The sequence below is a fragment of the Armatimonadota bacterium genome (assembly GCA_016789105.1).
GTDB lineage: Bacteria > Armatimonadota > Fimbriimonadia > Fimbriimonadales > Fimbriimonadaceae > UphvI-Ar2.
On record JAEURN010000001.1, the window covers coordinates 1 to 56,285 of the forward strand.

Genomic DNA, 56,285 nt, shown 5'->3' on the forward strand with positions numbered 1-56,285 from the left:
GAACCCCCCGGCATAAGCAAACCGAGAAGCCCAAGAGCCCGAAGAGCTCAGGTCGTTGCCGAACGCATCGTAAACCCGAGAAGCGGAAACCGCCCCCGCCGCAGACGTCTGCACATCCAGGCTCTTTAGAGCCGAGTGGAACGTGGTCTTCACCCCGCCCCGGTTCTCGCCAGAAGGCGTGTACACCGCCGACCCATCCGACAAAACCGGCGCCGTGACCCCGACGCCGTTGCGTTTGAACGAGCGCGAGCCCGTGGAATCCGTCAGGCCGACCCGGGTGTCCAGGCCGTTGTAACTGAAGGAATTCGAGACCCCTGGACCCGAAATCGAAGTCACTCGGGATTCGAAGTCGTAACTGAACGTGGTCGTGCCCGAACTCCGGGTGATCCCGGTCGTGCGCCCCGCCGCATCGTAGGCGAAGGTGCGCGGGTCAGGGCCCCCGGTAACCGAGAGCAGCTTGTCGGCCCCGTCGTAAGAATAGGATTCAGTCGATCCGCCAACGGTGCGCGTCAGGCGGTTGCCGTTGGCGTCGTAGGTGTAGCTGGCCGAATAGCCCGTTGATTTGGATTCCGAGGTCAGTTGGCCGATGGCGTCGTAGCCGTAAGTGGTGGTGATGCCGCCTTCGATGACTTGGGTGACCTGCGAAGCCAAATCGAACGTGTAAGCCCGGCTTTGCAGGGTGGTTCCGCCGGCGTTTTTCGTGACGATGGAGGTCGGGCGGTTGCGGTTGTCGTAGCTGTAGGTTTCGGTGGTGCCGTTGGGGTTGTCTTTGCGGCTGAGCCTCCCGGCGGTGTCGTAGGTGTATGTGGAAACGTCCCCGTAGGCGTCGGTGAGGCTCGTAACCCGCCCGGCGGAATCATAGGCCGTCGACGTCGTGCCGACCCCGCTGTCGACCATCGTGGCGATTTGCCCGGCCAGGTTGTAGGTGTAACTGAGCGACCCTTGCGGCGTGGTCAGGGCCGTGACTTCGTCACCGACGTTGTATGTCCAGGTGCTGGTACCGCTGACATCCGCCATGGCGGTGGTGCGACCCGCATCGTCGTAGGCGAGGGTGGTGTCGGTCAGCCCGGTCGGGTAATCGACCAGGGTTTGCCGGCCAGCATCGTCAAATCCATAGGCGGTGGTTTGCCCAAGGGGGTTGACATAGGCGGTGGTGTGGCCGGCCCCGTCGTATGCCCACTGCTCAACGCTCGAATCGGGCAAGGTGAGAGTCGCCACCTGGCCCCGATCGGTGTAGGCGTAGGTGCGGGTGTAGCCCCGGCCGTTCGTGACCGATGTCAGGTAGCCGGCCGAGTTGTAGGCATAGGCGGTGGTTTCGCTTTTGGCGTTGGTGGCCGAACTCAGCCGGCCGGCGTCATCGTAGGTGCGGGAACCAGACCGGCTGAGCGGATCGGTGGCAGAAACGATGTTGGATTCAAGGTCGTAGGCGAGGCTGGAGACCGCACTGCCCGGCTCAGTTGCCGAGATGGCGCGGCCCCACTCGTCATAGGCGACGGTGGTGGTGTTCCCTGCCGGATCGGTGACCGACGTGGCCCGGCCCAGCACATCGTAGCTCGCGAAGCTATCGATGCCCCCCGGAGCGGTGGTTTGCACCACATCGCCTTGGGAGTTGTAAAACAGGGATTTCGTGCGGCCGAGGGCGTCGGCTGTCGCCGCGAGTTCCCCATAGGAGTTGTAGGTGTTGGTCGATGCGGTCCGCCCCAGGGCATCAGTCGAGGTCAGCAGCCTCCCGTTTGAATCGTAGGTAAAGGTGTCGGTGTGGCCGAGCGGGTCGGTGGCGGTCAGCAGGTCGTTGCCGCTGGAATAGGTGAACGTTGTGGTCTTCCCAAGCGGGTTGGTGGAAGTGAGGGTGTTTCCCTTGGTGTCAAATGTGGCGGTCCAAACCTTGCCCCGCTTGTCCGTCAAGCTGGTGACGTTCTTGTCCGAGTCGTAGACGTAGGCGGTGCTGTAACCTGCCTGGTCGACAACCGAGGCGACCAAACCGCCCGAATAGTTGTGAACGATGGTTTTGCCGTTCGGCTGGGTGAGCGTTGCGGCGGTGGAACTGTAACTCCAAGTCGAGGTCTGGCCGAGCGGGTTGGTGAAGCCGGTCAGGCGCTCGCTGGTGTCGTACGCCATGGTCCAAACCTTCCCGCGCAGGTCGGTTTCGGTCAGCATGTCGCTCGCCGCGTTGTAGGTGAACGTCCGGGTGTGGATGGCCGAACTCAGCGCCGGATAGGAGATCCCGGTCAGGTTGTTGGCCGAATCGTAGGTGAACGTCCAGACCCGCGAGGCCGGGTCAGTGACCGTTGAGATGAGGCCACTCGACGTGTAGGCAAATGTCAGCGACCGCCCCGTGCCGTCGATAATAGAAGTGATCTTTTCGCTGGTGTCGCGGCTGACCGTGACGGTGTTACTGTTCGCATCCTTGACGGCGGTGAGCCGGCCCGCAGAATCGAATTCGAGTTTTGTCCGGTTCTTGGAAGTCAAAGTCCACGTGCCGCCGGTGTTGTGGACAAGGGCGTCGTGGATCCCGGCGGGGGGTGCGAACACCCCGGACGTCTCGGTGTAAGGGACTTCCAGCCCGTCGCCATACCGGACGATCGCCGAAGAGCCGGACGTGTAGGCGATCTTAACGTCGTAGCCGTGGCTCCACCCCTTGCCGAGGTCGAAGCTGTAAGCACCTTTGGAGTTGTGGTGCAGGGTTAAGTCCACCCCGCTGTCCCCCCGCGCCATCCAGGAGACCAGTGGATAGGCGGCATGGCGGTTGCCGGTGTTGGAGTTGAGTTGGCTGCCACCTTCGGAACCGCCACCCGGCCCGCCCCCCGACCCTCCTCCGGGGCCCCCGCCTTCTCCCCCGCCGCCGCCGCCACCGGATCCGCCATCGACCTGGACGGCCGCCAATCCGGGGAGCGGGGTCAGCGAAAGCAGGAGATCGCTCGGAGCGATAGGGGCTTCTGCCTTCTCAAACAACCGGACACGGGCGAGGTCGCGCAACAGGTCCGGTGTCCATGTCCCGCCACGGCCAACGGGGTCGCGCCCCGGCTTTTCGCCGAAGAACACCCGGGTGGGTTTGTCCGTGTACCAGCCTTTCGGGCGCCGTTGAAAATCTTCCAACCGCTGTTGCAAACCGGCCGAGGCCCCGACCGCCAGCGCGTTCAAGCCAATTGCCGAAGCGCTGTAAAACAAAGCGCCGGCCAGGGCCGTGCAGAGGAGGCGGCCGATGGGACGGGAGGCGAATTCGCGGGTTGACAAGACGGACATGGCAAAAGACCTCGGGCTTCTGGGTCGATAATAACAAATATTGACAATATATTAGATAGTATTATGGTTATGATTTATTTCATATTTTTATCATGTAAATAATTCATAATTATTTGAAATATCTTGTGCCCCCGACCCGACAAATGTGTTTCGGGGGCAACGTGGCAAGGAATCGTTTCAGAGGAGCCGGTAGCCGGATTTGCCCAGGGGCCGCTCCATCACGACATTGCGGTCGTGTTGTTCAATGAGCGAGGCGGCGGCGGCGTTGAGGAGGGTCTCCCCAGGTTGCAGGCCGTCTAGTCGCTCCAACAGCCGCCCGTCATCCCGTTCGTCGGGACTGGCCACCTCAGTTGAGATATAGATCCGTGCCAGCGGGTGCTGGGTGCGGATTTCGGCGGCGAACCGCCGGGCGATGATGGGGTTTCGGGCGCAGAACACCTGCGAACTGCCCACCCAGGGTTGGGAACTGCCGGCAAGTTCCACTAGGTCGCGCAACAGCCCCGCATGGGCCGGCTCGACAACGATTGCCGTCAGGGTAGGGCGGCGGATTAGGGACTTGGATGCATCGACGTTATATTTGGGATAGGCGACCAGCGCGTGGGTGGCTACCCGAGGCCGGGCAGGGCCCGACCATGATTCAGCCAAGTCGCCCCGCCCGATGCCATTGAGGAACCCGTTTGCCAGCGAACGCGTGACGGGCAGGATCGGCTGGATTTTGGCGAGGCGCCCCACCAGGTCATCGACAGAATCCAACCCTTCCCTTGCCCTCCAGATGGCGGCTTCGGTCCAGCGGCTGGCCCAGAGGGACTGGAGGGGCTCGAACCATTCCCCCGCAAGCTCCGCCCCCAGGTGCCCCGCATAAAGGCTCAAAAAGGCGGCCGAGGCAGCGGTCTTGCCGTCTTCGGGGGTGGCAGATTGGAACGCTCGCCAGGCCCGGTCGATTTCATCGAAGGCACTGACGAAATCACCCTCCAGCCAGATGGCCCCCTCCCCGGCTGATACCAGCGCCGCCCCGGTCGCCCCGAACGTCCCCTCCAATGTTTTGCGGAGCATGTAGAGGGTTGCCGAAAGGCGGTTGTTCGCCTTGATCCCCCGGCTTTCCGGCCAAAGCATGGCGATCAGGTCTCGCCGGTTCATAGGTTGGCCGGGATGGACGGCGAGGGCCAACAACAGCTCGGCCGTCTTGCGGGTCGGGAACCCGGCAATGGCCTTGGTGTTGCTGCGCGCCGCCACCCGACCGAATAGGTCGATGCGGATTTGCATATTCTTTTGTCTCTCCCTTTTTCAGCACACCGGTAGATATGCTGACCCTGATTTTATCAATCAAGCAGACAAAAATCACCCCTTTGCTCCATATTTCTTGGGAATTTGCAAAATTTGTCTACTTTCACTGATATTTCAGGCCCGGGCCGTCGGAGTCGCCGGAGTGCCAGAATCGGTGGTGTGACCGTTCTCAGGGATTTGCCCTATTGCCCGGGGGTCAAGGCATGCCGCCTCGACCTGTTCATGCCTGGAGGGCCGGGGCCTCATCCGCTGGTCGTGCTCATCCATGGGGGAGGGTGGATCAGTGGGGATCGGGATTCGTTCCACGGTGAAGCCGCTTGGTTTGCCTCGCAAGGAGTCGGTGCCGCCTGTGTTTCTTACCGCCTGGCCCCGCTGGAACCTTTCCCAGCCGCTTGCGACGATGTCTTGAATGCGGTGGCCCACCTCCGGAACGAATCCAAGCTCCACGGCATCGACCCGTCGCGGATCATCGCGATGGGCAACAGTGCGGGAGGGCACCTGGGTTGTATCGCCGGATTGCAGCGGAATCTTTCTGACGGGAGCCCAGCTCAAAACGCCGACGCGGTGGTTGCCATCTGCCCAATCACCGACGTGCGCAACCCGGAACAGACGCACTTCCCCATATCGATGTCCTTTTTAGAGCAGTTCCTGGGCGGGTCGCACGCGGAATCGCCCGAGAGGTATGCGGCGGCATCGCCGGCAACCCATGTCCATGGCGGGGCGCCGCCGTTTTTGATTTTCCACGGGACGGCAGACGACATCGTCCCAGTGGAGCAGTCGAAGTCTCTTTACATCAAACTGTGCGAATCCGGGGTTCCCGCCGAGCTCCACCTATTGGAAGGGGAGGGGCATTCGTTCAGTTACCCGGCGTGGGAGCAGATCCGCGCCCAGTCCCTTGAGTTCATCCAAACCTTATGACCATCGACCTTCGATCCGACACTGTGACCCGGCCAACGCCGGAGATGCTCCAAGCGATGATTTCGGCGCCGGTCGGTGACGACGTGTTGGGCGACGACCCGACCGTGCTGGCGCTGGAAGCCAAGGTTGCGCAGATGACCGGGATGGAGGCCGCCGTCTTTGTTCCCAGCGGGACGATGGGCAACCAGGTCGGCATTGCCGCTATCACCCAACCAGGTGACAGCATATTAGTTGAGGACGAAGCCCACATCCTTCACTATGAAGTCGGGGCCTTGGCGGTGCTGAACGGCTTGACGGTCAGGACTTTTGAGACCCCTCTCGGCTTCCCCTCTCCCGAACAGATTGGGGCCAAGGCGATGGCCGCCTCGCTCCATACGCCAGGAACGACGCTGCTTTGTCTGGAAAACACGCACAACCGACACGGGGGGACTGTGGCCACACCGGAGGAGATGGCAGATTGGCGGGCAGCGGCCGACCGGCTGGGGCTCAAAATCCACCTCGACGGGGCAAGGCTGTGGAATGCCGCCGCCGCTTTGGGCCGCCCCATCCACGACTTCACCCGCCATGTCGATAGCGTCAGCCTCTGCCTGAGCAAAGGCCTGGGCGCCCCGGTGGGCAGCGTGTTGGCCGGTTCAGGAACCCACATCGATCAAGCCCGCATTTGGCGCAAACGGCTTGGCGGCGGCATGAGACAATCCGGGATCCTTGCCGCAGCGGGCATTTTCGCCATCGATCACGGCTTTGCCAACCTAGCGGCGGACCATGCCCGGGCCTCTACTTTGAGCGGGTTCATCAACCGGCACACGCGTTGGTCTTCTCCAACACCGCAAACGAACATCGTGCTGATGGACATCGACGGAGATGCTGGGGAATTGGCGTCATTGTTGGATTCCAGAGGGCTCCGGTGCTTCCCGTTCGGCCCGAGCCGCATCCGCTTTGTGTTCCACTCGCAAGTGGATGATGCGCAATTAAAAGAGGCTAGCCTGATCCTCGGCGAAATCGGCCTCGCTTAGCCCAGCCGAGGCCAGCGTTTCGGCCCGCAGCTTGCCATAGGCAATTGCGGCCAGAGTCTGGAGGTTGACGACGTCTTCCCGGTTGTAGTCGATGAGGGTTTGCAACGATTGCTCCCTACCGCGTTGGAACTCGTTCCAGAGCCGAATGGCGTCAAGTCCGCTGAGGCCGTCGGTGTCTTCGCCGCGGTTGATGCCGAGTTGCTTTTCGATTTTTTTGAGCCCACCGCGATACCCAACCCGTTTGAGCGCGGGGCAGAGGTCGAGGTGGATTTGGTCGAACGGCACAAATGGAAATGCCTTTTTAAGCATCGGGATATCGAATCCGCCGCCGAAGAACGTGACGACCATCCCAAATCGGCTGAAGACGTCGGGGAAATCGCCCAGGTTTTGACCCTTGACCAGGCAGGTGAATTCGGTGCCGTCATAGATGCCGACAGTTGTGATGGATTCCCCTGATTGCCCGCCATCGGTTTCGATGTCCAGATAGCAGACGCAGTCGGAAAATTCGGGCCAGGCCCGCCACGATTCCCGGCTTCCCAAATGCCCGCCAAAGAATTGGTGGTTCCTCTGGTCAAGGGCTTTAGCCGATTTTTCTAATTGGTCGCGCATGAACCCGCTATCGACCGAGCCGGCAGAGAACCGCCCTGGGTTGGCGAGGTAGGTTTCCCAGCTTCGGCACCCATCCCGCCACAGGGTGCGCTCGGTGTGAGAACCCAGACCCGGGATGTGGCAGAAGCTGTTTGTGAGCAAAGCTCAGTTGCCGCCGCTGGCGGTCCCGCCTTGGCGGATCTGGGGCTTGGAATTGAGGTCTGCGCCGTAGTTTTCAGCCGGGATGCGGAGGTCGATGACGGTTGACGAGGGGAACGGCATCTTTTTGGCCGGGTCGCGGTACCAATAGAATCCAGTTTCCAGGTTCCGGTCGAATTCCCCGGTGATGCGGCAGACCCCTTTGCCCCAGTAGGTGGCGTTCATGTCGTCGCCAAACCATTGGACCCCGCGCCACTTTCCTTCGATGACGACAGTGCCTTTGCCGGTGTAGACCGCTCGCTGGTTCTTGTCGTATTCCTTTCTCAGGCTGCCGGACAAGGTGGTCATCTGGCCATCGAGTTTGCTGACGAGGAGGGTGCCTTTGAAGCTGAATTCCAAGCGGCCTTCCCCATCAATGATTTTGAAGCTGCCGATTTTGGTGGCCATGTGCAAAATGTCCATATCGGTGCGTCCGGCAAACTTGCCCATTTGCGCCGGTGAGGCGGATTGCGCAAAGTTGGGTGCGGCCGCAACAGCAAGAGCGGCAATGGGGATCAAGCGGGTCAGCGGGGTCATGGGTCTGGCCTAGGGGTTTGAGTCGCGTTAGTTTACTCGGTACCGACGGATCGGAACAGTCATCTTGGGTCAACACGTCGGCTTGGCCGGCGGTTCCCGGCCGGGTGGCCTACCGGCGCGGTTGGGGCCGGTCCGAAGATTGCGTAGAATCAGAACAGCCATGGTTGCGTTCAAACCGATTGCCGGGGTCGTTGCGGGGGTCGCCGCACTGGCGGTGGCCGCTTTTGTGATGCTCAGCAATGCCAGCCCCTATGTGACAGTGGCCCAGGCCCGGACGAGCCAGCTGACCGACATGCACTTGCAAGGCAATCTGGTGAAAGAATCGCTGCGGGTCGATTCGGCCAATGCCCTGATCCGATTTACAATCGTCGACGACCTCGGTGAGAAGATGGATGTGGTGCACCATGGGCTGCCCCCTGCAAACATGGGCGAAGCAACCCGGGTCGTGGTCGTTGGCGGAATGAAAGACGGTCACTTTGAAAGCAACAAACTTCTGACCAAGTGCCCGAGCAAGTACGAAAGCGACGGCAAGGCGAAGCCGGCGGTCGAATAGGCGGCATCTGATTTGTTTAACTTGTTGGCCCAAACCCATGTTCCTGTGAACTCTCTGACATGGGTCGGGATTGCCGGAGGGGCGCTCGTCGCGGCGGCTGGGATCCTTGCTTTGTTTGGTTTTGTGGCGGCCTTTTTGGACAAACCCGTCCTGGCGGCCCGGGGGCTATGGGGCACAAGCCTCTGCCTGCTTTCGGCTTTTGTCGGCCTCGGGGTTTTGTTCGTCACCTCCCAATTCCAATTCCGCTACGTTCAACGGCATTCGGCTTACGATCACGAATTGCAATACAAGATCGCCGGCGTCTGGTCGGGGCAAGAGGGGTCGTTCCTGCTTTGGGCGATCGGCTCGGCCCTGTTCTGCTCCCTGGCCGTTTCGAAAACTGGGAAGTACAAGCGGTGGTTTTCTGGCGTTTGCTGCCTGTTTTTGGGTGCCTTGGCCGGAATCCTGATGTTCGAATCCCCCTTTCGGCTAAACCCGGCAGGGACGGATTTGCGCGATGGGTTCGGCTTGCCGGCCTCCCTCCTCAACTACTGGGTTGTGATCCACCCGCCGACGATTTTTTTGGGTTTTGGCTGCCTAACGGCGTTGTTCGCGTGGTCGGTTGCGGCGATGTTGCACCGGGATTTGGACACCTGGATCGACCAGGTTCGCCCGTGGGCGCTGATTGGCCTATCGTTTTGCGGCGTCGGCCTGTGCATGGGGGGGTTCTGGGCCTATGAGACGTTGGGCTGGGGCGGTTTTTGGGCGTGGGATCCGGTGGAGAACACGTCTCTCGTCCCCTGGATATTCCTGGCCGTACTGATCCACGGAGTGATCGTCCAAAAGGCGAGATCCAAGTGGCATTGGCAGAACGTGTTTTATGCCGCGGCGCCGTTTGTAAGTTTTGTGTATGGCACGTTTTTGACCCGTTCCGGTTTCCTTGGCGACACGAGCGTCCACAACTTTGCGCAGATGGACCGGACGGCGATGTGGATTTTGGTGGGCATCGGCGCGGCTGCCTTGGCCGGATTCGGCGGGGTATTTGCATGGGCTCGCAAGCGGATCGACGTGCCATCGCCCCAGCCCAACCCCGGGTTCTGGACAAGGGAGACGTTTTATGCCTATGGCAACTGGTTCATGATGTCGGTCGGATTGGTGGCCGGGTTTGGAATGAGTGTGCCGCTCATCCAATCCCTCCAGGGCCAACAACCCAAGGTGGTTGACGAACACCTTTACAACACCATGGTTTCGATCCCGTTCATGGTGGTGATGGTTTTGATGGCCATCGCTCCCTTGTTGAGCTGGCGTGCCGAGGGGTTGGCCAACTTCAAGAAATACTTTGTGAATTTGTTGGCGGCCACGATCGCTACCGTGGGTTTTCTTTTGCTTTGGGTGAAGTGGGGCGGCAACGAGGTGCAGGTCGGACCTTGGATCATACGGTTTCCGGGGATGGCGGCCGACCCTGGCAAACAAGTGCAGATGCTGCTTTCCGGCTCGGTGCCTGCGACTCCTTGGATTCTGTTTTTGATCGGGCTTTGCGCTTTTTCGGTCTACGCCACGTTGGTCAAAGCCTTTTTGCAGTTCCGCAAGAAGCCGTTGAGCTCGGCGGGGATGTTGACCCACATCGGGTTTGCCCTCACGATGGCCGGCTTGATTTTTTCGCGCGGGTTCGAGCAAAAGGTCACTGGCATCTCGGTTCATGAATCGAAGACGGTTTCGGCGTTCGGCTACAAGATGTCGCTTATGGGGGCGAGTTCGACTTTCGACAACCGGCACAACAAGATCGAGATCCGGTTGGACAATGGCCAGGATGTCCATGTTGCCCGCCCAGGCCTTTACTTTACGATGGGCCAGAACGGGATGCCGAACGAAAACGTATGGCCAGACATCATCTCGCGGCCGCTCTACGACATCTATGTCGTCGTCCGATCCTTCCAGTTCAATGAAGACGGAACTCCTGATTTTGGCGGGAGCGAACCACAACCGCTGTTGCCGGGCCAAACTGGCGTGTTTTTTGGCACGATGGCCACCTACCACGGCATGGAAACGGAAGGCACACCTGGGATGGCAGGGGCAAAGTTCACGGCGGTGATCACGATCGATACGGCCGAGGGGACCAAGACCGTCCGGCCCTATGTGAAGCTTGTGGGCCCCGGCCAGCTGGAGCGGCCTGTTGTCGATTTGGGCCACGGACTTGGGCTCATGTTGGACAGCATTAATGCTGCCGACAAGTCGGCCAACATCTCGTTCAAATACCTAACCCCGGCCTACCCTGTGGAGGTGTTCTATAAGCCTTTGACCATATTGGTCTGGTGGGGGGTCGGTATCATGGCCGTTGGCGGCGGGCTCACTGCGTACTACCGGCGGAACCAACGGTCGGACAAAGGACGCCGAGACGACACGCCAGCCCAGCCGGAACCCGAAACCGATGCAACTCAAGACCCTGTTGAAGTCTAAGCTCCATCACGGGCGGATCACATATGCCAACCCCGATTACGTGGGCAGCATCGAGATCGACGGGGATCTGTTGGATGCCGTCGGGATAGTGGAAGGCGAGCTTGTGCACATCTGGGCCGTCGACCACAAATCGCGGATTCAAACTTATGCGTTTAAGGGCCCCAAGGGGGTCATCGGCCTAAACGGGGGCGCCGCACACTTTTTTGAGAAGGGCGACCGCGTGATCATCGCGGCCTTTGCGCTCAGCGACGACCCGGTGACGCCCAAAGTGCTCTTGCTGGGCGACCAGAACCAGGTTCTGCGCGAGTTGCAACCGTTCACGGTGTTGGGGTGACGATGTCAGGAAACCAGGCGATGCTCGAACAGCTCCTCGAGGAGTCGGGAGCCATCCTGAGGGGGCATTTCAAACTCACATCGGGACGGCATTCCGATGTCTATTTCGAAAAATTCCGCGTGCTGGAAAACCCTGCCGCCTTGAGCGCACTTTGCCGCGAGATCGCCGAACGATTTGCCGGGCAGGCAGACATCGTGGCCGGGCCAACAACCGGCGGGATCATCATCGCCTTTGAAGTGGCTCGCCAAATGGGGGTCTCGGCAATTTATGTTGAGAGCGAAGACGGGGTCAAGACGTTGCGCCGCAACGCAGTGATCCCGGCGGGTTCCCGCGTCTTGGTTGTCGACGACGTGCTCACCACCGGCCTTTCCGTCCAAGAGACGATGGATGCGGTCAGCCGGTTCGGTGGGACAGTCGCCGGGGTGGGGGTTTTGATCGACCGCTCATCCCAATCGCTGGATTTTGGGGTGCCCTTCTTTGCGGCCTACCAAGTGCAGGCACAAAGTTGGGCCCAGGATGAGGTTCCGGACTGGTTGTCGGCAATCCCGGTTGCCAAGCCAGGGACGCGGAGTCAGTAGAGCCCCATCGCTTCCCGGACTTTGGCCATGGTTTCCGAGGCCACGGATCGGGCTTTTTCGGCGCCGGCGGCGAGGATCGCCTCGATGTCCCCGTCGGAGATCTGAGCCCGGCGTTCCCTCATCGGCCGGAAGTATTCGTTGACGGCTTCTGTCAGTTCCTTTTTGTTCTGCATGCACCCGCGTTCGCCGGCAACATCTTCTGCCCATTGTGTTTGCCAATCGGGCGAATAGAGCTTGAGGTATTGGCACACCGCGCACCCTTCCGGGATGCCGGGGTCGGACTTTTTGATTTTTGTGGGGGTGGTGAACGCGCTTTTGATCTTCTCAGCGGTTTCGTCTTCAGTGTCGCTGAGATAGATGCAGTTGTCGTAGCTTTTGCTCATTTTGCGCATGTCCAATCCGGGGACTTTGGCCCGCGTCTCGTCCTCGGGGATCATGTACTTGTACGGTTCGAAGAGCTCAACTTCAAACAAGCGGTTGAACCTCTGCCCGATGTCGTTGCCGATTTCAAGGTGGGGGGCTTGGTCGCGGCCGACGGGTACGCCGTAGGGCCGGTAAAGCAAGATGTCCGCCGTTTGGAGGACGGGATATCCGAGCAGGCCGTAAGGTTCCCGTTCGGCTCCGCCGATGTCGGCCTGTTTTTCTTTGTAGGTTGGGTTCCGTTCCACCCACCCCAGCGGTGTGACCATGCTGAGCAACAGGTGCAGCTCGGCATGTTCTTTGACGTGGCTTTGCACAAACACTGCCGATTTATCTGGGTCGATTCCCGCTGCGACGAAATCCTTTGCCACCGCCCGGGCGTTGTGGCCCGACTGGCGGTCGGTGTTGGTGGTGAGCGTGTGCCAGTCAGCGACCATGCAATAGAGTTCGAATCCTTCGTTTTGCAGGGCCACCCAGTTGCGGAGGGCACCTTCGTAGTTGCCGATGTGCAGCTTGGGATTGGTGCTGCGCATCCCGCTCAAGATGCGATTGTTTTTGCTCACGGGGCCATTTTCCCTGCTTTGGGCGGCACCGGCCCGGGGCTTCACCGTCCGAGGAGGAACCGGAGCAGGAAGATCGCTGGCCGTTCCAACACCAATCCGAGGAGGCTGAAGTTGGAGACTTGGCCTACCAGCACCAACAAGAGCAGCGCCGGGGTGCCGACTGTCCGGTTGAACTGGAACCACTTGAGCCGCACCGGCTCTGGCAACAGCAAGCCAACCAGCCAGTGCCCGTCCAACGGGCCGAAGGGAATGAGGTTGAACAACATCAAAGAGATGTTGATGAGAACGCCCAAGAACAAGAATTGGAATAGAAAGCCAGATTCGGAGATGTTGGGGACGAACGGGGCAACGACCCGGAACACGACCGCATAGGCCATGGCTTGAACAAAATTACACAGGGGGCCAGCCATCACGCTGGCAAACCAATCCCAGCGAGGGTTGTGCATTTTGGCCGGGTTGACCTGAACCGCCTTTCCCCACCCGATCCCGAAGCCGGTCAAAGTCGTCATGACGATCATGATCGTCCCGAAGAGGTCGAAGTGTTTGGTGAGGTTCAAAGTCACCCGGCCCTGCTGGCGCGGGGTTGGGTCTCCGGAAAGGTCAGCGACCTTGGCATGGGCATATTCGTGCAGGCCGATCGCAAAGAAGATCACGATTAGCGAAGCGATGACATAGTCAGGGGTGATAGGCATTACAAATCCTCCGGTAGGCATTCCCGCGAAAGGAGATCCTGCCACGTTTCGGCCTTTTGGAGGATATCCACTCCCCCATTCTCCCTCACCAGCACGGTTGCCGGCCGGGGATACCGGTTGTAATTGCTCGCCATACTGCTCGAATACGCCCCGGTGGACAGAGTGACCAGGACGTCGCCCGGGGCGGTGTCGGCCGGAAGGTCGGCCTCCGCGATCAGCATGTCGCTTTCGCAATGCCTGCCGCTGACCCTCGTCGGGTGGTTGGGCGGAGTTTTGCCCACAACATAGGCGGCGTATGCCGCCCCGTAAAGTGCGGGCCGAGGATTATCGGCCAGTCCCCCATCTACGACAACATACCGGCGCGAAGCCCCATCCGGCAACGGGACATCTTTGACCACCCCGACCCGGTAAAGCGTGACCCCGCATTCGGCGATCAGGGATCGGCCAGGTTCCTGGACGAGCTTTGGGAAGAGCCCACCCAGGCTGAGGGCATCCCGGACGCCGCGGCTGAGTTCGGCGCAGTAATCAGCAACCGGCATGGGGAGTTCATCCGTATACCGGACGGCCCGTCCGCCCCCGAGATTGAGCACCCGGGCCTCGAACCCGCACATTGCCTTCATGTGAAGGGCGAATTCCGCAAGTTTCTTCCCGGCTTCGATCTGGGCCACCGGATCCAGGAGTTGGGATCCGACATGGCAATGGAACCCCGCAAGGTTCAACCCCCGATCCAGGCAAAACTGGACCGCTTCTTCGGCCTGCCCCCCCAGGATGCTGAACCCGAACTTGGTGTCTTGTTGACCGGTGCTAATCTTTTCGTTGGTTACAGGCAGGACGCCGGGGGCCAGCCGGAGCATCAGCTCGGTCTGGCACCCGATCTCGGCCAAGTGGCGGAGCTCCCCGCTATTGTCGACGACAATCTGTCCGATCCCCGACTGGATGGCGAACTCGATTTCGAAAGCAGATTTGTTATTGCCGTGGAGATGGCAGTCGGCAGCCGGGATTCCGGCTTGCAAAGCAGCCATAAGTTCGCCGGCGCTGGCGCAATCGATGCGGCACCCTTCTTGCCAGGCGATGCGGAGGATGCCGCACACGCTGTTGGCCTTGCTGGCAAACGTGAGCTCCCCACCCGGTTCAACGGCAGAAAACGCTTGCCGGTAGTTTCGGATCGTCGCGCGGAAGTGGGCCTCGTTCACCACGTAGAGCGGGGTGCCAAAACGCTGGGCAAGATCGGCGGCCAAACCATCGTCCGGACTCCATCGGGGGTCGGGCGGGCAAGGAACCATCATCGGATTGTATCACTGCCTCCTTGGCCCACTGGGCGGCATTCTGGCCCGGTGGCCAACCCTTCTTGGGAAGTTGCCCGTCAGAATGCTTGGAACACTATGAAACGGATCGCATTGTTTGCCGGGGCCTTGTTCGCTTTGGCCGTTGCCGCCCACGCCCAAGAAGACCGCCCAATGCTTGTCGTCAATGGGCAGTCGATCATGCGGAGCAACTACATCAAACGGATGGAAGTTCTCCCGGGGGTTGGCAAGCAGTACGGGAACACGGTTGTGACGGCGATGCCCGGCTTTTTGACCCTGCAGGCGATGGTGAACGAAATGCTGACGCTACAGCTGGCCGCCGACCAGGGGGTGACCCCTTCGGAGGCGCAGATCACCGAAGAAATCGACTTCCGCACCAAGGAAAATCCAGATTACGTCAAGGCCTTTACAATGTTGGGGTTCACGATGGCCGACTTGCGCTATGACGTGAAAGTCCAGTTGGCCGAGTTCAATGTCATCACCAAAGGCATCAACATTGCCGACGCCCAAGTCACACGATATTACGAGGACAACAAAGCCAGGTTCACAAAGCCCAAACGTTACGCCCTGCGGGTCATCGCGGTCAATTCGGCCGATTCAAAGAAGCAGGTCGATGCCGCGCTCTCTTCGGGCAAGAAGTTTGCCGATGTCGCGGCCGAAATGAGCATTGACCTGACCACAAAATATGATGGCGGTTACATGGGTGAAATCGCCGAAGAATCGCTTTCGGGAGAAGTCAAGTCGCTGGTTACCGGGCTCAAGGCCGGCCAAACAACGCCATGGATCAAAGCACCCACCAGCGAAGTCAAGATCTACCTTGAAAAGGTGTTGCCCGAAGAAGTCGTCAAGCTAGACGATGTACTCAAGCGAAAAATCCGCAACAAGCTGATGGTGGACCGCGGCGGCGTGAAAAACGACATGGCGAAGCTGATGGACGAGGCCCGCAAAAAGGCACGTGTGGAATACCAGGGCACGCCGTTTGACGATGATCTCAAACAGCTGTTTTCCGGCGGTTAGGATCAGAGATCTCCCCTGCCATGCCGGAATCCGCTGAAGCGTTGCTGTCCCGGTTCGGTCTGGCCGGCCCGTACCAAGTGCACTATGCGCCTCTTGTGCTAGCCATCGACCAGAGGGCGCACCAGGTGTTCTATGGGTTCGGGCCCGAACTGCCAGATCGTCTCCGGCAGATTTACGGTCAGGAGTTCCCCGTCGGCGACCCCCTCGTCGTCCCGGCGCAAGACCAGTTCCATGCCGGCGGTTTGCCCGGATTGGTGCAGGTCGTAGACCGGCTTCTGGGCCCCGGCGGTTGCCCGTGGGACATCGAACAAACCCACACCAGCCTGAAGAAATACTTGTTGGAAGAATCTTACGAACTGTTTGAGGCCATCGATTCCAACGACCTGGGGGCGATGCGCGAAGAATTGGGCGACGTGTTGCTCCAACCCCTCATGCACGCCCAAATCAGGCGGCGGGACGGCGATTGGGGGATTGATGAGGTGGCCCGCGGGATCACCGACAAGTTGATTCGGCGCCACCCGCACGTTTTTGGCGGGGAGTCGGCGGCCGATTCGGAAGCCGTGCTTAAAAACTGGGATGCCGTCAAACGGGCAGAAAAAGAGGATCCAACTCGTTCGATCTTGGCCGGGATTCCCCATTCCATGCCGGCCTTGATGCTAGCCATGGAGGTGAGCAAGCGGGCGGCGCGGGCGGGGTTCGAATGGCCGGACATCGACGGAGTTTGGGAAAAATTCCGTGAAGAAGAGTCGGAACTGCGCGAGGCTTTGGCCTCGGGCTCCCGGGAAGATCAGGCATCAGAACTCGGCGACTTGCTGTTCACGGTTGTGAATCTGGCCCGGTGGGCGAAAATAGACCCCGAGGAAGCCTTGAGGCAAATGGTGGCTCGGTTCCGGTTGAGATTCCAATCGATGGAGTCATTGGCAGGCAAAGCGCTTACTGAGCTTTCTGCCGATGAATGGGACCAATTGTGGAACGAGGCGAAAGCAGCGGCCGCCAGCGACCAAACCCTAGCCGGCGGATGACCCGAACACGGCCGCGTAGGCGACGACAGCCGCCGCCGATGCCACGTTGAGGCTCCTCCCTTTACCGAACATGGGGATGAAGACGGCAAAATCACATTGCTCGATGACTTGGCCGTAGATTCCGCCGCCTTCGTTGCCCAGGACAAGGCAGGTTTTTTCGGGGAATCGGAATCCGTTGACATCGACGGCGCCTTCGGCGATTTCCACAGCGACCAAGCTCCACCCTTCGGATTTCATCGCGGCGATGGCATCGTCGTGCCGGGCAAAGTGCCGCCACGGAATGCGCCGGTGCTGTCCCATGCTTGTCACGGCGACCATGGGATTGGCCTCAGGCTGCGGCGACTTTCCGGTGAGGGTGATTTGGGTTGCCCCGCAGGCATCGGCCAATCGGAATAGGCCACCGACGTTGTATCCGTCCTCCCAATCTTGGGCCAAGAAGGCGATTTGGGGCCGGGCGGCATATTTACGCCTCATATCTTTGTGCAAGGACCGCACACCGGTTTTGCTTTGGATCGTTCTTCCGTGGGAGCCCGCCATTTGCCCTACTTGCGGATGCTACCAGGGCTTGGCGGATGTGACGGTCTGGGAATCCTGCACGTCTGTTTCGCGTTACTAGGAATCAACTATGTTTGGAAGCGACGGGGAACCGGCGGCAAATGTCGGAAAATTGAAAGAGATACGGGTGCAACTCGGGCCCCCTAATGGCGTATCTTTGGGTGTGCGCCGATTCGGATGGATTTTGACGGTGGGACTGGCAGTTGCCGGTTCGAGTTTGCTGCTTGCCGGCTGTGGGGCCGCCTCTGCCGTTGAGCAGCAAGTGCGCCACGAGACGTTTGCCCCCCAAAAGCCGACCGTGCAGGGGGTGGTCGTGCATGTGTACCTGGATCGCTCGGGTTCGGCCAAGCCGCTTCGCGAGGACATCAGCAAGCAGGTGTTGGAGTTGCTGGACACCTTCCCCGACGGGTTGGAAACAACGCTTTATTGGTACTCCCAAGAGTGCATCAAGATCGGTTCGACGGTGAGCAGCCTGCCCAATCTGACCCCGTTCATGAAGGACTACGTCAAGGACGATTCTGGCGATGACAAGGGGACGAAGGGCACCTATTTGGCAACGGCTTTCCGGGATTTGGAAACCCAGGCGACCCGCGACAGCGGGAAGCAAGTGATTGGCGTGTTCGTCTCCGATGGCGGGTTTGAAGACGATCAGAGCGTGCTGGCCAAAGAGACCGAAGTGTTGCGGGATATGCCAAACGTCACGATGTTGGTCTTTGTGGGATTGGACGCCGACGGAACGCAAAAACTAACGGTATTGGATAACGTTGTCCGCGACAAATTCATCGGTGGCAACGCCGGTGACGCCCAAAAACAGTTCTTTGACGTGACGCTTAAGAACGGCGGCACGAAACTTGAACAGGCAAAAGAAGCGATCGCCGGCCAAATAGCGGCCAACAAGCAGAACTAGCCATGAGCACGACCTTCGACCGACCTCCCGCGATCCCCGTCCCGCCCGTGCGCGAACGGATCGTTTCCCGGCCCAACCCCGAGCAGCAACTGGCGCACGAACAGCCCCGGTTGGTCACCGATTCCGAGCGGGACGAACTGGCCGCGACGGTTGAGCGGGACATGATGGAGCTTGGTTTTATGAGCCGGCACATTTGGGAAGCCCGGCAGTTCTTGCAAGCGTACGTCCGGTTAACCCAGCAGTGGCACGCCAGCCACGAAGCCCTGCAGCGCGACGAGACCATGAACGGCGGGTTCAGCGCCCGCGCAGCCGAATTCATCGAAGAGTGCCGGGCCATTGGGGGCCGGGTCAAGGCACCCAAATATGCCGACGCCCAAGGGTTGGAAAAGGTGTATCTCAAAGCCCTAAGCCACAGCCACATCACCACCAAAAAGCTCACTGGCGGCTTCTTCGCCCTTTTTGTGGCCGTCGTCCTCAAGGCCTACCTGTTGTTCCCGCTGGCGGGGGTCCTCATCGAGCCGATCGCGGATACAGGCGGGGTGATTAAGACGACTTTGTCGATCATTTTGGCGGTCTCGCTCAGTTACGGGATCACGTTCATGACCCGGTTCATCATGATGCTCATCGTCTCCCTGTCGCCGGGAGAGGGCTTCAAAGAAGTGAGGACAGCGGGGCAGATGTTGGGTCGCAAGATGACTGTCGCCATGCTCATCATGATGTCGGTCGCCCTTGTCGGATCGCTTCTGGCGTTCATGGGGATCGACATGCAATCGCTTGGCCAATCCAAAGGCCTCGCCAGCCCAGTCATGGCGGCCGGGGGCCTTGCCCTCCTGTTTGTCGGCACGGTGATCGCGTACGAATTCTTTGTGACTTACAAGATTATGCGGTACCAGATGGAACCGCAAAATGGCGATAAAGAGCGGCTCCGCACTTCCTATCTGAGTGCGCTCAAGCGATACCAAGACGAAGTCGCGTTGGCCCAGGGGCGCACCTTGGCGCTGCACGGGCAAGACGCCTGGCAAACGTTTATGGCGCAATTGGATGCCGTGCGGCCGGACAGCGCCAAAGCCCAAGAGCAGCGGGCCCGCGCCTTGAGAACCCTGCGCGGGGTGGCCACGGAATTCAAGAGTCTGGGCGCCAAACCGAACTCCAACCGCGCCTATATCAAATAAAGGAGAAACAGCATGGTCCCCAACCCCTGGCTCGTGCGTGGCGGACTCCTGTTGGGAGTCTCCTTGGCCGTCGTCGGGGCCCTTGCGGTCGTGAATGCCGGGGCTGGCCCAACCGCCTATGCCCAAACCGGTCGCGAAGGTGTTTTGATGCCGGAAGTCAAGCCGGTGCCCGTGGTTGAAAAACCCAAACCGCTGGTCAAGAAAGAAGAACGGCCCGAAGAGTTTGAACGGGTCATCCGGTTCCGGGTGCCCGATAGCGAAGTGGACCCGTTGAGCTTTGTTAGCTTGACCAAAGATGTTGGCGTCCACGTCAAGAACGTTAAGCCGATTACCGAAACAACCCGCGACCAGCGCGGAAAGTCGATCATGCTGCTTATGGACAACAGTTACAGCATGGTTCAGCCTTCCCCGCCAAGCCCGTGGAACAGCGACTGGCTCCCGGCCGCCGACAAGGATTACCGGCGGATCGAAGCGGTTAAAGCCCTGCTCGAAGTTCTGACCCCGGAAGACCGGGTGGGCCTCGCGACGTTCCCCCGGCTCAACCCGCAACCCGGTTACCGCATCCCCCGCGTGGAACCGCCGGAAGTGTTGCAAGGTTTTTCCAAACCGATCGACATCTTGCCAAAGCTCGATATGCTCCGGGGCAACGAGAACTCGGGAACCCCGCTCTACCGCGTCGTTTCCATGTCGATCGACTGGATGGCGGGCGAGACGGACCGCCCCAAAATTGCCGTCTTGCTCACCGATGGGCGGGATACGGGCTCTGATGCCGGGATGCCGCCCGACCTGGCCCAAAGGGTGAAAGACAGCGGGATCACGCTCATCTCCATTGCTTTGGGGCCGGCTCCCGACCTCGATGCGCTGAAATCGTTTTCGACAGATGTGATCCTGGTTGCTGACAGCCAACAACTCGTGCCCACCTTCCGCCGCTTGGCGGAAAACCTCAAAACTTCGACGGTTGGTTACGACGTCGAGATCGAGATCACCCGACCTGGCCGGGCCTTTGAAGACGACGAAAATGTGACGGTCGGTTACCGGAGCGCCAAGTCTCCCAAGAGGATGACTGTCCGGGTCGGCGGCGAGCTGCCTGCCCCTGCTTCCGACGAATCTGCCACTCGAACCGCAAAGCCGGACCAAACCAAAAAAACTGGTTCCGATACTGGCAACCCGTCGGCCCCAACCACCAAGATATGACGTACTTCAAGCACTCCATCTTGCTGACATTGCTGTTCATCCTGTTGCCCGTTTTGGCTAGGGTGATCATCAACCGCGTCAACCGGAGGGTGGGGGTTGCGGAGGTTCCGATCGACTGGATGTTCTTGCTCCAATGCTTGGGGCTGGGCATCGTTTTCCCACTGGCGGCAAACGGCACTTGGGAGCTTTTGACGAAATTCAACATGATGCCCATGCCGGCCCGCTATGTCAGCCTGGGGTTGGTTGGAGGGCTTTATGGCTGGTTCATGGGGCTCCAAGATTACGTTTACAAGTGGCCAGCCATCGTGCTGGGGATTGGCGGGGGTTTGTTGACAGCGTTCCTTTATGGGGTTTTGGCGTTCAACACCCTCACGTTGGCTGTTTTCGCCATGACCCTAACCGTCTTGCCGTTGTTGGCGATCGAATTCCCGCAGGGCCCAATCGGGCGGATCATTCAAGCCGGGCAGAGCTTGGTGCCGTTGCGCGGATATTTGCGTTAAGTTTCCGCCAAGGTCCCAATTGCCCTTGACTTAGAGCGCGCTCTCATTTTGTAGCCTACACTCGAGGAGATGGAGCGGCTCTACACGATTGGCGAAGTTGCCTCGCAACTCGGGGTGACCACCCACATGCTCCGGTATTACGAGCGGGCAGGTTTGCTCCATGCGGTGCAACGCACGGCCGGCAATGCACGCCGGTACCCGTCAGCCGCCATCGATCTGATCCGGCTGCTGCGCAAACTGCGCGAAACCGGGATGCCGATTGCACGGATGCGGGAGTATGTTGACCTGATCGCCGACGGCCCCGCCACCATCGAGGCCAGGCAAGAACTGCTGCGCGCACACCGCGACAGCCTATGCAGCCAAATTGACGCATTGGAACATTGCAAAGCCTTGGTCGACGCCAAACTGGACGTTTACCACGCGGGCTGCTCGATGGAAGATACCGGGCACCCCGCCGTGCGCAAGCTGACCCAACTCCTCCAAGGCACCAAACCATGAAACAACGAACAATCGCAAACCGCCAAATCGGCGAAATCGGCCTGGGCTGCATGGGCATGTCGTGGGCTTACGGCTCCGCCGACGAAAGCGAATGTCTCCGGGTACTTGACCGGGCCCTTGAGGCCGGGGTCAACCATTGGGACACCGCCGACATCTATGGGCCGTTTACCAACGAAGAGCTGCTGGCCAAAGCATTGAAAGTCCGGCGCGACCAGGTGTTCTTGGCGACGAAATTTGGCAACGTCGCCGATAGGAGCTTGACCAGCCACCAAGACCAGGTCGAAGCCGGGAACGGCTGGATTGTGGATGGAACCCCGGCCTACGCCCGCAAATGCCTTGAAAACAGCCTGAAACGGCTCCAGGTTGAATCTATCGACCTTTACTACCTCCACCGGGTCGACCCTCTTGTCCCGATTGAGGAGACTGTCGGCGAAATGGCGAAGTTTGTCGAAGAAGGCAAGGTCAAAGCGATCGGCATCAGCGAGGTCGCCGCCGATACGGTCCGCCGCGCCCACGCCACCCACCCAATCGCTGCGGTGCAGAACGAACTCTCGTTGTGGACGCGGGATTCGCTGGACGACGTGCTACCGGTAACGGAGGAGCTCGGAATCGCGTTCGTCCCCTATTCCCCTCTAGGCCGGGGCTTTTTGACGGGACAAATCAAATCTTTGGCCGACCTGCCGGAAGACGACTGGCGGCGATCCAACCCCCGGTTTTCGGAAGAGAACTTTGCTGTGAACCTGGAACTGGTCAAAGTCGTGGAATCGATCGCAGCTGAGGCTGGGGCAACCCCTGCGCAAGTAGCCATCGCCTGGGTGTTGCGGCAGGGTCAAAACGTCTGCCCGATCCCGGGCACCAAAAAGCTCTCGTACCTGGAGCAGAACGTGGGGGCCTCGGATGTGGTGCTGGGGGCCTCGCAACTTCAGGAGCTCGATGCGTTGAGCGAAGCGGCGGGCCAGCGCTACCCAGAAGCAGGTATGGCGTTTATCAAGGGTTGATCCGACACCCCGGTCATCCAGAACGGCTTTTCTGATCGATCTGGAGATGGCTCCGCTGGGGCATGACGGCCCATGCGGAAGGGTTTTGTGAAATCGTCGCGGCCCCCCGGCAAGCCGGGGGGCCATCGACATGTCAGTGGAGTTCCGCGTGATTGGCTTCGGCTTGATGGGCCTTGATGAGTTGCTCGGCTTCGTGGTGGGGCACATCGGCGTACCGCGCGAAGTCGGCGCGGAAAATCCCCCTCCCTTTAGTGAGGGATCGGAGATCCAGCGCGTAGCGCATCATCGTGGCCATCGGCACCTCGGCCCGGATGCGGGTTTTGCCGGCGCCACATGGTTCCATTCCGGACATGTGCCCGCGCCGGGTGTTGAGATCGCCGACGACCTCGCCGACCGAATCATCCGGAACATCGATCTCGACGCTGAGGATCGGTTCCATTAGAACGGGGTTGGCTTTTTCGGTCGCGGCACGGAAGGCGATTTGGCCCGCCATCTTAAAGGCGGCTTCGCTCGAATCGACGTCGTGGTAACTGCCGTCATACACGGTGGCCTTGATGTCCACCACCGGGTACCCGGCCAGCAGTCCTTTCGACATCGCTTCGACGACTCCCTTTTCCACGGCCGGGATGTAGTTTTTGGGGATTGAACCACCGACGACTTTGTTGGCAAATTCGAATCCTGTGCCCCCGGCAAGGGGTTCCAGTTCCAGCCAGCAATCGCCGTATTGGCCCTTGCCACCGGTTTGCCGCTTGAACTTCCCTTGCGCTTTGGCATTCCCGCGGATGGTTTCCCGGTAGGGCACACGCGCTTCTTGCGTTTCGACATTGACACCGAACCGGACTTTGAGCTTTTCAATCGCGGTGTCAATGTGGATGTCGCCGAGCCCTTCGAGGAGTTCTTGGTGGAGTTCGGCGTCGCGGGTGTATCGCAAGGTGGGGTCTTCTTCCAGCAGCCGATCCAGGGCGGGACCGAGCTTATCCTCGTCGGCTTTGGTGACCGGTTTGATGGCCACTCGGTATACCGGCAACGGGAAATCGGGCTTCCACATTTTGATCGGCTTGTCTTTGTTACACAGAGTGTCGCCGGTGTGGGTGTTCGTAAGCTTTGCAACCACGCAGATGTCCCCCGCCACCACCCGATCCACATTCTCCGGGTTTTTGCCGTGGGGGGTGAACAAGTTGTGGACGCGTTCCGTTTCACCCGATTCAGAGTTCAAGACGTTGTCATCGGCTTTGAGCGTCCCGCTGAAGACCCGGATGTAGTTGAGCTTTCCGACGTAGGGGTCGGCGGTAGTTTTGAAGCAATAGGCGATCAACGGGCCGTTCGGATCTTCTTCGTAATGTTGCCCTTGGATGTCGAGCGGCTTGTAGACGGGCGATGGGAGCTCGCCGATGATCCGGTCGAGCAGCGTGGCAACGCCGATGCCGGTGTGGGCAGAGCCCAACAGCACGGGGACGACTTTCCCGCTGAGCGTCCCTTCCATCAGGCCATGTTCGACTTCTTCCGGCGTGAGTTCGTTGCCTTCCAAAAATTTCATCGAGAGTTCGTCGTCACCCTCTGCGGCGGCCTCCATCATTTTTTCGTGCCGCTCTTCGGCCTCGGATTTGAGCGAATCGGGGATGTCTTCGATAATTTCGCCCCGATCCCGGCCTTTGTAGACCTTCATCTGGACAAGGTCGAGGATTCCACTAAAGGCCGCTTGTCGCCCGATCGGGATTTGAACGTTGACAATGCGGCGACCATAGCGTTGGTGGAGGGTGTCGATGAGCCCTTCGTAGTCGGCGTTGTCCCGCTCCAGCTTGTTGATAAAGATGCACTTGGCGAGGTTGTGGCGTTCGGCCACGTCCCAAGCGAGGTCAAAGCCGACATCGAGGTCGGCCTTGGCTTCGACGACGAAGACGAAGGATCCAACGACTTCTGCGACGGCGTTGAGTTCGCCGGCAAAATCCGGGAACCCTGGGACATCGATGAGGTTGATTTTGTGCCCGTGGTATTCCAGGGGTGTGACGCTGGCGCTGATGCTAATTTTGCGCCTGACTTCCAACGGGTCGTAATCGCTTTGCGTGTTGCCGGCCTCGACGGTTCCCACGCGGTCGGTTGCCCCGGCGGTGTAGAGCATGTGTTCCACCAGCATTGTCTTGCCGGCACCGCCGTGGCCTACAATGGCCACATTTCTGATCTGTTCGGGTGTGAATTGTTTCACCGTTTCTTCCTATGGAAGGCCCGGCGCTCTCGGCCCAGTTTGGTCGGGGGCGTCGATCCCTTAACCTAGGTTAACAAATTCATGGTTCGGCTCCAAGCCATTTCTCAGACAATTTCTCAGGATAGTGGAAAATCCGCAATTATTTTTTAGATTATTCAAATCATTAGGCTATACTAACGAAAGATGGAATCGGATGTCGAAGCGGTTTTGGGGGCCTACCCGCGGATCTACTTTGCCTGCCACTCCCGGCATGTCCAGGATCCGGAGTCGGGACATGTCCTGACGTCCCGGCAGGCCAGCTTCCTCGACCATTTGGACATTGCCGAGCCGGTGAGTTTGAAATCGTTGGCTGGCCACTTGGGTGTCACTCCGGCCACAGCGTGCGTTACGGTTGACCGGTTGGAGCGGCTCGGCTATGTCAAGCGAACTCGCCAAGGGCCCGACCGCCGGGTCGTCCAGATCCTGCTGACCGAAGCGGGCCTCCGCATTTCCGAATCGAATTCGGTCCTCGACCCCGCACGGGTTGAAGCGATGCTCGGGCTAATGGGCGAATCGGACCGGGGCAAGGCGGTCGCCGGGCTAAGGATCCTGGCGGAGGCCGCTACGGGATTGATCCAGAAATTCGGTTCCGGATGGAGCTATTGAATTGAAACACAAACGTTGGAAACCAAAAATGACCATAGCATTCGCAATTTTCGGCCTTGTCCTTTTGGCACTTGGGGGCATGTTTGCAGTCGGGGCAGCGCTGCCTGTCGGGCATGTGGCCACCGTCCGCACCGTTGTGGACGCCAACCCTAGCCAGGTTTGGGCTTTGCTGACCGATGTCGAACACTTCCCGGACTGGCGCAAAGACGTGAAGTCGGTTGTCTGTAAAGACTCCGTCGGCGGCTATGCGTCCTGGGTCGAGGTCACGGATTTCGGCGAAATCCCGTTGACGGTGATTGACCAGGAACAGAACGTGACGTTGACGGCCAAGATCGATGGCCAAGATTTGAAGTTTGGAGGGACTTGGACGTGGGAACTTGCGGGACAAGGCTCCCAGTGTGAAGTGACCATCACGGAGAGGGGAGAAGTCTATTCCCCACCATTCCGCTTCCTTTCCAAATACATCTTTGGCCACGACCGGACTTTGAAGGCTTATGCGGCATCGCTCGAGGCAAAGCTGGGCCGGGGGGGCGCCTGATGGGGATGGAACGCCTTTGCACAGCCATGCTGAACGGACAGCAGGGCGAAGGCAAGGCCCATTGCGGCGACGGAGTGGTCGAGTTCCGGGGCGACATCCGGTTCCGATGGCAGTGGAAAGACCTCGATTCCGTTTCAGCCATCGATGGCACTCTGACGCTGGCCAAGGGGCCGGACGCCGCCGTCCTGAACCTGGGGGAGGCGGCAGAAAAGTGGGCGCATGCGATTTTGCACCCCAAAAGCCGGATTGACAAATTCGGGCTGAAGCCGAGCCACACTTACCGGGCGGTTGGGGAGTTCGACGCCGAATTCGCTCCGGAGCTTTGCGGCCGGGCTGGCCCGCCAACCGAGGGCACAGTGGATGTTCTGTTCATCCGGCTCCACGCCCCTTCAGACCTCCAGAAGTTGGCCGAGGGCCGGGATGCAATCCACCGAAACGGCATGGTTTGGGCGGTATGGGCTAAGGGGCGCAAGGAGTTCGGCGAAAACGATGTGCGGGCGTTCGGGCTGGAGAACGGTTTGGTCGATGTCAAGGTCGCCAAGTTCAATGATGAGCTTTCGGCATTGAAGCTTGTCATACCGACCGCATTGCGATAAAGAAGCCAGGGGGCCCACTGGCGCGTCGGAACAAGTACGCCATGGCCTCCGTTGCATTCCTATTGGCCCTTGCCGGGCGTCCTGACGGTGTGTGCCTCCTGGAAAGCTGTGCGCAGGAGATAGCACCTTCAGCCCCAGAAATCCGCCAAACATCCCTGGAGGGGTTGAACCTGGCCACCGATTCCAAGTTCCAATTGGTTTCGGGGGACACAGCGGGCTACCGGGCCTACCAAGCCGTCATCCGGGATGCCGAAGGGAGATTGGACCAAGTTTGGACGGTGGCGGTGACGGATTTAGACAGCCTGCCCCAAAAGCCGACGGCAGAAGAACTTTGCGCATTGCATGAACGGGCGGGGCGCACCAGGAAGGGTTTTGCCAGCCAACTGTTCCAATCGATTCCCGGGGTTCTTGGCGGCCGGCCAATGGTCGCCCTCATCGGGAGTGCTTTGACATCGGACACGGCCCGGCCCCTGTTGCACATCTCAGCGGTCTTTTCAACCGAAGCCAGAATGTATGAGGCCACCTGGCTCGGGTTTGGCGCCAAAGGGCTTGCGGAAGCGCAGAAGGCCATCGACACGATCAAGCTCGACCATGGGGGGAAAATGGATTCGGCGAAGATCGAAACCAAGCTTTTGGGCGACTATTCCCTTCTCGGCATGCCGTTCCGTTTCCGGCTCCCCGGGCCAGCTACCCCCAAGCCTGCGGGGCTCTCTGACGGCATGGTGAGCCACTACACCGGAGAAGTCTTCGGTGACGATTGGTACGCGACATTGGAATTGGCGGAATGGGATTCTCCACCTGGCACCACGCCGGCCGAGATCCTGAAGCAGTTGGGGGATCCTGAGTGGAGCGGCTTTGAATTTGAGCGCGGGGACGGCTTATGGTCCTGCCCGGATGTACCAATCGGCAACGGCCGGCATGCGCGGATCGAGCTGGCCGTGGAGGGACGTTTTGCCGCCCTGCTCGCGGTCAGCGCCCCACAAGGTTCTAACCTTCCCCCCCGCTCGGTGTTCCATGTTTCCAAGTAGGACAGGGCCCCCCGTGGGCGCGGCAAGCCGGGGATGTGGGGGTATATTTGCAGTCCGTGCCCAGGTGGCGGAATTGGTAGACGCGCTAGTTTCAGGTACTAGTTCTCGCAAGGGAGTGAAGGTTCGAGTCCTTTCCTGGGCACCAAAAAACCCTGGTTGATGCATTCAACCAGGGTTTTGCATTTTTGGGCCGGGTTACTTCCTCTTGCGCAACAGAGCGGCGGCGGCCAGACCGGCGATGGCCAGGGTTGCCGGTTCCGGAACGGCTTCGACAGAAAAATCATCGACGATGTAGGAGTTGTCGTTGAACCCGGATTCCGGATTTTCCAAAATCCGCAGGCGATAGTCGGTGCCATCCCCGACAAAACTTAGTTGGCGGTGGTGGACTCCGAGGTTATCCCAGTTTTGGAGGTCTTGCACAACGATGGCGCCGCTGGAGGCGACTTCGATGCGGACATCGAGCACGGCCCCGCTGGCCATCCATCCTAGCCAATTGTAGTCCAAGGTGTAGGACACCCCTGCGGAGGTGGCGAAATCTTGGTAGAAGTCGGCATTGTGGCCGTTTTGCCCTTCGCCATCCGTATTGACGCTGTAGGCACCCGAGATCGTCGGGTAGGCCCCGGGGTTTTTGTGGATAGTGACCGAGTGGCCGGACGCGATAGTCCAACCGGGCATTTGGCCGGGATCGAGCCGGGTGTAAGACCCGTCGCCGTTGATGCCAAAGTTCGGTTGGTTTTCAAAGTCGCCGTTGACGATCAGGTTGGCGTGAGCCCCGGCTGACACGGCCAAAACGGCAAGCCAGGCCGCTGATTTCGTGAATTTTGATTTCATCTCCATGGTTCCCTCCAATGAGGCAGACCTAGTCTACATGCATCATGGCGACTTTTTGTTTGTGCCTATCGGCCAGTGATGGTATAAATCCGCCATGGTCGGGTACCACCTTGCCGATTTGAGTTTGCCGCCCAACCGGATTTTTGTGGGTGACGGCGATTTGACGGCGGAAAAGTTGGAATGGGCGCAACCGGCCGACATGTGGACCTTGGTCTATTACGAGCACACCAACGCGGTCACCCAGCAGAATTCGACCGCCTTGGTGGAACCGGGCACCATTGTGGTTTTCGCCCCGGGTGTGCGGGGAGCCCATGGCCGGGTTGGGCCTGACACGCATTTCCAATTTTTGACCTTTTCCCTCCCCGGCCTTGGCAAGCAGATCCATTCCATCCCCCGGTTGATCACCGACCGCGCCCACGTTTTTGCCGACCTGCGGCGAGCATCATCGCGGATCACGGACGCGACGGAACCTGCGGTCGCCTTTGTGTGGAATTTTTTGTGGTGCGTTTCCGAACCTAAGTCCCGCCATCGGGGCCGGGATGTGCTTTACCAGGTCGAAGCGTATGTGCGGCAAAACTTGGGCCGCAAGCTAACGGTGAACGAGTTGGGGGCGCACGCCGGACTTTCCCAACGGCAACTCCTGCGATTGTTCCGCGAAGAGCACAACATGACGGTTCAGGAATATGTCCGCCAACTTAAAGTCCAAGAGGCGACACGGCTGTTGCTTTCGACTGATCTGCCGGTAAAGGCGGTGGCGTCAAGGGTTGGGATTTCCGACCTGCAAGAGTTCAACAAACTCATCCGATGGGCGACCGGTGCGTCCCCATCGGCCTATCGGGCTGGATCCAATTGACCGGGTGGGGAACTCTTTTCGCCCAAAACGTATTAAACTCAAGGTTCGTAGCCATCGGAAGAAACCATGAAGAAGATCCTGCTCACCGCTGTTTTGGCCGCCTGTTCGGCCTTTGCCCTCGTCGCCTGTTCACCGACGCAAGAAGCCTCCTCCAAGAACCCAGCTAGCGAAGCCGCCACCGCGGGCACCGCAACTGCCTCCAAGGTCAAATGCGAAAAGTGCGGGGCCGAAGTGGATGCCAGCGCGATCAAGGAGGTCGACGGCAAGAAAATTTGCGTCAACTGTGCGGAAGCAAATGATGGCAAACATGATGCCGATATGGTTTCCTGCGCCGGTTGCGGAATGCAGGTGGCCAAAGCGGACGCCATTGAAAAGGATGGCAAAGAGTACTGCTCCCACTGCGCCGAATCCATGGGATTGAAGAAAGAAGAATCGGGCGCAACGACTGAAACCCCTAAAACCGAAGGCGAAAGCCACTAACCCCGGCTTAGACCCTTAACCGCCCCGGCCCGCAATGTGGGCCGGGGCGTTGCCTTGCCGGACAACCCAAATCGTACAAATTTGGGGCGTTTCTGCCCCTCTGGCCCGTCCTCCCTCTTAAGGGGATATCACGATGGCCAGCCTTTCCAATCCCGGACTTTACGCCAAAATCATGGATTTCCAAATCGACGACCCCGGTGTGGCGTTGCCATTTTCTCGGCGGTTGGCGCGGGAAAACGGGTGGTCTCCAGAATTTGCCGACCGGGTGGTTGGGGAATACCGACGGTTCGTCTATTTGTGCTTGGCCGCCGGCCACCCCTGCACGCCAAGCGACGAGGTGGACCAAGCCTGGCACTTGCACATGTTGTACACCTCAAGCTATTTCGGCCGGTTCTGCCCCGAAGTTTTGGGCAAGACCTTGTCGCATGAACCGACTAAAGGCGGTAGCCATGAAAACCGAAAGTTCGACGATTGGTACAGCCGGACGGTCGAGTCGTACCGTTTGGAATTCGGCGAAGCCCCCCCGCCTGACATTTGGCCCCCAAACAACATCCGGTTTTCGCGGCCCATGCAATTCAAGCGGGTCAATGTGGCGGATTATTACCTCATCCCCCGGCGGGCCGTCGCCCAAGGAGCTTGGGGGTTGGCGGGTTTGGCCGGGTCTGCGGCGGCAATCGGCTGCACCACACAGGTGGCCGGGGCCGGGATGTTAGGCCCCGCGGGCAGCATCGTCCTCTGGGTGGGTGGCACCGTCATTTTGGGGGCGATTGTTTTGGCACTCGCCCGCCTCTCGCGGGGCCGAGGGGGTTCCGGCGGCTCCTCGGGATGCAGCCCGGGGGTCGACACTTTTTCGCATGGGGACAGCCACGGACACCACGGCGGGCATGATTCTAACGGCTGCGGCTCACACGGTTGCGGCTCGAGTGGGTGCAGTTCAAGCGGGTGCAGTAGCGGTTGTGGGGGTGGTTGCGGAGGCGGCGGGGATTAGATGCTCCCCACGGTAAATTAGGGGCGGCATGCCGCTGGTCACCGTTGTCATCCCCAGCTACAATCACGCCGCGTTCCTGCCCGAATGCCTGGATTCGATCCTGGCCCAGACATTTACAGACTGGCAAGCGCTGGTGATCGATGATGGGAGTCGGGATGATTCGGTGGCCGTTGCGGAACGGTATGCCCGCGCCGACCAAAGGATCTCCGTGTTTTCTAATCCCGAAAACCTAGGCACCTACGGCACCGAGGCCCGAGGTCTCGGCATGGCCGAATCCCCGTTTGTCGCCATCATGAACAGCGACGACGTTTGGGCGGCCGAGAAGCTCGCCGTGCAGACCCGGCAGCTGGAGGAGAACCCCGAAATCTGCCTCAGCTATTGTTTGGGGAATCTCATCGCTTCCGATGGTTCGGCCATCCCTGGCGACGTCCACAGCGATTGGCCGAAAACTCCTGTTCAACGCCCCTTGGACCGACTGGTTTACGAAAACCGGATCTTGGCGAGCGGGGTCGTTTGGCGGCGGGAGTCGGTGCGGTTCGAAACAAGCCTGCGATATTCCGGCGACTGGGTTGCCCTGTTGGAGGCCTGTTCCCGGTCTCCGTTCGGTTGTATCGCCGAGCCGCTGGCGTTTTGGCGGCAACACCCGCACAACTCCTACCTGCTTTCCTCTCGGCAAGCCGCCGAGGAGATCCGGGTTCGGGAGGCGATTGCCGTCCGCGCCGGCGAGCTTGCGCACATTGAGGGTGTCAAGCCTGGGTTGGCGCAAAACGCGCTCAACCTGGCCGCCCTTTACGCCCTTTTCCATGAGCCCGGCCGGGCTCGCCGCTCCCTTGCCCAGGGGATCCGCTTTCACCCCGGTCGGGCGGCCCTTTGGCGGCGGGTTGCCGCCTCCTTTCTCCCTGTGGGTGCATTCCGCTCCCGGTTGTGGCCGGGAGTTCCAGATGGCCCTGATTGGAAAAATTTGGGCCGCGTTAGCGAGCTTTCCCTCCGGCTTGGCTGATCAGGGGAGGTTCCAGTCGACCCCGTTGGCCGCCCCCATGGCGGCAATGTCGTGCAGATAAAGTTCCGCCAACTCCATCGTTCCCGATGCATTGGTGTCCGCCCCGACCAACTCCCGGGAGAAGACCTGCAGCACAAGTTGGGAAACTGTTGGCGTGGCACGGCTCAGAAGCAAGGCATGGCCCCATTGCCCGTTGGTTTCCAGCTGTCCTTCGCAGAACGCGACGTTGCCTCCATCGGGGGAACCGGCTGAATAGGTCACGGCTTCAAAGCATCGGCCACTCCCCAGCAGCGAAGCCTTAACCCGGAGCGAGAAGAGGAACCATTTGTTGGCGAAGGAAGCCACCGGCACGCCCTTCCACGCGACGATCAGGGTGCCATCGCCGGAAGCCTGGATCCGGACACTGGCGCCATCCAGCCCGGACGGCGTGACTAGTTGCTCGGTGAATGTGGCCGGATATCCGCCGCCAACGGCGGTCACGAACGGCAAAGCAGCCGGATTGAGTCCGATTCCATGATGCCCCTCTTGGAGCCCCATGATGTCTGTGTTTTTCAACGGACGGATGTGCCAAAGATCGGCCACGTGATCCTATTCCGGTCACACGATCGTTTGGTCACGGTGAAATAACTCAAACACAACGGGGTCAATTATCTGCTCCACCCCCTCAACCCAACCTACGATGACTCACCGGCCAATGGCCAAATGCTGGGATTCCTCGTCGGCATCGTCCGCGAACGCGGGACCCAGCGGCTCACGGTCTTCGATTCAACAGGGATCCTCCCCTGAACGAACAATGCCCGCATAAATACTGGATTCTGTCAAGTCCCGGACAATTATTAAGGATTGAGAGTATCGTTGCAATTGGAAGTGGTCAGGGTTGCTGACCCTTTCAAAAGGAAAGGAGCACAATGAAAATCAAGATCACGGCAGTAGCCGTCGCATCGTTGGCCGTCTCGTCGGCCTTCGCTCAAACAACCATCTATTCCAACAGCCCCACCGGGGATGCCTTCACCAACGCCGGCTCAAGCGGCGCATTCCAAACCGTGGCGTCGCCAACCGGTTTTGCCAACGCCTCTTGGTACTATTCCGAAGTCAAAAATGGCGGGATCGTGGGCATCGATGGCGCCAACCCGCGCACCGGATCCGAGAACGGTTCGGCGCACTTCAATGTGGCAGCCAATGCGCTGGGCGGCCGCGCCGATATGGAACTCCGCGACACCACTGCCGGATATCTCGGCCTGTTTGACAATGTCACGGCTTGGTCAGTCGACACCTACACGCTCTCCGGGGATATCCCCAACAGCGCCCTGAACCTCAGGATGGAACTGTACAACCCGAACAACAACATGTACGGCAACTTGGTGTTCGACCCGACCGATACCCCCTCATTTAACACCCCGGTCACGGGATTGCAATGGAACACATTCGATTTCTTCAGTGCCGGCAACACCTACAAGTTGAACGCGACGAGCAGCCTGGGCGCGGCCTATGGCGCCCTGCTTAGCGGTGGCACGCCCATGACCTTCGCCAGTTGGCAATCCGCACTCGCTGGTCAAGGGTTCCTTGTCCTCAGCGTCGATATGGGCTGGGGAACCGCAACATCGGCCTTTGAAGGTTATGCCGATAACTACGCGCTGGGATTCGGCGGCCAAACCCAGACTTACAACTTCGAAGTCGTTCCGGAGCCCGCCACAATGGCGGTTCTGGCTCTGCCGGCATTGGCGGCCCTGCGGCGTCGAAAAAAGTAAGTTCTGCCAAAACACTTATACAGCCGTCGCCGATTTTTGGTCGGCGGCGGCTTGTTTTGTCCCCGGCCCGCAACGGCCCCAATGCCACAATATCTCCAGCCACATGCCTCATGCCATCTCCCAACCCGCGTTCAAGATCCGGGATGTCGAGGTTGCCAACCCCCTTGTGCTTGCCCCGATGGAGGACGTCAGCAACCTGGCTTTCCGGATGATCTGCAAGCGCATCGCCGACCCCGGGTTGATGTTCACGGAATTCGTGAGCGCCATGGCGATCCACCACAACGCGGTCAAGACCTTCAAGAAATTGAAGGTTCATGCGGCAGAACGGCCTTTGGGAATCCAAATTTTTGGCGGTGACCCGGGAATCATGGCTGAGACCGCAAAGGTTGCCGAAGGGTTCGGGTGCGACCTCGTCGACATTAACATGGGGTGTTGGGTGCCCAAAGTCTGCCGAACGGGTGCCGGCGCGGCCCTGCTCAAGGATCCTGTCCTGGCTCAAAACATTGTCAAGGCGGTTGTCGATTCTGTCAAGGTGCCCGTGACGGTCAAAGTCCGCGCCGGCTGGGATTATTCGTTGTTCGCCGCGCCCGACCTTGCCCGTCGGTTCCAAGATGCCGGAGCGCAAATGTTGACCCTCCATGCCCGGTTCGCAAAACAAGGCTTTGAAGGCCAGGCCGATTGGTCGCTCATCAAAGAACTCCGCAAAGTCCTCACCATTCCTCTGATCGGCAATGGCGACGTCAAAACGCCCGGCGATGCCATCCGGATGATGGAGGAAACCGGGTGCGACGGGGTCATGGTCGGGCGGGCTGCCATCAGCAACCCTTGGGCGCTCGCCCGCATCCAAGCCGCCCTGACCGGCAAGCCGGAACCCCCAGAACCGACTTTGGAGGACCGAATTGCCACCGCACTGGAACACGCGCGCCTGATGATCGCCCACGAAGCCGAAGCACCCGACTTCGCCACTGCACTCCAACAAGAGAACTATGCCGAACAAGAATTGAGGGGCCTCCGCGCCCTTCGCGGCCAGCTTCCTCTTTACATCAAAGGGGTTCCTGGTGCTGCCGAAATCCGGGCCAGCCTCAGCCGGGTCAGCACCTACAAAGAACTCGAATCGATGTTACAAGCGTTCAAAATGGAGCAATGAGCCGGCTGCCTGTTTCGGTTGTGGTCAATACATACCAAGCCGAGCGCTACCTCGACCTCGTCCTGCAAGCCGTTGCCGACTTTGTGGCAGAAATCGTGGTCTGCGACATGCATTCCACAGACCGCACTGTGGAAATCGCCAAGCAATACGGGGCAAAGTTAGTTTTTCACGACCAGTTGGGCTATGCCGACCCGGCCCGCCAATTCGCCGTCGCCCAGTCTTCTCAGCCTTGGGTTTTCATCTTGGATGCCGATGAAGTCGTGCCAAAAACCCTCTGGCCCGACATCTCCAAGCTCGTCGATTCAGGGCAATATGATGTCATTGCCTTCCATTGGCTCAACGTCATGTTCGGCCAACCTATGACTGGCGCGGGCTTTGGGCCGGAACGCGATGTCCACCCCCGGCTGTTTAAGCGCGAAAAGGTCACCCTCCTCCCAGTCGTCCATGCCTACCTCCAGCCGGATCCAGGAGCAACGGCTTTCACGGTTCCCTACACTCCCGAAACATGCATCTGGCATTTCACTTATCTGGATGCGTCAGATTTTATTGCCAGGGCGAATAAATACACCTCGCTGGAAGCAGAACGGGAGAGCCTGAAGCTGAATCCCGTCAAGGCCATGCGCAAACTGGTTCGGGATTTTGCCAAACGCATGGTCAAACAAGGAGGTTCAAAACTCGGGTGGCAGGGGTTTTCCATTGCCCTGCTCATGCTCGCAAACGACGCCATGAAGTTTGCCAAAATCCTGGAAAGGCAAAACGGGGCAACCCGGCAAACCGTCGAAGCGCAGCACCGCAATCAGGCGGAAAAGCTACTTTAGCGCGTCGCCATAAGCGTCCAAGGTTTTCGCCAAAAAGGCGTCTTGCGAATACCGCTCTCGGAACCATTGCGCCCGCTCGTCCGAATCCCCCATATCCAGGGCCTTTAGGGTCATCGAACGGATCTCATGCAGGTTCCGTGGGTCGGCCAACAAGGCGTGATTCCCGTAAACCTCATGCGCATTCCAACCGGTGCTCAACACCATCGGCTTGCCCAAGGATCCCGCTTCCACCCCAGCGATCAAGAAATCTTCCAGCAACGAGGGCATCGCAAATGCCGAACACCCTTTTACCAGCGAGGCCAGCAAACCCCCGTCGTGGGGGACTTTGCCCAAAAATCGGAACTCGCCCCCCTTGCTTTCTTGGACGCACCGGTCAAAGTAAGGCCGGTCAGAATCGCCTCCGGCAAAAACCACCGCCACTCCCGACCCCTTGAGCGCTTGCACGATCCGCAGTTGGTTCTTCCGCTCCAAAAAATTGCCCACGCACAACACATACCGACCCTCAATTCCAAAGTGACTGCGGGCAAAATCGGGATCCGCAGCAAAGAAGGTGGGGTCGATGGCCCCGCTCGGCACAACCGTGCATTTGCCTGGCTCGGCGTCAAAAAACACCGAGAGCCTCCCCGCCACTTCAGGGCTCGGGATAAGGATTCGGGCGGCCCCCCGCAAAAGCTTTGCGCATTTCTTCGGGTACCTGCCCTCCAAGCGCCTCCGCAACCGCAGGGTTTTCAACTGCGTTGGCGAACCGGGCTCATACCAGATTGAACTGACGACATAAGGCACGCCACGCTCCAAGCAGAGGGAAGCCAAGCTCCAAAACGAATCGCTAAGCCCAAAAAAGTGGACGGCGTCCCCCCACTCCCGGACTTCTGGAGAAAGGACGGTCGCCTCGTGCCCGGAGGCCCGGAGCAGGTCGCGGGTCGTCTCCAATTGGATTTCTGCTCCCCCTCGGATCAACCCCCCTTCAGGCCTGCCCGCCAACAAGATCTTCATTCCCAACCCACGATCTCCTTCACGGCATCCAAAACGGCTTCCACCGGGACATCTCCTTCCAACAAGACGTGGCCGGTTCCCGGCGGGAAGTATTCGGCGGGGGATTCCACCATGAAAACCGCAGCCACCCGGGTGCCCACAGCCCCCGCCAGGTGCATCAAGCCGGTGTCGTTTGTGACAAGGAGATCCATTTGGGCAAGGGTTCTGGCAGTGGTGCGGAAGTCCGATGGGGTTCCCGCATAATCCACTGCCCCAAGCGAGTCCAATGCTCCGGATTCTCCCGGTCCGCCGAAGTTGAAAATTTGGCAGCCTCGGCGTTGGCAACATTCTGCCACTTGCAAAAACTTGGCGGTCGGCCACTGTTTGTCGGCCCGCGAGGCTCCGGTCATGAACCCCACTCGCGGCGGGCCCCCACGCGCGGGCGGGCGGGCGACTCCCAAATCCCAAACCGGCACCGGGCAGGGGATTCCAATGTGTTCGAACAGTTGGCGGCACACTTCCAAGACTTGGTGTTGGCCCAAAACCGGTTCCACCCCAAAGGTGAACCAGTCGTCGTGCTTTCCTCCCCGCAATCCCGCAAGCTGCCGTACCCGGCCGGCCTTGGCGATCCGGACCATTTTGTTCTGGACGTAAGGGAAAACCCCGAGGTCGTAACGGCCTCGGAGCCACAGTTCCTTCAGGGCAGAATCCCGGTTGGCGACCCTGACCCCCTCCACCGGGAAAGCCGTCAATACCCCCAACCCCAACCCACCGGAAAGTGCCGTGATCTCACGGCCCGGCAACCCGTCGCTCAGCCACCGCAGCGTCGCCAAGTGGTTAACGCAATCACCCAAGGTCGGCGGCAAAAAAATCGCCACCTTGCGCACCACGTCCAAGTCCACCCGACCCACGGGGAGCAGGATACATCCCCGCCCAAGTAAAATCCGCGCCGATCCCAACGGCGATGATCTTTCGAACCCTGATCTTGAAATCGGCAACCCTGGCCCCAGTGGAAAAATTTGTGAGGGGTTCCAGGCTCTTCCGGCCGATTGTCAATCGGTTCATTGCCGGTGAAACCGCCGATTCCGGGATCCAAGTGGCCGAATCCCTGGCCCGCGAGGGGTTCTTTGTCACCCTCGACCTCCTGGGCGAAAATGTCCACTCCGAAGAAGCCGCAAACCAGGCGGCCGACAACTATATCGACCTCCTGCACCGCATTGCCGCCAGCTCCGAGTGCAGCCGAATCAACATCTCCATCAAACTAACCGCCCTGGGCTTGGATCAGTCCGGTGAGCTCGCCGAAGCGAATTACCGCAGGTTGCTCGAAGCGGCGGAACCCGCCGGGATTTTCATCCGCGCTGATATGGAGGGCTCGCTCTACACCCAAAGAACAATCGAACTGGTCCGCAAAGTCCGCTCCGAATTCCCCAATACCGGCACGGTTTTGCAGAGCTATCTCTACCGCACAGACCAGGATCTGGAAACGTTGATCGGCGACGGATGCCGGGTGCGCATCGTCAAAGGGGCCTACCTAGAATCGCCGGAAATCGCTTACCCGGCCAAAGCCGATGTCGACCGGCAATACGTCGAACAGGCCAAAAAACTCCTAGTCCGGGGGCGGTACCCAGCGATTGCCAGCCACGACGCCGGCATCATCGATTCCCTCCGGCAATTTGTGGCCCGGCGGAAGATCGCCAAGTCTTCGTTTGAATGGCAAATGCTCTTCGGGATCCGGCGGGACCTGCAGGCTGCGTTGCGTGACGAGGGCTATAACGTCCGGGTCTACTTGCCGTTCGGGGAAGCCTGGTACCCCTATTTCACCCGGCGTCTGGCCGAGCGCCCGGCCAACCTGCTGTTTATTGCAAGGTCGCTGTTCCAAAAGTAGCCGGTTCAATCGGGGCCAGAGGCCACCCCCACCCAATTGCCACAAATGACCCTATCGCGCGCCTTTGATCGCCCGGATCGAGGGGAGCGAAAGCAAAAACAGCACGCAAGCGATTCCCACCATCGCCTGGTAACCCAAACCCATCGAGACCTTGTTGAGCTCAGTGATCAGCGGGCCCATCAAAAGACCGACAAAAATCTGCACCGAGGTCTCGGAACTCTGCCACGCCCCCATTTGCGTCGCTGCCCGTTCTGGGTTCGGGAGGACATCGCTGCCAATCGCCCAGTCGGTGGCTTGGAAAATGCCGTTTCCGACCCCATAGAGTGCCACGGCTGCCCAAATCCACTGGTAATCGCGCAGGAAGGCGACCGGCGCCAGGAACACGGCAAGAGCAACGATCGACCACACCATCAACGGCTTGCGACCGATTTTGTCGGCATAGTGGGCCGCCACAACTGAACCGAGGATGCCCGTGAAACTGATCGTCAGGGCCAACACGTTCGCCGCGCTCTTTTCGTCGCCGAGATCCTTTCCAAACAAGTGGTAGGTCGGCACCAAGTCGCGCAAAAAGTAAAGGGCGTAGGCCGTAACGCAGCCGTTTGCAAAAAACACGATGAACCGGTTGATCCACACCGCGCGGAAATCAAAGCTTTTGAACGGCTCGATGTAGTCGTGGACGAAAGAACTCTCCCGGGGCTCGCGGTCCGCCTCCGGCAGGTCGCGCACGGTCCATGCCGTCCACAAGCCACCGGCCACATTGATGGCGGCAATCACATAGAAAATGAGGTCGATCCGCCCGGGAAAGATTTTCGACAAAGCGATCGCCGCAACCGCCGAAACGATTTGGCCGGCAAGTTTGAACCCGCCCATCACCGAGCTCGCGTACCCCCGGCTGTTCTCCGGCACCGAATCGGCGACCATCCCCGCATAGGGGCCGGTGCCGATGTCGTCGCTCAACTGCAGCAGAAAGTAGGCGGCGCCAATTGCCACCAATGAGTTAGCCCCATAAGCGGCAAGGACGGCCACCGAAGTCAAGCCCGCACCGATTGCGATCCAAGGCCACCGTTTGCGGAAAGGCCCCGAAGCCCGTTCGTAGATCCTGCCGAAAATGGCCGGGCCAAACAAGGCCCAAACTGCCCCCGTCCCCAGGATCATGCCCCAGGCGGCGTTCTTTTCCCCCCCAGGGACGATGTCCTTAACCTTGTCCGGGATCAGGATGAAGAGAAGGATAAACCACTTGTAACTCGTGGAAAACCAATACGCCGACATTCCCGCGTTGAACCAGAACGTGCGGCGGTAACCCATGCACTGGCTAATTTACTCGCTCGCAGCCGATTCAAACCCAGGGGTGGCCAGATATTGATCCGACCACCCCACATTGACAAGTTCCGACTAGTCGTGATCGGTGTTCGCGAGTTGCAAAATCAAGAACAAGTCATTCTTGTCGAACCGGCCGTTTTCATCGACATCCAATGTGTGACGGTAAGGTTCGGTTTGGAACAGTCCCGGCTTGCGCTGATAGATTGAGACGGCTCGCTCATAGTCGTCCATGTGGACATGCCCATCTTCGTTCACATCCCCCCGGATGTAAATGTAAATCGAGCCAGGTGCCCACGAATGGGTCTGGGCGCCGCCGTCGGAGCCGACACCCAAAATGTGCCAAAGACCGTTGGCAAAGTCGGCCGTGTTGATGTTAGCCGAACCTTGCGCGTTTGGCATGTCTTGGTATCCCGGAATCGGCTCGGCCAGCCCCGCGTTGCCAAATTCGCGGCTACGCAAAATCGAAACCGTTTTCGGGTCAAGATCCGGGTCGTTGCCGTTCCATACCACCGGGAAAGTCTCCAAAGACTTCTCGACGAAGTGGGTTCCGGCCACCGGCTCGTTCATCACCAAGACGGGAGGATGGTTTTCCGAAGGATTGATGGTCAACCGGTAGCGCGGGTTGTTGCCCGTTCCGGAAGGGTAGACCCGGATGTAGTAGGTGCCCGCCGCCAGTCCGCTCAGCTGGATGTTCTCCCAGTTGTAACTGCCCGTGGAGCTCCGGACGACGGTACCGTTCGAATTGTACAGCTGCATGTTCAGGTCGTTTTGCCTCAAATAGGGCGATTCCATTTGAATGTAACTCCCAACCGCCCCGGCATGGAGCCGCACTTTGTACCAATCGTTTGAGTCCTCCATCGAAAGGTTGTCGATTTGCACCGGGTTCAAGACCAACCCCAAATTGGGGGAATTGGGCGTCCCTTCCGTCCGGGCGTCCACAATCGCCATGGAGTCATTGTCTTCAAACGCGTCGGGAACCGCTGTCGGGATGGGGCCGATCGCCACTTGGACGCGGACAGTATTGTTGGTTTCGTCGGACTCAAGGACGAAGTTGTCCGGGTCCACCGTCCCTTCCAGCCAATAAATGCCATCGGGAACCCCGGTTAAATCAATGACCTGGCCAAAAAGGCTCGCCCCATAAATGTCGGACCAACCCGGACGCAAGCCTTGGAGTTGGCCACAGGAGGTGTAGCCAGGCGGGTCATTGTGGCCCGGAAGGCTGGAATCGGCGTGCCTCAACTCCAAAATGCAAAAAGAAGTCTTCGCCCCGGTGGCGACAATATTGCCCACCCCGTTGCCCACCGTGACCTGCCGGAGTTTGAACTGGGTCCAATTGTCAAAGTGGATATGGCCGTGTTGCGGGTGGTAGGTGAATGTCCCAGCGAGCCGATCCCAAAACGTCCCATCCGTCCGGTAGACCCGTTGGCGCACCACTTGGCTGTTGCCGATGATTTCCCCACCCCGGATCTCATACCGTCCTGCCCCCCAGTTCACCGATGCCGTCGAAAACCGCAACCCCCGTGTCCCCGCCGGGAACTCAGAGTTGGACGTCGAAACATAGGCGTCGGCTAGGTCGCCGGGCATCAGGCTGATGTCGGGCAACATGTCGGCAGCCGGTAGCGCACCGGCTAGTAAAGATGCGAGCAGGACAGGTGTCATGCCACTACAATATCAGAACCGGCCAGTCCGATTGCAAAAAGGCTGCACCGTTAGTCAGACGACCGCGGGCCGCGGTTAACCATCGGGTCTTCCAAAGACCGCCACAGGTAGTAACTGGCCAAGGTCCGCCAAGGGCGCCAACGCTCGGCAAATTCCAACATCTCCTTGGGCTTGACCTTCTCGACTTTCATCATCGGTTGAATGGCCTTTTGCAGCCCCAAGTCGCCCGTCGAAAAAACATCCGGGCGGCACAAATAGAACATGGAGAACATCTCGACCGTCCACTCCCCGATCCCTTTGATCGGCAACAACGCCTCTCGAATATCGGCTTCTGAAAGGGAATGGAGCCCATCTGGTTCCAAACCCAGTTCTTGAAACCGGGCCGCGATGTTCAAGATGTAAGTTCCCTTCTGCCGGCTCAAGCCCACAGAGCGGAGCATGTCGGCGTCGAACCTCAAAACGTCTTCGGGGGCCATGTCCTCATCTTTGCCCACCAATTCGGCAAACCGCCGGAAGATCGTCTCGGCCGCCTTGCCACTCAGTTGCTGGAACGTCACGATGCGGGCCAGGGCGCGGAACGGGTTTTCAACCAATTCAAATTTTGGCCGTTCGTGCAGGGGAACCACGGGGCCGAGCAGCTCGCACTGCTCAAAAAAGACGAGGCCCTCATCCAACACGGCCGGGTCGGCGAGGGTCAAAATCTCACCCCCAGCGAATACTGGATGGCGTTGAACCCCTGGTTGTCGTTGTTGGATGCCCCGTTGGACATATGGTGCCATCGGATCGCAAAGATCATTTCTTGGTGGCCGACCGCAAACATCGTTCCGACCCCGAAGTAGGGGGTGGAGTTGATCTGGTTCGGCAAATCCTGCGTCGTTCTCTGGTTGTAGGCCAATCCCCAGCCTAGGTCGAAAAACATGTTGACCCCCGGGATCCACTCATTCCAATAACGGGCCCCGACCTGGACACCAAACGTGTCCATCGTGTTGGCAGGGTGGCCGTCAAAAGCCGATGTGCGGGTTGGCATGTAATAAACCGAATAGACGGCCTGGGCGGGGTTGGACTTGTACCGGAACCGCGATTCCGGCTTAACATAGCTCAATTTCCAAATCGATCCGGTTCGGGCATCCTCGCTCCCAATCCACGGTTTTCCTTCGTTGAATCCCGACTCGAAGCTCCAGTAGGATTCCTTGATCCGCCACGCCTGCGCATCGTCATCGGCCACTGCGCACCCAACCAGGGCAAGGCCGGCTGCAACGGCGAAAAATCTCATCCTTGATTCCACTAAGGCAAGATGTTACCGAACCGTTCCCGGCGAGCCTCGGCCACATCTGCCACAATCTGCCCCATCCCACCCCCTTTCAGAGTGGTTATCCATGGCCCTGCGTCTCCCTACCCTCGTCATCGTCGGCCGGCCCAACGTCGGCAAGAGCACGATGTTCAACCGCCTCATCGGCTACCGGTTGGCGGTTGTGGAAGACACGCCGGGCGTCACCCGCGACCGGATCTATGCCGAATCGCAATGGAAGGGCTGGAAGTACCGTGTGGTCGATACCGGCGGAATCTTGTTTGGCGACGAGGATCCCCTCGTCGACCAGATCCGGACCCAGGCGGAAGTCGCCATGGCCGAGGCCGATGTCGTGCTGTTCGTCACCGATTCGGTCGATGGCGTCCACCCGGCCGATTGGGCTCTGGCCGAATACCTTCGGGGGTTCAAACGCCCGGTCTACCTGGTCGTCAACAAAGCCGACAACCAAGAACGGGTGGATGCCAGCCCCGAGTTCTATAGCCTCGGCGTCGGCGAGGATGTCTTCCCCGTATCGGCCCTGCAAGACAAAGGGTTCGACAAACTGCTCTCCCATGTGTTCGAAGGGCTCGCCAAACATGTGGATCCCAACGAAGAGCCCGTCGACGAACTGCGGCTGGCCATCATCGGCCGCCCCAATGTCGGCAAATCCAGCATGCTCAACGCGTTCAGCGGCGAACAGCGCGCCATCGTCAGCGACATCCCTGGCACGACTCGCGACGCCATCGACTCAGTTGTTGAATATAAGGGCAGAACCATCCGCCTCATCGACACCGCTGGGATCCGCCGGCGCGGCAAGGTGCAAGGGAGCATCGAGTTCTACATGGTCTTGCGCGCCCAAAGGGCCCTGGAACGCGCCGAATGCGCCCTCGTCGTCATTGATGGCCAAGAAGGCCTGACCGACGGCGACAAGCGCGTGGCCAAGATGTCGCTGGAAATGGGCAAACCGCTCGTCATCGCCGTCAACAAGTGGGATCTCATCGAACCGCCGACCGGCCAGCTCGGCAAAACCACCGAGGCAAAAAAGGAGTTCACCCGGCAAATCCGGGCCGAAATCCCTGAGATGGACTATGCCGTCATCCGGTTCACAAGCGCCCAAGAGGCCAGCGGCATGGACGGCGTGATGAAGGCCGTCTTCACCGCCGTCGACAATTGGAAGTTCCGGGCCCCAACCGGCCCCCTCAACCGGCTGATCCAAGATGCGCAGTTCGATAAGCCCCTCACCCGCAAAGGCCAGCCGTTCAAAATCAAGTTCGCCACCCAAGCCGAATCAATGCCACCCACGTTCGTACTCTTCTGCAACAACCCCGATCTGTTCCACTTCAGCTATCAAAGATATATCGAAAACCAGCTCCGCAAGAAGTTCCCCCTGCCCGGCACCCCCATCCGCATCGTCTCCCGCAAATCGGGCGAAGACCGGGAAGATTAGCGGACTCCCGCGCCGCCTGGGCTAGGCAACTACCCCCGGCTCGGATATACTTCCCCCGGTCGCGGGGCGTGGCTCAGCTTGGTAGAGCACCTGCTTTGGGAGCAGGGGGTCGCAGGTTCGAATCCTGTCGCCCCGACCATTTTCCACTGTCATTCTGATATCCTCTCCAGCACAGGATCGCCTGTGCAACTCTCCCGACGCCAACTCCTCCAATCCGCTTTGGCCGCCCATCCCGTGGCCCGTATGCTCATGTCAATTTCCCCCAACCAAGACCGCACCCTGCCCCGGATTGCCAAGTTCGAAAAACTCGCCTTCGGCATTTTTGTCCACTTCGGGCTCTATAGCTTGCTCCAAAAGGGGGAATGGGCAATGCACTTGCACAACATCCCCCGCGATGAATACATGAAGCTGATGGACAAGTGGGAAATGCCGGATTTCAGCGGCCGCAAGCTGGCCCAACTGGCCAAAAGCGCTGGCGCAAAATACATCACCCTCACCAGCCGCCACCACGATGGGTTCAGCCTCTATGATTCGCACGGCCTGGATCCTTGGGATGTGACCAAAACCCCCGCCGGTCGGGATATCGTCCGCGAATTCGTCGACGGGTGCCGGGCCGAGGGCATCGTGCCCTGCCTCTACCACACCACCCTGGATTGGTCAGACCCTCGGTTTGAGAACGACTGGAAAGGCTATCAGCAGTACCTGCGCGACTCGGTCGAAATCATCTGCTCAAACTATGGCCCACTCGGTACTGTGTGGTTCGATGGGAATTGGTCACGGCCCGATGCCGATTGGGAACTCGACGCCCTCTATTCAATGGTTCGAAAACACCAACCTGAAGCCCTAATCATTAACAACACCGGGATCGGCGAAGAAGGCAAACTCGTTCACCCGGAGATCGATGCGGTGACGTTCGAAAGGGGGCACGCCGAACGCCCCAAGATCGCCGAAGGCGAAAAGGTGTACACCGGCGAGATGTGCATGACCTCCAACTACCATTGGGGGTCGGCCGGACGCGATTACAACATGATCAGCCCAGCGACGGTGATCGAATACCTCTGCCGTACCCGCCACGCCGGGGCCAACTTCCTCATGAACCTTGGCCCAACCAAAACCGGGGCGTTGCCCGAATACGAAACGGCGCTGTTCCACCTAGTGGGCGAATGGGTCAGGCTGTTTGGCGGCGATGACAACCCCATCTACCTGAGGAACCTGGACCCCATCGAAGGCGAAGGGGGCGACTTTGGCGTGCGGAATGGAGACGACGCCTATCTGTTCGTCTTCGACCTCACCGCCACCGCCGACCCCCGCGCCAGCGGGACAACGGCCCGGGGAACCGTCCCGCGCACATTCAAAAACCCTGGCGGTCCGTACAATCGCGCTGTATGGATGGACTCCGGGCAGGAACTAAAAATCGATCAGGACGGTGGCTCGCTCACCCTCCACCCCACCGGCTACCCCTATGGGACGAACACGGTTGTGCGGGTTGCCAAACTTGTCCGGGCGTGAAACCCTTCACGTCTGGCAACACAGAATCCACGGTGGAGTTTGGTCTAGTGGACGTGCCCAGCTTCGTTAACAAACCCCACGATGGTGATTCCAACCACAAGGGCGGCCACAAACCACATGGCCCCGATCGCGGCCTTACGCTTGGCATGCGCTTCAGAAGTGCAAGTCCCGCAATCGTGGAAGGCATGTGGTTTTTTGTAAGCACCCCAAAAACCCACTCCCAAACTCATGGCGCTCATCGCCAAAAACAAACCGCGATACGGTTCAAGGTGTTCGGCCCATCCTGCCCCACCGCTCAGCCCGCCAAAGGCAAACAAAGCCGTCGGCCCACAGCACGGGACATGGGCAAGCAATGCAAGCAACGCCGACCCAACCCCTGCTTTTGCAATCATAATGCAATTATATTGCATCCAAGCCTGAAAACATAGGCCTAAAAACCAAATCCGCCCGATCCGCCGCCAAAACGCTGACCCCGACGACCAAATCCAAAGTCGCTGCCAAACGGCAGGGCCTTGATCCGGATGAAGAACGCGATCTGTCGCCCGCTCCGGAACCCGCTCCGGAAGTCCGTCAACTCCAGAACCGCTTCAACACAGTGGAGGTCGTATCGGAAAGAGTATTGCTGGGCCTCCATCTGCTTGGTGTAGCCGTTGTAAAAAAGGATCGCGTCCGTCGTCAGCTGGCCAAATCGAAACCCTTCGACTTGGAGGCTGGCCGCCCCCCAAACCGCGCGGCTCCCGTCATAGCGAACGCTCGCCGCCACCCCGGTTCCCCAAAGGTTGAACTTGGAATCCGCACGGAAAATCCCCCAGTTTCGGTTAAAGGTGTCGTAATTGGCCGCAAGCTGGAAACTGCTCTCTTTGCCCCGGTACTGAGTGCCCAACGAGACGATTTGCCAAGGGGTCTGTTGCCGCTCAATCGCCAAAACGTCGTAACCGGTTGAGAGCGTGGAACGCCACCCTTTGCCATGGTTGACGTCTGCCCCAAACTGGAAGGCGTCGTTTTGGCCGGCCAAATCAATGGCGAGGGGCGTAAACCCGAACTGCTTCTGATTGCGGTAACTGAGCCGAACCGACGAATTCCCCCCAAAGCTCCAGCGGAGGGTGCCCCCATAGCCCAGCTGGTATTGGGCGGTGTCGTCACTGTAAACCCCTTGGCTGTAAAGCCCGTTCGTATCCAGGGTCAATTGCGATCCAAGCTTGTCGCTCCGGTTCAGATCGCTGAGAAAAGTCATCCTGGTGATCCTGTCCCCTCCCAGGTTGCTTAGTTCGCCGATGCTGGTTTCGAATCGGAAGGGCCACGAGGCGCCGATACCCCCGCCAAACAACCGCCGGGAATCCGACCTGAGAGTCAAGAGAGGCGTTCGGTCGCTGGCTGCGCTAAAACTCTGCGATTGGCCGACCGGCACTGACCGCTGGTAAAGCAGGTCGGCACTCAGGGACCGCAATTCTTGTTGGGCGTTGAACCTCAGGTCGACCCGTTCGCTCTCGCTCAGCACCAAGCCGGAATTGCTGCTGCTCGAATCTGACCAGGTGGCGCTGAAGTTCGTCCGGGTTCCCGGGCCGAATGTCCGCGTGTCACCGGCAGAAAAACTTTGCGACACGCTACCAAAGGCACCCGTGTTGCTGGAGTTGCGCGTGTAACCCAGCGTCGTGTTCCCGGTCCGGCTTGGCACCGTCAGCTGCGCCCGGCCGTTGAAAATTGTCGTGTCGGGCGCCGTCAAATAGTTGTTGCTTTGCTGGCGGGCGTCGATGTCCAAGCGGGAAGCCCCAAACCGTTGCGCATGCTTCCAGTTCGCCACAACGGTGTCGGTTTGCCCAGTGAGTGTGTAGGCGCCGATTGAACCAAGCAAGTTTCGGGAGTCATAGTTGTACTCTCCTCCGAGCCCCAGACCAAGCTTCGTCATGTAGTCGGCTCGGGTTTCCCAAGTGTCCTCACCATGGAGCGGCGTGATGAAGCGGGACTTGACGTAATACCCTTCGTCCGGCGATTGCCCAAACTCCGGCAAGTAGCGGGGGCGGTCGTCCACCAATGGGATGTACAGGTAAGGCAACCCGATCACCCTTTTGCCAAAAACCTCCAGTCCAAAATGCCGCAGAACCAGCTTTTTCCCTTGCTCAATCTCAACATCCCGCGCATCGAACGAGAAATGAGGGTGGTCAAGATCGCAGGGCGTAATCGTCCCATCCACCGTGTGGAAGTGCGGCTGGCGCATTTGCACCTTGCCGCCTGTGACATAAAATGGGCCTGTCGTCTGCCCCTGGATCCGGGCGGGCGTCACCACCGCTTTGGCCCCCAACAGCTCATACACTTTCGCCTTGAAATCGACCCGGACATCCTGGCCTTCGACGCGATCTCCTTCGCCAGTCAACAACCCATTCCCGTGTAACTCAAAAACCTGGGTGTCGAGATTGCCTTTGATTTGGTCAGCCTTTAGCGTGTAACCTTCATATTCGATCTCAACATTTCCTTCCAAAAGGACGTCTTGACCCGAACGGCTCGCCTTGTCGGCCGAGACGATTTTGAGCGGTTTGCTTTTTGACGCCGAGGCGGGGGGCAAAACACCTTGTTGCGGCTGCTCTTGCACCGTCAGGGGCAGGCTGGGGCCGTCAGCCCATGCAGTGAAAAACATAAATAACAACAAGATAAACCAGCAAATCTTCAACTCAGTCTCCAGCTTGCCAAAGCCGTGACGGCGCAAATCAACACAAACGGGAGCCAAGCCGCGCCAACCGGTGGAAGCCAACCGATCCGCCCGACGATTTCAGAAGACATCACCTGGACATTAAAATAAAGCCACACGATTACCAAGCTGATCAAAAATCCTTGGAACGCGCTCCCTCGGCGGAACCGGATGGCCAAGATCCCCCCCATCACCGCGAATCCCAGGCAGGTTGCCGCCCCGGCAAAACGGGAATAAAACTCCACCTCCGTGCTCCGAACGATGCGGTTGACCTTTTTCATCGCCTGGATGTCGGACCACAACTGCGCATTGGAACGCTCGTTTTGGGTTGCATCACGGAAGAAGTCACTCAAAGAGATCCGCTGGTTGATCGTCATCGATTTCACCCGATTCACCATGATCAGGCTCTCTCCTTCGATGATCCGGACAACCGGGTTTTCAAACGTCCATACCCCCTTGGAATACCGGCCAGAGGGAGCCGAATAAAAATAGACCTGGCCCGGCTTGGGCCGTTCGTAAAGGAGGATGTCCTTCAATTCAAGGTCGTCGTCGCCCACTTGCCTCACGGAGCCGATGTTGGCTGAATAAGGAGGCAGGTTGATGGACTGGTTTTGTTCGATCCGGCTGATCCGGGCCCTTATCCCAAATTCCATCACCAGACGCTGGTATTCCCGCCCCGCCCAAGGGGTGACTTTGTCAGAGTTGTAGAGGCTGAGCCCGGAATAAGCCGCCCCGACCACGGCAACCGGCAACAAAATCCGGCTGATGGAGATCCCCGCCGCCCGCATGGCCGTGATCTCCCCCTCCCGAGCCAGCCGGGAAATCGCCAATGAGCTGCCAAACGTCACGCCCATCGGAAAGATCAACTGGTACCACTTTGGGGCCGAAAGTAGGGCAAATTTGAGGATCGCTTCCCGGGGGATTGAACTCACGTCAATCTCTTTGAAAAGCCAGATCAACTCATTTGTAACAAACAAAAAGCCGATGACGAGTGTCCCCGCGATCAAGGGGACAAGCATCTCCTTGAGGATGTAGAAGTCGAGCCGCTTCACCCGCGGACCCCGCGCCAAGCAAGCATCCCGAACCCACCCAATGCGACCACCAAAGCGACGATCCCGGCAACAAGGCGGATCTCGGGCGTGACCTGCGAACTCCCCAAGAATGGCGCCGCCGCTACAGCGATGGCCAGCAACCCCCAAACCGAGAACAGCAGCGCCCAGGACGAGAACCCCACCCAGCGCCGGCGGGCCATTTCGAGCAGGAATTCGGCACCGCACTTGCGGCAGAAAAACTGCGCCGGCGAATTCCCGGTTCCACAGGCCAAGCAGGCGGTTTCCCGACGCAAAGGGATCTTGCCCAAATTCCGCTGCCACCCATCCAGGGTGCGGGTTTCCGATGGGAACAGGTCTTTGGGGCGTTCCCGGAGCGCACTTTCCAACAGGGTAATCGCCGGGTGTTGCATCCCCATCCCGTAAAGGACTTCGCTCAGGCGGATCATGCCGTAAACGTCGTCCCGGTTGGCCCGCAGCCGGCCATAGATGTCCTCGATCTGTTCAATGTCGATTTTGAACAGCATGTATTTGCGGTACGACTCATTTACCAGTGGGAAAAGGGCGACCGTGAGGACGGCAACCGTGAACGGGATCCAAGCGATGCTGCGGTCTGGGGCAAAACTGGTTGAAATCCCAAGCCCGGCCGCCGCACCCAAGGCAATGATTCCGGTTCCGGTGTCCATATCCGCCATGACCATCCAGCTGATGACGGCATAAATCCAAATGCCGACCGGAACCCAAACCAAAAACGCCAGGATGAGCGGTGGGCTGATCTCCATTGCAACAGGCGCACCCGGGACGGTGCTACTTCCCAGACGTATTATCGCCCCCATCCAGGTCGGATGGGGAGTCTCCGCCGGGAACCGGGTCGACTTTTTCCTGGCTGCCAAACGCAAATTGCTTCTCTTCGCCTTTCAAAAGCCGCTCGATGTTGGGCCGGTGCTTCCAAACAATCACCGCCGCCAACAAGGCGTAGACCGACCAAAAAAGCGGCGGGGGTGTGAAATAAAACCCGGCGGCAAGCAGGGTGGCTACCGCCACCAGGCTGGCCAGACTCACAATCCGGGTCAAGGCAAAGGCAACACCGAACCCAATGAGCACAGAGATCCCAACCGGCCACGCCGAACCCAAAAGCATTCCCAGACCCGTTGCAATCCCCTTGCCACCCCGGAACTTCAAGAACGGGCTGTACATGTGGCCAAGCATGGCCAGACCCCCGCAAATCAATCCAAAATCTTCGCTCCGGAATCCAAAGCCGAAAATCGGTCGGTCCACAATCATGCGGAAAACGAGCGCCGGGATAAGCCCCTTCAAAATGTCCATGGCCAGGCAAAACGCACCGGCTTTTTTCCCCAGCACCCGGCCGATGTTCGTGGCCCCGATGTTCCCACTGCCGACTTGGGTCACATCAATTCCCTGAGCCCTTCCCACAAGGTAGCCGACCGGGATCGACCCGGCAAAGAAGCTCACAACCGCCAAGACCCACCCGTTGACCATCACCCTGCCATCCTCGCCATGCCCTCTTCAAAAACCGTACGGATCCGCTCCACTGTGCGTTGATGCCTTTCGATCACCTTGTTCGGGTCCTCTTCGCCAAATGGCCGCCCCAAGATGGCAAGTTTGTCCGGGTTTTCTGGAAAGACGTCGTCGCCGATCCCCAAAAAGCTGAGGCGGTTGCGGAGGTCGCACAGGTAGGCGTGCCCGTCGGTCAAGACTTCCTGCTCGACGACATCCAAAAACCCCGCTGCAACCAAGAACTTGGCCCTTTCCGGCGTCGTCAACGGGATCGGCCCCGATAGGTTCAACATGTCGGATCGGGCCAGCATGCCCAACTGCAACAGCCAATTGATGTCATCAATTCCGCCTGACCCCAATTTGATGTGCCGCCAGTGGAGTCCGGGTTTGACCCGTTCCCGTTCGATCCGGTCTTTCATATGGAGCAAAGCCGCGATCTCGTCCTCGTTCAACGGGTCTCCATAGGCCACTTCGTTCACCGCTTCGATCACTGCCCCTTGCCCAAAAACCACGCGCGACCTCCCCAGCGCAAATCTTTCCCAGGGCTCCATGAAAGTCGCGGCATACCGGCGGAGCCCTTCCGGTGTGACGGCGAGCCGTCCATTGCGGCCTTCGGGCCGCAACCGGAAGTCGAGTTCGAACGGGGCACCCGCCGACTTGAGGCGTCCCAACTCCACCAAAGACGACTGCACGCCCCGCTCGGCCGCTTCTCGGCCCTCCTCGGTCGTCAAGACGATCACATCCGCATCTGAGTTCGGGGAAACTTCGCCGGCGGCGTAGCTCCCAAGGGCGATGACCGAGCACGCCGGGCCCCAATGGAGGGCCAAGACTTCGACCGCTGCGTCGAGGTGCGCCGTGAATTCGGGGCCGAACGGCGTCTCGGGTGTCAATACGGCCCGGACACACGACCGCAGCCATCCACTTTTCAGGGCTCGGGCCATTTCATCGCGGGAATAGTGAGCCCGTAAGGAAGTGAACCGCTCCCGGGGATCGACCGGTTCCTCCACTTCCCCACTCACCGTCTGGTCCAGAATTCCCGCCGCGAGGGCGAATTGGGGGATGAGGGCCGGTGCCTCGGTGGCAATAGCCTGCAACCGATCCCGGCTCGTGGCATTTTCGGCGACGGCCGAACGGTAGCGGTCTTCCAGCCAATCCAGACCGTCGGCAGGATCGCTGTTCCCGTCTATCCCGCTAAACACCGCCTCAAAATCCCTCCGTGTTTCGGTCCTCCGGGCGCTGAGTTCGGTTTCAAGTGGAATCGCGGATCCGTAGCCAAGGGAAAACGCCACCACTCGCCGGGCCAATTCGTCGTCGGGCAATGAGTAGACCTGCTGGTTGGAAACCATCTGGATCCGGTGCTCCACGGTGCGCAAAAAAATGTAGTTTTGGGATAGCCGCTCTGCCATCGCCGGGTCGATGACGCCCAAGGCACCCGCCTCTTTGAGCATGGCCACCGTCGGACGTCCCCGCAGTCCCGGGTGCTCGTCGCCATTCAAAATCTGCGCCGCTTGGACGGTCAATTCGACATCGCGAATCCCGCCCGGACCGCGTTTAAGGTCGCCGGGGCCGACGGACGACTCGGCCCGGCGCCGCATGGAAAGCAGGTTTCCCAAAAACATCTCGGTGCGGTGGCCGGCGAAGACGGTTCTTTGCCTCAAAGAATCCCACCATTCCGTCAAGCCCGGCTGCTCGGCGATCATAAAGCTCCTGACCAAAGCCGCCGTCTCCCAAGGTTCGGCGTAATTTTCGTAATACCGCTCGATTGCCGGCATGGGGTTGGCGAGCGGGCCCTGGGAACCGAATGGCCGGAGTCGGAGGTCGACACGGTAGAGGTCGCCCCGGCCCATCCGGTCGGCCAACGCGGAGCGGAACAGTTCGCAAAACTTGCGCGCATCGGGCTCCGCGATCCCTTCTCCCATGACAAAAACCAAGTCAATATCGCTCGAATAGTTCAACTCCAATCCCCCGAGCTTGCCCAAAACACCAACCCCGATTGGGCAAACCTCCGGATGGTCTCCCCGTTTGCGGAACTGGTTCCACGAAACCGAGAGGGCCAATTGGATCAAACCGGTTGCAAGTTCACTGATGCCCCGCCAAATCTCAGGCTGAGGGATCAGATTCCCCATATCCTGGGCCGCCAATAACAAGGTTCGCTCTTGTTTGATATACCGGAGCCGGTCGAGTTGGTGCGAATAACCGCTGGTGTGGCAAAGCATCCGACGTCCTTCGGCAATGACATCTTCTCGGCCCCGGATCGACGAAAGCGCCCCGGGGTCCAGCAACAAACCCGCCAACTCTGGGTTTTGGGTCAAAACGTCGGTCGCGTGCGAGCTCAGACAAACCAAACCCACCACTCCCGCCGCCAATTCCGGGATGGCGATGAACTGGTCGGCGAACGCCCCAGGGCCGGTCATGGCAGACACGACCCTCTCGAACCGGGCAAGGCCGTCATCGGCATTGGGCCAAACACCGAAAAGCCGCCACAGGTCGTCCCGGATCGGCCGGTTCATCTTGGTGCAGATGCGGTCGGCCAAAGCACGGGCTCGGGTTTCGTCGGCAAACATCCCTTTCGTCTACAGGCGCTAAGGATACACTTCTGGCGTGCGCCGCGCTGCCCAACTCACCATCTTGCTGATCGCGGGTTTTTCCTTGGCCGCCTGCATGGCGGAACCGGGCATCGAAGGGACATGGGTTTCGGAAGATGGCAGGCCGGTGGTGTTGACCTTTGGCGGCGGCAAGGCTAAGATCGAAATCAGCGCGTTTGGGCAGGATGTGGCCCTTCAAGGCGACTACACCCGCGATCAAAACCGGCTCGCCATCAAACACCTCTCCCTTCCCCCGGATTTGGAAAAACTCCGCGGAATGGCTGGCAAATCGGCTCAGGAACGCCTCCCCGACCAAATCGATGCCACGATTTCGTTCAAAACCGAATCTGAAATCGTCCTGAGCGGACACAAACTGATCGACGGAGTTTACAAACGGAAAGAACAATGAACAAACGGGTTGCCGTCGTGATGGCCGGGGGTTCCGGAGAACGCTTTTGGCCGGTGAGCACCAAAGAGCGGCCCAAGCAATTCCTCAAGCTGGCCGACCCCGACAAAACGTTGCTCGCCCAATCGGTCGAACGGGCGGCGGCACTTTCCTCTCCCGCCCGAACCTACATCGCCACGGCCCGGCACCTTGCCGAAATGAGCGGAACGGCCTGCCCGCAAGTCCCCAAGCCGAACATTCTGGCCGAGCCCGCAAAACGCAACACGGCCGGCGCGCTGGTCTGGGTGGCGGCAAACCTGATCGCCCAATACCCGGATGACTGGGCCTTTCTCACCGTCGCCGTCTTGACCGCCGACCAAAGGATCCACACCCAAACCCAGTTTGAAGAAACCGCCAACCGCGCCATGGATGCCGCGGAATCCCAAGGCGCCATCGTCACAATCGGCATCCGGCCCGACCGGCCCGAAACCGGCTTTGGATACATCGATTGCGGGGAGCCGGTCGGCGAAGTCTTCAAAGTCAATAAGTTCACGGAAAAACCTGACCGGGCAACCGCCGAAGAGTTCCTTTCCGCCGGCAACTTCTTGTGGAACAGCGGCATGTTTTTCTACACGCTCCCGACTTTCATGTCGGAGATGGAGCGTCACCAACCGGATTTGGCGGCCGGTACCCGGAAAATCGCCGGTGAAATCGCCAGGGGTGACGGGGCGGCGGCTGATGCCTCCTTCGAGGGCCTTGCCAGCATCTCGATCGATTACGCCCTCATGGAAAAAAGCGACAAAGTCTTGGTGGCCGAGGCGACATTCGAGTGGGATGATTTGGGGGCGTGGGACGCCATTGCCCGCTCTTTCTCGCCCGACCCCGACGGCAACGTGGCTGTCGGCCCCTCCAAGGTCATCGAGTCGCATGACAACGTGGTTTACAACGAATTCGGCCGACAGGTGGTCAACTTATTGGGCGTCCAAGGATTAGCCGTCGTGGTCACCGATGGGCAAATCTTGGTGATGCCGACCGAAAAAGCGCAGGAAGTCAAGAAGTTCTTACAATAATTTTTGCACAAATCCAAAAAGGTCTCCCCCGGTGAATTGTGCTCCCCGAATGCCGGCGTTGCGCGCCGCCTCCATGTCTGATTCCTTGTCCCCAACCAAGACGGCATGGTCCGGCGGGCAACCGAACCAAGTCAAGGCTTTCTGGACCATTAGCGGCCCGGGTTTCCGGCCCGGGCATTCGGCTTCTGGGGCATGCGGGCAATAGGCCACATACCGAATCGGGGCCTGGTGGCAAACCCATTCCATCAACTCCAGGAACTCGGATTCGCGGTAATACCCCCGGCCAATTCCGGATTGGTTGGTGATGATGCCGACTCCGATCCCCATGGAATCCAGGTTGGAAATCGCTTCCAGGGCCCCGGCGACCCACTCGAACCGATCCCTGGATGAAACATAGCCGTGGTCAATGTTCAAGACCCCATCACGGTCGAAGAAGATGACCCTGTCCCACTTGCCCCTCGGTTCCACTCCGGTGCGGTCGCACCTCTCAACAACCAATTCAGGCATTCCGGAGTCATTTTGACCCTTGGTTAAGCTGCCAAACCTCGAAAAGGCTCAGTTTTCCAACCCAAAAAACCGAAAATTGAACCCGGACAGGTATCCTAGGCCGTCCAGTTTGCAGGACACTGATATCAACATGGCGACGGCAGAACGCGACCCCCAAACCTGGCAGGTGCCGGAACAGACCTCGTCGGTCACGCTCACCGAGTTCATCAACTCGATCAAACGGAACAAAGGGGTCTTCTGGACCACCCTCCTCGTTTGTTTGGCCATCGGGGTGGCGATCTGCCTCATCCTCCCCGCACGCTACTCGTCCCGGGCCGAAATGCTCGTTGAAGGGACCAACGGAGGCGGCATCAGCCCCTCCCCCGAAAACATCGCCGCCGATATCACCGTCCCGGGTGCCGTCTATCCCCTGACGACCCAAGTCGAACTGATCCAAACCCCCAAAGTCTATTTCGATGCGTTGGAAGAAGCTGGCATCGAAAGGCCGCAAACGCTGGAGGAATACCGGGCCCTCCCCCAAGTCTCGGTCGTGCAAAAGAAAGAAAGCAACGTCATCAACCTCCTGGTCGATGGCGGGAACAAAGACCAAGTCAAGAAATTGGCTGAAGCCTATCCCCGAGCATTCCAAAGGTTCAGCGACAGCAAACGGACTGAAGCCGCCGCGCGCGCCCAACAATTTGTTGAACAACGGCTAAAAGAAGAAGCCGACGCCCTCAAACAGGCAGAAACTGAGTTTGCCGCCTTCAAGCAATCAAAACGCGTCGTCGATAGCACGTCAGAAATCCAATTCCGACAAGGTCAGCTGGCCCAAGCCCGCCTGACGTTCGTTGAATCCCAAGGAATCGAACAAGCCGCGCTCGCCAATGCCAGCGAAGCCGAGCGAGCCCTGGCCCGGACGCCCAAACAGCGTCCCCGCCTCATCGACCTCCAAAACTACGAACGGGTCAACCAATCCCGCGAACAACTTAACCTCCTCAAGGTTCGCCGCGCGGAACTGGTGCAAACCTAC

At 59.4% G+C, this 56,285-nt stretch carries 56 protein-coding genes and 2 tRNA genes (1 of these 58 running past the window's edge); 34 read left to right on the forward strand and 24 right to left on the reverse strand.

The window, feature by feature from the left end:
• Both JNM28_00005 and JNM28_00010 read right to left on the reverse strand, forming a co-directional pair.
• Positions 1–3,243 (reverse strand): hypothetical protein (locus tag JNM28_00005; GenBank protein ID MBL8066814.1); only part of this gene is annotated, 3,243 nt, incomplete at its 3' end.
• A 177-nt stretch (positions 3,244–3,420) separates the two neighbouring features.
• Positions 3,421–4,506: a hypothetical protein gene (locus JNM28_00010; protein ID MBL8066815.1), complete on the reverse strand. Its 1,086-nt coding sequence runs from the start codon at positions 4,504–4,506 to the stop codon at positions 3,421–3,423.
• Positions 4,507–4,686: 180 nt separating this feature from the next.
• Here JNM28_00010 and JNM28_00015 point away from each other — a divergent pair, with 180 nt between their 5' ends.
• Together JNM28_00015 and JNM28_00020 are read left to right on the forward strand one after the other, a co-directional pair.
• Positions 4,687–5,445 carry an alpha/beta hydrolase gene (locus JNM28_00015; GenBank protein ID MBL8066816.1) on the forward strand — a complete coding sequence of 253 codons (759 nt, stop codon included), beginning with the start codon at positions 4,687–4,689 and terminating at the stop codon, positions 5,443–5,445.
• Complete coding sequence (locus tag JNM28_00020; protein ID MBL8066817.1) at positions 5,442–6,458, forward strand: low specificity L-threonine aldolase; 1,017 nt, start codon at positions 5,442–5,444, stop codon at positions 6,456–6,458. Before JNM28_00015 ends, JNM28_00020 begins: the two co-directional genes overlap by 4 nt.
• Here the strand turns inward: JNM28_00020 and JNM28_00025 are convergent.
• Both JNM28_00025 and JNM28_00030 read right to left on the reverse strand, forming a co-directional pair.
• Positions 6,414–7,208: a ribonuclease H-like domain-containing protein gene (locus JNM28_00025; protein ID MBL8066818.1), complete on the reverse strand. Its 795-nt coding sequence runs from the start codon at positions 7,206–7,208 to the stop codon at positions 6,414–6,416. The genes JNM28_00020 and JNM28_00025 overlap by 45 nt on opposite strands.
• Before the next feature lie 3 nt (positions 7,209–7,211).
• On the reverse strand, positions 7,212–7,781 hold the full coding sequence (locus tag JNM28_00030; GenBank protein ID MBL8066819.1) for a hypothetical protein: 570 nt from the start codon (positions 7,779–7,781) through the stop codon (positions 7,212–7,214).
• 160 nt (positions 7,782–7,941) lie between these two features.
• Here JNM28_00030 and JNM28_00035 point away from each other — a divergent pair, with 160 nt between their 5' ends.
• The 4 genes from JNM28_00035 to JNM28_00050 are packed head-to-tail and all read left to right on the forward strand — an operon-like array spanning position 7,942 to position 11,682.
• Positions 7,942–8,334, forward strand: a complete 393-nt coding sequence (locus JNM28_00035; protein MBL8066820.1) for a cytochrome c maturation protein CcmE — start codon at positions 7,942–7,944, stop codon at positions 8,332–8,334.
• Positions 8,335–8,379: 45 nt separating this feature from the next.
• Positions 8,380–10,770 (forward strand): cytochrome c biogenesis protein CcsA, encoded by a 2,391-nt coding sequence (ccsA, locus tag JNM28_00040; protein ID MBL8066821.1) that lies wholly within the window; start codon positions 8,380–8,382, stop codon positions 10,768–10,770.
• Positions 10,742–11,104 (forward strand): aspartate 1-decarboxylase, encoded by a 363-nt coding sequence (locus tag JNM28_00045; GenBank protein MBL8066822.1) that lies wholly within the window; start codon positions 10,742–10,744, stop codon positions 11,102–11,104. Before ccsA ends, JNM28_00045 begins: the two co-directional genes overlap by 29 nt.
• Positions 11,105–11,106: 2 nt before the next feature.
• Positions 11,107–11,682: an orotate phosphoribosyltransferase gene (locus JNM28_00050; protein ID MBL8066823.1), complete on the forward strand. Its 576-nt coding sequence runs from the start codon at positions 11,107–11,109 to the stop codon at positions 11,680–11,682.
• Here the strand turns inward: JNM28_00050 and trpS are convergent.
• The 3 genes from trpS to lysA form a co-directional block, all read right to left on the reverse strand.
• Positions 11,676–12,635, reverse strand: coding sequence for a tryptophan--tRNA ligase (gene trpS, locus JNM28_00055; protein ID MBL8066824.1), 960 nt, complete (start codon positions 12,633–12,635; stop codon positions 11,676–11,678). The two genes, JNM28_00050 and trpS, sit on opposite strands and share 7 nt — an antisense overlap.
• A 71-nt stretch (positions 12,636–12,706) precedes the next feature.
• The gene (locus tag JNM28_00060) at positions 12,707–13,357 is read right to left on the reverse strand and encodes a site-2 protease family protein (protein MBL8066825.1); all 651 of its coding nucleotides are present in this window, start codon (positions 13,355–13,357) and stop codon (positions 12,707–12,709) included.
• Positions 13,357–14,640 (reverse strand): diaminopimelate decarboxylase, encoded by a 1,284-nt coding sequence (gene lysA / locus JNM28_00065; protein MBL8066826.1) that lies wholly within the window; start codon positions 14,638–14,640, stop codon positions 13,357–13,359. Before lysA ends, JNM28_00060 begins: the two co-directional genes overlap by 1 nt.
• Positions 14,641–14,739: 99 nt before the next feature.
• Between lysA and JNM28_00070 the strand changes: the two genes are divergently transcribed.
• Both JNM28_00070 and mazG read left to right on the forward strand, forming a co-directional pair.
• Positions 14,740–15,678 carry a peptidyl-prolyl cis-trans isomerase gene (locus tag JNM28_00070; GenBank protein MBL8066827.1) on the forward strand — a complete coding sequence of 313 codons (939 nt, stop codon included), beginning with the start codon at positions 14,740–14,742 and terminating at the stop codon, positions 15,676–15,678.
• A 20-nt stretch (positions 15,679–15,698) separates the two neighbouring features.
• Positions 15,699–16,700 carry a nucleoside triphosphate pyrophosphohydrolase gene (gene mazG / locus JNM28_00075; protein MBL8066828.1) on the forward strand — a complete coding sequence of 334 codons (1,002 nt, stop codon included), beginning with the start codon at positions 15,699–15,701 and terminating at the stop codon, positions 16,698–16,700.
• Here mazG and JNM28_00080 read toward each other — a convergent pair.
• The gene (locus tag JNM28_00080; protein ID MBL8066829.1) at positions 16,686–17,174 is read right to left on the reverse strand and encodes a tRNA methyltransferase; all 489 of its coding nucleotides are present in this window, start codon (positions 17,172–17,174) and stop codon (positions 16,686–16,688) included. The genes mazG and JNM28_00080 overlap by 15 nt on opposite strands.
• 151 nt (positions 17,175–17,325) lie before the next feature.
• On the opposite strand from JNM28_00080, the gene JNM28_00085 reads away from it, so the two are divergent.
• From JNM28_00085 to JNM28_00110, 6 genes are all read left to right on the forward strand, one after another.
• Complete coding sequence (locus JNM28_00085) at positions 17,326–18,162, forward strand: VWA domain-containing protein (GenBank protein ID MBL8066830.1); 837 nt, start codon at positions 17,326–17,328, stop codon at positions 18,160–18,162.
• A 2-nt stretch (positions 18,163–18,164) separates the two neighbouring features.
• The gene (locus JNM28_00090; protein MBL8066831.1) at positions 18,165–19,334 is read left to right on the forward strand and encodes a hypothetical protein; all 1,170 of its coding nucleotides are present in this window, start codon (positions 18,165–18,167) and stop codon (positions 19,332–19,334) included.
• Positions 19,335–19,346: 12 nt separating this feature from the next.
• Positions 19,347–20,528 (forward strand): VWA domain-containing protein, encoded by a 1,182-nt coding sequence (locus tag JNM28_00095; GenBank protein MBL8066832.1) that lies wholly within the window; start codon positions 19,347–19,349, stop codon positions 20,526–20,528.
• Entirely contained in the window at positions 20,525–21,028 is a 504-nt protein-coding gene (locus JNM28_00100) for a hypothetical protein (GenBank protein ID MBL8066833.1), read from the forward strand. The genes JNM28_00095 and JNM28_00100 overlap by 4 nt, the downstream gene beginning before the upstream one ends.
• 69 nt (positions 21,029–21,097) lie before the next feature.
• Entirely contained in the window at positions 21,098–21,526 is a 429-nt protein-coding gene (locus JNM28_00105; protein MBL8066834.1) for a MerR family transcriptional regulator, read from the forward strand.
• Positions 21,523–22,524 (forward strand): aldo/keto reductase, encoded by a 1,002-nt coding sequence (locus JNM28_00110; protein ID MBL8066835.1) that lies wholly within the window; start codon positions 21,523–21,525, stop codon positions 22,522–22,524. The genes JNM28_00105 and JNM28_00110 overlap by 4 nt, the downstream gene beginning before the upstream one ends.
• A gap of 133 nt (positions 22,525–22,657) precedes the next feature.
• Here JNM28_00110 and JNM28_00115 read toward each other — a convergent pair whose 3' ends face one another.
• Positions 22,658–24,727 (reverse strand): elongation factor G, encoded by a 2,070-nt coding sequence (locus JNM28_00115; protein ID MBL8066836.1) that lies wholly within the window; start codon positions 24,725–24,727, stop codon positions 22,658–22,660.
• 183 nt (positions 24,728–24,910) lie between these two features.
• Between JNM28_00115 and JNM28_00120 the strand changes: the two genes are divergently transcribed.
• The 5 genes from JNM28_00120 to JNM28_00140 all read left to right on the forward strand — a co-directional run bounded on the left by JNM28_00120 (position 24,911) and on the right by JNM28_00140 (position 27,679).
• Entirely contained in the window at positions 24,911–25,372 is a 462-nt protein-coding gene (locus tag JNM28_00120) for a winged helix-turn-helix transcriptional regulator (protein MBL8066837.1), read from the forward strand.
• Between the two features lie 28 nt (positions 25,373–25,400).
• The gene (locus JNM28_00125; GenBank protein MBL8066838.1) at positions 25,401–25,910 is read left to right on the forward strand and encodes an SRPBCC family protein; all 510 of its coding nucleotides are present in this window, start codon (positions 25,401–25,403) and stop codon (positions 25,908–25,910) included.
• 5 nt (positions 25,911–25,915) lie between these two features.
• A complete protein-coding gene (locus JNM28_00130) occupies positions 25,916–26,506 on the forward strand; it encodes a hypothetical protein (GenBank protein ID MBL8066839.1) in 591 nt (196 codons plus the stop codon).
• Positions 26,507–26,547: 41 nt separating this feature from the next.
• Entirely contained in the window at positions 26,548–27,534 is a 987-nt protein-coding gene (locus JNM28_00135; GenBank protein MBL8066840.1) for a hypothetical protein, read from the forward strand.
• A gap of 58 nt (positions 27,535–27,592) precedes the next feature.
• Positions 27,593–27,679 (forward strand) — tRNA-Leu (locus JNM28_00140).
• Between the two features lie 50 nt (positions 27,680–27,729).
• On the opposite strand, the gene JNM28_00145 is transcribed toward JNM28_00140, so the two are convergent.
• Positions 27,730–28,365, reverse strand: a complete 636-nt coding sequence (locus JNM28_00145; protein ID MBL8066841.1) for a DUF642 domain-containing protein — start codon at positions 28,363–28,365, stop codon at positions 27,730–27,732.
• 94 nt (positions 28,366–28,459) lie between these two features.
• On the opposite strand from JNM28_00145, the gene JNM28_00150 reads away from it, so the two are divergent.
• From JNM28_00150 to JNM28_00165, 4 genes are all read left to right on the forward strand, one after another.
• A complete protein-coding gene (locus JNM28_00150) occupies positions 28,460–29,218 on the forward strand; it encodes a helix-turn-helix transcriptional regulator (GenBank protein MBL8066842.1) in 759 nt (252 codons plus the stop codon).
• A gap of 66 nt (positions 29,219–29,284) precedes the next feature.
• On the forward strand, positions 29,285–29,698 hold the full coding sequence (locus JNM28_00155; protein MBL8066843.1) for a hypothetical protein: 414 nt from the start codon (positions 29,285–29,287) through the stop codon (positions 29,696–29,698).
• A 133-nt stretch (positions 29,699–29,831) separates the two neighbouring features.
• Complete coding sequence (locus JNM28_00160; GenBank protein ID MBL8066844.1) at positions 29,832–30,686, forward strand: hypothetical protein; 855 nt, start codon at positions 29,832–29,834, stop codon at positions 30,684–30,686.
• A gap of 28 nt (positions 30,687–30,714) precedes the next feature.
• On the forward strand, positions 30,715–31,686 hold the full coding sequence (locus JNM28_00165) for a glycosyltransferase family 2 protein (protein MBL8066845.1): 972 nt from the start codon (positions 30,715–30,717) through the stop codon (positions 31,684–31,686).
• On the opposite strand, the gene JNM28_00170 is transcribed toward JNM28_00165, so the two are convergent.
• The gene (locus tag JNM28_00170; protein MBL8066846.1) at positions 31,687–32,241 is read right to left on the reverse strand and encodes a hypothetical protein; all 555 of its coding nucleotides are present in this window, start codon (positions 32,239–32,241) and stop codon (positions 31,687–31,689) included.
• Between JNM28_00170 and JNM28_00175 the strand changes: the two genes are divergently transcribed.
• The 4 genes from JNM28_00175 to JNM28_00190 all read left to right on the forward strand — a co-directional run bounded on the left by JNM28_00175 (position 32,203) and on the right by JNM28_00190 (position 35,399).
• On the forward strand, positions 32,203–32,313 hold the full coding sequence (locus JNM28_00175; protein ID MBL8066847.1) for a hypothetical protein: 111 nt from the start codon (positions 32,203–32,205) through the stop codon (positions 32,311–32,313). The two genes, JNM28_00170 and JNM28_00175, sit on opposite strands and share 39 nt — an antisense overlap.
• A gap of 281 nt (positions 32,314–32,594) precedes the next feature.
• A complete protein-coding gene (locus tag JNM28_00180) occupies positions 32,595–33,434 on the forward strand; it encodes a PEP-CTERM sorting domain-containing protein (GenBank protein ID MBL8066848.1) in 840 nt (279 codons plus the stop codon).
• Positions 33,435–33,537: 103 nt separating this feature from the next.
• The gene (gene dusB / locus JNM28_00185) at positions 33,538–34,581 is read left to right on the forward strand and encodes a tRNA dihydrouridine synthase DusB (GenBank protein MBL8066849.1); all 1,044 of its coding nucleotides are present in this window, start codon (positions 33,538–33,540) and stop codon (positions 34,579–34,581) included.
• Positions 34,578–35,399: a glycosyltransferase family 2 protein gene (locus tag JNM28_00190; protein ID MBL8066850.1), complete on the forward strand. Its 822-nt coding sequence runs from the start codon at positions 34,578–34,580 to the stop codon at positions 35,397–35,399. Before dusB ends, JNM28_00190 begins: the two co-directional genes overlap by 4 nt.
• On the opposite strand, the gene JNM28_00195 is transcribed toward JNM28_00190, so the two are convergent.
• A complete protein-coding gene (locus JNM28_00195) occupies positions 35,391–36,392 on the reverse strand; it encodes a glycosyltransferase (GenBank protein ID MBL8066851.1) in 1,002 nt (333 codons plus the stop codon). The two genes, JNM28_00190 and JNM28_00195, sit on opposite strands and share 9 nt — an antisense overlap.
• Positions 36,389–37,282 (reverse strand): hypothetical protein, encoded by an 894-nt coding sequence (locus tag JNM28_00200; GenBank protein MBL8066852.1) that lies wholly within the window; start codon positions 37,280–37,282, stop codon positions 36,389–36,391. Before JNM28_00200 ends, JNM28_00195 begins: the two co-directional genes overlap by 4 nt.
• A 53-nt stretch (positions 37,283–37,335) precedes the next feature.
• Between JNM28_00200 and JNM28_00205 the strand changes: the two genes are divergently transcribed.
• Positions 37,336–38,256 carry a proline dehydrogenase family protein gene (locus JNM28_00205; GenBank protein MBL8066853.1) on the forward strand — a complete coding sequence of 307 codons (921 nt, stop codon included), beginning with the start codon at positions 37,336–37,338 and terminating at the stop codon, positions 38,254–38,256.
• A 51-nt stretch (positions 38,257–38,307) separates the two neighbouring features.
• On the opposite strand, the gene JNM28_00210 is transcribed toward JNM28_00205, so the two are convergent.
• The 4 genes from JNM28_00210 to JNM28_00225 form a co-directional block, all read right to left on the reverse strand.
• Positions 38,308–39,561, reverse strand: a complete 1,254-nt coding sequence (locus JNM28_00210) for an MFS transporter (protein MBL8066854.1) — start codon at positions 39,559–39,561, stop codon at positions 38,308–38,310.
• Positions 39,562–39,648: 87 nt separating this feature from the next.
• A complete protein-coding gene (locus JNM28_00215) occupies positions 39,649–41,235 on the reverse strand; it encodes a pre-peptidase C-terminal domain-containing protein (protein MBL8066855.1) in 1,587 nt (528 codons plus the stop codon).
• A 50-nt stretch (positions 41,236–41,285) separates the two neighbouring features.
• A complete protein-coding gene (locus tag JNM28_00220; GenBank protein ID MBL8066856.1) occupies positions 41,286–41,933 on the reverse strand; it encodes a DNA-3-methyladenine glycosylase 2 family protein in 648 nt (215 codons plus the stop codon).
• On the reverse strand, positions 41,930–42,508 hold the full coding sequence (locus JNM28_00225) for an acyloxyacyl hydrolase (GenBank protein MBL8066857.1): 579 nt from the start codon (positions 42,506–42,508) through the stop codon (positions 41,930–41,932). The genes JNM28_00220 and JNM28_00225 overlap by 4 nt, the downstream gene beginning before the upstream one ends.
• A 103-nt stretch (positions 42,509–42,611) precedes the next feature.
• Between JNM28_00225 and der the strand changes: the two genes are divergently transcribed.
• From der to JNM28_00240, 3 genes are all read left to right on the forward strand, one after another.
• The gene (der, locus tag JNM28_00230) at positions 42,612–43,970 is read left to right on the forward strand and encodes a ribosome biogenesis GTPase Der (GenBank protein MBL8066858.1); all 1,359 of its coding nucleotides are present in this window, start codon (positions 42,612–42,614) and stop codon (positions 43,968–43,970) included.
• Between the two features lie 62 nt (positions 43,971–44,032).
• A tRNA-Pro gene (locus JNM28_00235) sits at positions 44,033–44,109 on the forward strand.
• A gap of 44 nt (positions 44,110–44,153) precedes the next feature.
• Entirely contained in the window at positions 44,154–45,479 is a 1,326-nt protein-coding gene (locus JNM28_00240; protein MBL8066859.1) for an alpha-L-fucosidase, read from the forward strand.
• Positions 45,480–45,523: 44 nt separating this feature from the next.
• Here JNM28_00240 and JNM28_00245 read toward each other — a convergent pair whose 3' ends face one another.
• From JNM28_00245 to JNM28_00270, 6 genes are read right to left on the reverse strand one after another with little or no spacing between them, the layout of a single operon-like run.
• Positions 45,524–45,871: a mercury transporter MerT gene (locus JNM28_00245; protein ID MBL8066860.1), complete on the reverse strand. Its 348-nt coding sequence runs from the start codon at positions 45,869–45,871 to the stop codon at positions 45,524–45,526.
• Between the two features lie 38 nt (positions 45,872–45,909).
• Positions 45,910–48,111 carry a hypothetical protein gene (locus JNM28_00250; GenBank protein MBL8066861.1) on the reverse strand — a complete coding sequence of 734 codons (2,202 nt, stop codon included), beginning with the start codon at positions 48,109–48,111 and terminating at the stop codon, positions 45,910–45,912.
• Positions 48,112–48,140: 29 nt separating this feature from the next.
• Complete coding sequence (locus tag JNM28_00255) at positions 48,141–49,214, reverse strand: LptF/LptG family permease (GenBank protein MBL8066862.1); 1,074 nt, start codon at positions 49,212–49,214, stop codon at positions 48,141–48,143.
• A complete protein-coding gene (locus JNM28_00260) occupies positions 49,211–49,993 on the reverse strand; it encodes a hypothetical protein (GenBank protein ID MBL8066863.1) in 783 nt (260 codons plus the stop codon). Before JNM28_00260 ends, JNM28_00255 begins: the two co-directional genes overlap by 4 nt.
• Positions 49,994–50,018: 25 nt before the next feature.
• The gene (gene plsY, locus JNM28_00265; protein ID MBL8066864.1) at positions 50,019–50,711 is read right to left on the reverse strand and encodes a glycerol-3-phosphate 1-O-acyltransferase PlsY; all 693 of its coding nucleotides are present in this window, start codon (positions 50,709–50,711) and stop codon (positions 50,019–50,021) included.
• Entirely contained in the window at positions 50,711–53,293 is a 2,583-nt protein-coding gene (locus JNM28_00270; protein ID MBL8066865.1) for a hypothetical protein, read from the reverse strand. Before JNM28_00270 ends, plsY begins: the two co-directional genes overlap by 1 nt.
• A gap of 37 nt (positions 53,294–53,330) precedes the next feature.
• Here JNM28_00270 and JNM28_00275 point away from each other — a divergent pair, with 37 nt between their 5' ends.
• Both JNM28_00275 and JNM28_00280 read left to right on the forward strand, forming a co-directional pair.
• Positions 53,331–53,723, forward strand: coding sequence for a hypothetical protein (locus JNM28_00275; protein ID MBL8066866.1), 393 nt, complete (start codon positions 53,331–53,333; stop codon positions 53,721–53,723).
• Entirely contained in the window at positions 53,720–54,769 is a 1,050-nt protein-coding gene (locus JNM28_00280; protein MBL8066867.1) for a mannose-1-phosphate guanylyltransferase, read from the forward strand. Before JNM28_00275 ends, JNM28_00280 begins: the two co-directional genes overlap by 4 nt.
• On the opposite strand, the gene JNM28_00285 is transcribed toward JNM28_00280, so the two are convergent.
• A complete protein-coding gene (locus JNM28_00285; protein MBL8066868.1) occupies positions 54,761–55,276 on the reverse strand; it encodes an HAD-IIIA family hydrolase in 516 nt (171 codons plus the stop codon). The two genes, JNM28_00280 and JNM28_00285, sit on opposite strands and share 9 nt — an antisense overlap.
• 130 nt (positions 55,277–55,406) lie before the next feature.
• Between JNM28_00285 and JNM28_00290 the strand changes: the two genes are divergently transcribed.
• Positions 55,407–56,285, forward strand: the 5' portion of a protein-coding gene (locus JNM28_00290; GenBank protein MBL8066869.1) for a polysaccharide biosynthesis tyrosine autokinase. The gene runs 1,212 nt beyond the window's last position; only the first 879 of its 2,091 coding nucleotides appear in the window; the start codon lies at positions 55,407–55,409; its stop codon lies off the right edge, out of view.

Bases quoted from the DNA above. Each gene is read 5' to 3' on its own strand.
- JNM28_00010 (MBL8066815.1), bottom strand. From the start codon at position 4,506: ATGCAAATCCGCATCGACCTATTCGGTCGGGTGGCGGCGCGCAGCAAC.
- JNM28_00020 (MBL8066817.1), top strand. From the start codon at position 5,442: ATGACCATCGACCTTCGATCCGACACTGTGACCCGGCCAACGCCGGAG.
- JNM28_00030 (MBL8066819.1), bottom strand. From the start codon at position 7,781: ATGACCCCGCTGACCCGCTTGATCCCCATTGCCGCTCTTGCTGTTGCG.
- JNM28_00035 (MBL8066820.1), top strand. From the start codon at position 7,942: ATGGTTGCGTTCAAACCGATTGCCGGGGTCGTTGCGGGGGTCGCCGCA.
- JNM28_00045 (MBL8066822.1), top strand. From the start codon at position 10,742: ATGCAACTCAAGACCCTGTTGAAGTCTAAGCTCCATCACGGGCGGATC.
- JNM28_00050 (MBL8066823.1), top strand. From the start codon at position 11,107: ATGTCAGGAAACCAGGCGATGCTCGAACAGCTCCTCGAGGAGTCGGGA.
- trpS (MBL8066824.1), bottom strand. From the start codon at position 12,635: ATGCGCAGCACCAATCCCAAGCTGCACATCGGCAACTACGAAGGTGCC.
- JNM28_00060 (MBL8066825.1), bottom strand. From the start codon at position 13,357: ATGCCTATCACCCCTGACTATGTCATCGCTTCGCTAATCGTGATCTTC.
- lysA (MBL8066826.1), bottom strand. From the start codon at position 14,640: ATGGTTCCTTGCCCGCCCGACCCCCGATGGAGTCCGGACGATGGTTTG.
- JNM28_00070 (MBL8066827.1), top strand. From the start codon at position 14,740: ATGAAACGGATCGCATTGTTTGCCGGGGCCTTGTTCGCTTTGGCCGTT.
- mazG (MBL8066828.1), top strand. From the start codon at position 15,699: ATGCCGGAATCCGCTGAAGCGTTGCTGTCCCGGTTCGGTCTGGCCGGC.
- JNM28_00080 (MBL8066829.1), bottom strand. From the start codon at position 17,174: ATGAGGCGTAAATATGCCGCCCGGCCCCAAATCGCCTTCTTGGCCCAA.
- JNM28_00085 (MBL8066830.1), top strand. From the start codon at position 17,326: ATGTTTGGAAGCGACGGGGAACCGGCGGCAAATGTCGGAAAATTGAAA.
- JNM28_00090 (MBL8066831.1), top strand. From the start codon at position 18,165: ATGAGCACGACCTTCGACCGACCTCCCGCGATCCCCGTCCCGCCCGTG.
- JNM28_00095 (MBL8066832.1), top strand. From the start codon at position 19,347: ATGGTCCCCAACCCCTGGCTCGTGCGTGGCGGACTCCTGTTGGGAGTC.
- JNM28_00100 (MBL8066833.1), top strand. From the start codon at position 20,525: ATGACGTACTTCAAGCACTCCATCTTGCTGACATTGCTGTTCATCCTG.
- JNM28_00105 (MBL8066834.1), top strand. From the start codon at position 21,098: ATGGAGCGGCTCTACACGATTGGCGAAGTTGCCTCGCAACTCGGGGTG.
- JNM28_00110 (MBL8066835.1), top strand. From the start codon at position 21,523: ATGAAACAACGAACAATCGCAAACCGCCAAATCGGCGAAATCGGCCTG.
- JNM28_00120 (MBL8066837.1), top strand. From the start codon at position 24,911: ATGGAATCGGATGTCGAAGCGGTTTTGGGGGCCTACCCGCGGATCTAC.
- JNM28_00125 (MBL8066838.1), top strand. From the start codon at position 25,401: ATGACCATAGCATTCGCAATTTTCGGCCTTGTCCTTTTGGCACTTGGG.
- JNM28_00130 (MBL8066839.1), top strand. From the start codon at position 25,916: ATGGAACGCCTTTGCACAGCCATGCTGAACGGACAGCAGGGCGAAGGC.
- JNM28_00135 (MBL8066840.1), top strand. From the start codon at position 26,548: ATGGCCTCCGTTGCATTCCTATTGGCCCTTGCCGGGCGTCCTGACGGT.
- JNM28_00145 (MBL8066841.1), bottom strand. From the start codon at position 28,365: ATGAAATCAAAATTCACGAAATCAGCGGCCTGGCTTGCCGTTTTGGCC.
- JNM28_00150 (MBL8066842.1), top strand. From the start codon at position 28,460: ATGGTCGGGTACCACCTTGCCGATTTGAGTTTGCCGCCCAACCGGATT.
- JNM28_00155 (MBL8066843.1), top strand. From the start codon at position 29,285: ATGAAGAAGATCCTGCTCACCGCTGTTTTGGCCGCCTGTTCGGCCTTT.
- JNM28_00160 (MBL8066844.1), top strand. From the start codon at position 29,832: ATGGCCAGCCTTTCCAATCCCGGACTTTACGCCAAAATCATGGATTTC.
- JNM28_00165 (MBL8066845.1), top strand. From the start codon at position 30,715: ATGCCGCTGGTCACCGTTGTCATCCCCAGCTACAATCACGCCGCGTTC.
- JNM28_00175 (MBL8066847.1), top strand. From the start codon at position 32,203: ATGCCCCTCTTGGAGCCCCATGATGTCTGTGTTTTTCAACGGACGGAT.
- JNM28_00180 (MBL8066848.1), top strand. From the start codon at position 32,595: ATGAAAATCAAGATCACGGCAGTAGCCGTCGCATCGTTGGCCGTCTCG.
- dusB (MBL8066849.1), top strand. From the start codon at position 33,538: ATGCCTCATGCCATCTCCCAACCCGCGTTCAAGATCCGGGATGTCGAG.
- JNM28_00190 (MBL8066850.1), top strand. From the start codon at position 34,578: ATGAGCCGGCTGCCTGTTTCGGTTGTGGTCAATACATACCAAGCCGAG.
- JNM28_00195 (MBL8066851.1), bottom strand. From the start codon at position 36,392: ATGAAGATCTTGTTGGCGGGCAGGCCTGAAGGGGGGTTGATCCGAGGG.
- JNM28_00205 (MBL8066853.1), top strand. From the start codon at position 37,336: ATGATCTTTCGAACCCTGATCTTGAAATCGGCAACCCTGGCCCCAGTG.
- JNM28_00210 (MBL8066854.1), bottom strand. From the start codon at position 39,561: ATGGGTTACCGCCGCACGTTCTGGTTCAACGCGGGAATGTCGGCGTAT.
- JNM28_00215 (MBL8066855.1), bottom strand. From the start codon at position 41,235: ATGACACCTGTCCTGCTCGCATCTTTACTAGCCGGTGCGCTACCGGCT.
- JNM28_00225 (MBL8066857.1), bottom strand. From the start codon at position 42,508: ATGAGATTTTTCGCCGTTGCAGCCGGCCTTGCCCTGGTTGGGTGCGCA.
- der (MBL8066858.1), top strand. From the start codon at position 42,612: ATGGCCCTGCGTCTCCCTACCCTCGTCATCGTCGGCCGGCCCAACGTC.
- JNM28_00245 (MBL8066860.1), bottom strand. From the start codon at position 45,871: ATGATTGCAAAAGCAGGGGTTGGGTCGGCGTTGCTTGCATTGCTTGCC.
- JNM28_00250 (MBL8066861.1), bottom strand. From the start codon at position 48,111: ATGTTTTTCACTGCATGGGCTGACGGCCCCAGCCTGCCCCTGACGGTG.
- JNM28_00260 (MBL8066863.1), bottom strand. From the start codon at position 49,993: ATGGAGATCAGCCCACCGCTCATCCTGGCGTTTTTGGTTTGGGTTCCG.
- plsY (MBL8066864.1), bottom strand. From the start codon at position 50,711: ATGGTCAACGGGTGGGTCTTGGCGGTTGTGAGCTTCTTTGCCGGGTCG.
- JNM28_00270 (MBL8066865.1), bottom strand. From the start codon at position 53,293: ATGTTTGCCGACGAAACCCGAGCCCGTGCTTTGGCCGACCGCATCTGC.
- JNM28_00280 (MBL8066867.1), top strand. From the start codon at position 53,720: ATGAACAAACGGGTTGCCGTCGTGATGGCCGGGGGTTCCGGAGAACGC.
- JNM28_00285 (MBL8066868.1), bottom strand. From the start codon at position 55,276: ATGCCTGAATTGGTTGTTGAGAGGTGCGACCGCACCGGAGTGGAACCG.